Below are 57671 nucleotides of genomic sequence, written 5' to 3'. Positions count from 1 at the left end.
CAGATCCTGCCGGCACCGACCCTGGTCTGGAGCAGCGCCGTTGAATTGTCCCAAGGCGAGCTGTGGAGCCATTTGTGGATCAGCCTGCAACGCTTGTTCTGGGGGCTGCTGGCCGGGATCAGCGCTGGTGCAGTTTTGGGTGCTGCGCTGGGTTTCAGTCGTCGACTGGAGCGCCTGGTATTTCCCACCTTCGCCGGGTTGGCGCAAGTCCCGACCCTGGCCTGGATTCCCTTGTTCATGGTGTTTTTCGGCATCGGTGAAGGGCTGAAGCTGGTGGTGCTGATCAAGGCGATCGTGGTGCCGGTGACCCTGCACACACTGGTCGGCGTGCGCGACGCGCAACCCAGGCTGCGCGAAGCCGCCGCCGTGTTGCGCCTGCCCGGGCACCTGTTGATCCGCCGCCTGGTGCTGCCCGCCGCGCTGCCGGCCTTCATGGCCGGTGTGCGCCTTGCGCTGGCCGCCGGATGGACCTCGCTGCTCGCTGTTGAACTGCTCGCGTCCAGCGAAGGCATCGGCTACCTGATGGTCTGGGCACGCCAGTTGTTCATGCTCGACATCGTCTTCGTGTGCATTGTGGTGATCGGCTTGATCGGTGTGGCGATGGATCGTGGCATCGGTCTGTTGGACAGGACGCTGGTGCACTGGCCGCACCCCGCCACCGCCGAAATCCGTCGCGGGCCGCGTTATCAAGGCTGGCAACGCCTGCAACCGTGGCTGCTGCCACTGGCGCTGCTGGCGTTGTGGCAACTGAGCACGGATCAACAGTGGATTGACCCGAACATTCTGGTCAGCCCGCTGGCCGTCCTGCACACCACCTGGCATGGCCTGCTCGACGGCACGCTGATTAGCGGCATGGCCCTGAGTCTGGGCCGAACCCTTGGTGGGCTGCTGCTCGGTGGCGGGCTCGGCTTTGCTCTGGGCCTGCTGCTGGGACTGTCGCGCACCGGTGAACGCGTGCTCGGCCCGACCCTTGCCGCCCTCCGCCAGATCGCCATTTTCGCCTGGGTGCCGCTGCTCACCGCGTGGTTCGGCCTGGGGGAATTGGCCAAGTGGGTGTTCGTCGCCCTCGCCGCGTTTTTTCCGCTGTTCATCGCCACCCAACGCAGCGTCGCCAATCTCTCGCCACAACTCAATGAGGCGGCCCAAGTGCTGCGCCTGAACCTGCCCCAGCGCCTGCGTCGGTTGGTGTTGCCGGGGGCGGCGCCGGGAATATTCGCAGGGCTTCGCCTGAGCCTGATCTACGCCTGGCTCGGCACCATCGGCGCCGAATATTTCATGCCGTCCAACGGCGGCATCGGCAGCCAGATGATCGGCGCCCAGCAACTGCTGCGCATGGACCTGATCATGGCCGGCATGTTGCTGGTGGGCCTGACCGGCGCCTTGCTCAACCTCATTGGCCAACGCCTGGAAATCCGCGCCACTCGCTGGAGACACGCATGAACGCACCGATTGTCAGCTTCAATCACGTGGGCAAGACCTTCGACGTCGATGGCTTCGAACTGGAGGCCATTCGCGAATTCAACCTGGACATCGCCGAGGGCGAGTTCGTCGCCATCGTCGGCTCCAGCGGTTGCGGAAAATCCACTTTACTGCGGCTGCTGGTGGGCCTCGACAGGCAATTTCGCGGGCAGATAAGCGTCGACGGCAAAGCCGTCACCGGCATCGGTGGCGAGCGCGGCATCGTCTTTCAGGAACACCGTTTGTTCCCGTGGCTGAGCGTGGCCGACAACATCGGCCTGGGCCTGGTCAACGAGCCATTGAGCGCCGCGCAAAAGCACCAGCGTATCCATAACTTCATCGAACTGGTGGGCCTGGGCGACTTCGCCCGTGCCTATCCGCACCAGCTCTCCGGCGGCATGGCGCAGCGCGTGGCCATCGCCCGAGGCCTGGTGGCCAGCCCGCGGATTCTGCTGCTGGACGAGCCCTTCGGCGCCCTCGATGCGCTGACCCGCCAGCAGATGCAGGACGAACTGCTGGCGATCCGCGCGCGGGCAAAAATCACCACGGTGCTGGTCACCCACGATGTCGAGGAAGCGATCTTCCTCGCCGACCGCGTGGTGGTGATGGAGCCGCGTCCGGGGCGGATCAAGCAAGTGGTCGACATTGCCCTGCCCCATCCACGCCAGCGCAGCAGTTTCGACTTCCACCAATTGCGCGAAGAACTGCTTCACGAACTCACCAGCGACGGTCACTACCAGCCTCCCGTGCCGGTGCAGGTCCGCGATCTGCCGCTGTCCTTCATTGCCTACTGAAAAAGGAAATTTTTGATGCCGCAACGTCCCAATTTTTTAGTGATCCTGGCCGATGACCTGGGCTTTTCCGACCTCGGCGCCTTTGGCGGCGAAATCAATACACCAAACCTCGATGCCCTGGCCAACAATGGCTTGCGCCTGACCGATTTCCACACCGCGCCGACCTGCTCGCCGACCCGTTCGATGCTGCTCACCGGCACCGATCACCACATCGCCGGCATCGGCACCATGGCCGAAGCCTTGACCCCGGACCTGATCGGTAAACCAGGCTACGAAGGGCACTTGAACGACCGCGTGGTCGCCCTGCCCGAGCTACTGCGCGAGGCGGGTTACCAGACGTTGATGAGCGGCAAATGGCACCTGGGCCTGACCGCAGAACGGGCACCCCACGCCCGGGGTTTCGAGCGTTCGTTTTCGCTGTTGCCCGGTGCGGCCAACCATTACGGCTTCGAGCCGACCTACGATGAAACGACACCCCGGCTGCTGAAATCCACACCGGCGCTGTATATCGAAGACGACCGGTTCATCGACGAACTGCCGAAGGATTTTTATTCCTCCGACGCCTTCGGCGACAAGCTGCTGCAATACCTCAAGGAACGCGACCAGACCCGGCCGTTCTTCGCCTACCTGCCCTTTTCCGCACCGCACTGGCCGCTGCAGGCGCCGGCCGAGGTGGTGGAAAAATACCGCGGGCGCTATGACGCCGGCCCTGAAGTGCTGCGGCTGGAACGTCTGGAAAAACTCAAGAAGCTGGGATTGATCGAGGCCGATGTCGAACCGCATCCCCTGATCCAGCTGAGCGCGCAGTGGGATGCGTTGAGTGATGAACAGCGGCAAATTTCCGCGCGGGCCATGGAAGTGTATGCGGCGATGGTCGAGCGCATGGACTGGAGCATCGGGCGTGTCGTCGATTACTTGCGCCAGCAGGGACAACTGGACAACACCTTCATCCTGTTCATGTCCGATAACGGCGCCGAAGGGGCGTTGCTGGAGGCCTTTCCGAAATTCGGCCCGCAGTTGCTGACTTATCTCAACCAGCATTACGACAACAGCCTGGACAACATCGGCCGCGCCAACTCCTACGTCTGGTACGGGCCGAACTGGGCGCAAGTGGCGACCGCGCCGTCGCGACTGTTCAAGGCCTTCACCACCGAAGGCGGGATTCGCGTGCCAGCGCTGGTGCATTACCCGCAGCTGCCGCTCAAGGGCCAGATCAGCCATGGGTTCGGCACGGTGATGGACATCACGCCGACCATTCTCGATCTTGCCGGTGTGCGCCATCCGGGCAAGCAATGGCACGGCAAACCCGTGGCGGAAGTTCGCGGGAAGTCGTGGCTGGGGTTCCTGTCGGGCGAGACGGCGCACGTGCATGACGAGCACACCGTGACCGGGTGGGAATTGTTCGGTCGGCGGGCGATTCGCCAGGGGCAATGGAAGGCGGTGTACATCCCGGGACCGGTGGGGCCGGCGACCTGGCAGCTGTATGACCTGGGCAGTGATCCGGGGGAGATTCATGACCTGGCGTCGAGCCAGCCGCAGCGGCTCAGTGCCTTGATCGAGCATTGGCAGCGGTATGTGGATGAGACTGGGGTGATATTGAGTGAGTCGCCGTTTCAGCCGGATTGATGTTGCCTGATGCACCGCTATCGCGAGCAAGCCCGCTCCCACAGGTTTGTTGTTAATCACAAAATTTGTGTTCAACGCAGATCCACTGTGGGAGCGGGCTTGCCCGCGAAGGGGCCCTTTCAAGCACTACTAAGCCTGAGCCGTACGCACCTTTTCCGCCGCCACTTCTTCCCTGCGCTCAAACCGGTTAGCCCGCGCAAACGTACCGAAGTCATTGAACCGCACACCCATCTCGCGCATCACCTTGTGCCCCACCGGCACGGTCAACTGGCGGATGTAGAAAGGTTCCTTCACCACAAAGTGATGGATCCCGTGGCTGCTGCCGAAGTTGAAGCAGAACGCCTGCAGCGGCCACAGCCACGGGGCATTGAGCACCTGGCACTGCTGCATCACGTTGCCCGGCTCCACGTCACCGTAGTAATGCATGTTCGAGCTGATGAAGTGCAGGCAGAAGGTGCGCAACACGTTCGGGCCGATGATCACGACGGCCGCGATGTCGATCACCTGCATCACCGACAACGTCGTCGCCGACCACTCGATCGGTGCGCCCATCAGGTACGCAACGCCGTTCGCTGCGTGGAAGCCGAGAAAGACGTACCACGCGCCCCAATGCATCAGCGCCAGCGGTGCATAGACCTTCAGCGTGCGCTTAATGATGCTGAACTTCATTGCCCAGGTCTTGGCCCGCAACATGCGGATGACCGAGGACATGATGTTGTCGCCGATCATCAACAGCCGCGCAAAACCCCAGGGTTCGCCATTGGTGATGGCGCGCTCTTCCGTGTCGGTCTCAGAGCCCGACACCTTGTGGTGATTGAGGTGCAGATGGCGGCGAATCCAGGGATTGATGGTGCTCGGCCGCGCCAGCCACACCAATCCCATCATCAGGTTGTGCGGCACTTTCTGCTTGCGGAAGTACATGCTGTGGATCAGGTCGTGTTCCAGCTCATGGGTCAGCGAGGCGAAAAAAGCATTGAGCAACAGGCACGCCCACCAGGCCATGTGCCCGCTCATGTAGAGCGCCGCCGAACCGACCATACCGGCGATGGCGAAGGTCAGAATGCCTGCGCCGAGAGCGTCCTGATGCTTGAGAACCGGGTATTTCTCACGCAATTCGACACCTCTGGCCAGCACCACTTCACGGATATGGGCTGAACGTTGGGCTGCATTCAGTCGTTGGGGGCTTGCAGAAGTACGGTCCATGCTTCCATCCTCTGGTTATTGATGGTTGCATCCTGCCTTGCGGAACCTCGCAATGCGGTAGCCGTGAACGCCAACCTGTTGACTGGAAGCGCCAATCAGCATGACTGAACCGACCTCCCTCGCCAGCTGGACCCGCGCCCTGCGCAAGCAGCTCGATGCCCTGGGCATTGACAGCACCGCCCTGTGCCAGCAATCGGGGCTCGACCCGCAACTGATGGACGACCCGAACGCGCGTTATCCCCTGTCGGGCACCACACACCTGTGGAATCTGGCGGTGCAGGCCAGCGGCGACCCGGCGATCGGTTTGCGGGTTTCGCGTTTCGTCAGCCCGACCACCTTCCATGCGCTGGGTTATGCGCTGGTGGCCAGCGGCAGCCTGCGGGAAGTGTTCGAGCGCATCGTGCGCTATCACCAGGTGGTCAGCGATGCCCTCGAACTGGAACTGACCCGCGCCGAGGATCGCTACCATTTCCGCCTGAAAATCCCTGCCGGTAACCCGGCCCCGGCCTTCGAAGCCATCGATGCGTTCATGGCGATTTACGTGCGCACCTGCCGCAATCGCCTGGGCCGTGAATACGCACCACTGGCGACCTACCTGCGCCGCCCGGAGCCGACAGACGCGCACCATTGGCATAAAGTCTTTCGCTCGCCCGTGCATTTCGGCGCCGACGAAGACCGGCTGGAATTCGCCCTCGTCGACTTCGACAGCCACCTGGACGACGCGAACCCGGAACTGGCCGAACACAACGAAACCGTGCTCAAGCGCACCCTGGCGCAACTCAAGCCGCTGACGTGGGAGCGCAAGGTCCGCGACGCCATTGAAGAACAACTGCCTGAAGGCGAACCCAGCGCCGAACACATCGCCAAGGCCCTGCACCTGAGCCTGCGCAGCCTGCAGCGGCACCTGGCGGATGAGGGCTGCCGGTTCGATACGCTGCTCAACGAAAGCCGCGAAAACCTCGCGCTGCTGCACCTGCGGGACCCGCAGGTGTCGCTGAGCGAAATCAGCTATCTGCTCGGGTTTGCCGATACCAGCAGCTTCAGTCGCGCGTTCAAGCGCTGGACCGGGATGACGCCGGGGCAGTTTCGGGATGGGTTGCGCTGATTGATTCGGAAGGTGAGTTGGCTGGTCTGGCCCCATCGCGGGCAAGCCCGCTCCCGCTGTTTTTTTATCGGTGACCACAATCTTGTGATTTACACAGATCCACTGTGGGAGCGGGCTTGCTCGCGAAAGCGGTGTATCAGTTGAAATTGATATACCTGAGCTGACGCCTTCGCGAGCAAGCCCGCTCCCACAATGGTTCGGTGTTCGCCGTCAGATCGTGGCCAGTGTCCGCAACCGCTCGGCATCGAGGATTTCGATTTCGCCGTAACTCAGCCCGATGATCCCCTGCCCCTGCAACTCTTTGAGGATCTGGTTGGTGGTCTGGCGCGACAGCGACAACATGGCGGCAAGCTGTTCCTGGGGCAGTTGCAGGACGCGCCGCGGCGGGGTGGTCTCGCCATAGCCTTCGGCGATCATCAGCAAGCGGTGTGCCAGCCGTGCCGGGGCCGGCAACAGGCTCAATTGTTCGAGGTTGATGAAGGTCATGCGCAGCTTCTGGCTCATCAACAACGCCAGTTGCCGCCAGTGCTGCGGATGCTCGTCGAGCAACACCAGCAAGGTGTTCTGGGGAATGTGCAGCAGTGTGCACTGGCCCACGGCGTAGGCATCGTGGGTGCGTGGCTGGCCATCGAACAGGCAGATCTCGCCGAACCAGTGTGGCGGTTCCACCAGGCTCAGCAAGGCTTCCTTGCCCTGCTCGCTCACAGCACCGACGCGTACTGCGCCTTCAAGCACCGCGTACAGGCCGCAGGGCGGATCGCCGCGCTTGAACAGCCGCTGGCCCGGCGACAGGCGCCGCAGCCTGGCCACCGACAGCAGGCTATCCTGTAGGGAAACAGGCAAATGGCTGAACCACTGACCGCTCATCAGGCGTGGGCGCCAGACCTGCATATCCATGAAAACTCCTAGAGATTGTCGCCTGGCTGACAGAGCGGGAAGTGGCCCCGGGGCATGATCAATCACCCCCACAGGAGAACAACAATGAGAAGCCTCGTCGACCACCTCAGTCAATACGCCGCCTACCACCGTGATCCGCGCAATATTGCATCGCACTTTATCGGTATTCCGCTGATCGTGGTCGCCGTCGCGGTGTTGCTGTCCCGGCCGCAGTGGTCGCCGGGTGGCGTGTGGCTGTCACCGGCGGTGCTCGTTTCGCTGGCATCGGCGTGGTTTTACCTGCGCCTGGAATTGCGCCTGGGCGTGTTGATGACCGTGTTGCTCGGGCTGTGCGTGTGGGCTGGTCATGCGCTGGCACAGCAAAGCACGCTGGTCTGGCTGGGCAGCGGCGTGGCGATGTTCGTGATCGGTTGGGCGATCCAGTTTGTCGGCCATCACTACGAAGGGCGCAAACCGGCTTTTGTCGATGACGTGACCGGGTTGATTGTCGGGCCGTTGTTCGTGGTGGCGGAGCTGGCGTTCATGCTGGGGATGCGGCATGAGCTCAAAGAGCAGATCGAGGCGCGGGCGGGTGGGGTGCGCCTCAATCCGAAGCGTGCAGCTGTCTAGATCGCATTCGCGGGCAAGCCCGCTCCCACACTGGATTTGTGAACGACGCAAATCAGTGTGGGAGCGGGCTTGCTCGCGAAGCTTTTGCCTTAGATGTTGGCGACTTTCTGCCAGACCTTCGGCTTGAAGAACAGCGTCTCACCCTTCGCCAACCCGATCAGGCTGTCGTGATCCTTGACCACTTCGGCCTCGATCAGATCGCTCTGCCCTTCGACCTTCAGCGTCACCCGCGTTGTCGCGCCCAGCGGACGAATATCGCGCACTTCGGCCGCGTGGTGATCTTCCAGTTCATGGCGCGACAGCGACACTTCGTGCGGGCGGAACAGCACGTGGTTGTCTTCACCCAGGTGCAGGCGGTTCGAATCACCAAGGAAGTGATAGACGAAATCGCTGGCCGGGTTTTCGTAGACGTCACCCGGTGAACCGATCTGCTCGATCACACCCTTGTTCATCACCACGATACGGTCGGCGACTTCCATCGCTTCTTCCTGGTCGTGGGTCACGAACACCGAGGTCAGGTTGATGTCTTCGTGCAGACGCGCCAACCAGCGGCGCAGCTCCTTGCGAACCTTGGCGTCGAGAGCGCCGAAAGGTTCGTCGAGCAGCAACACTTTCGGCTCCACCGCTAGCGCCCGGGCCAAGGCAATGCGCTGACGCTGGCCGCCGGAGAGTTGCTCCGGGTAGCGATCCGACAACCAGTCCAGTTGCACCATGTTCAGCAGCTCGTGAACCTTGGTTGCGATCTGGCTTTCGCTCGGGCGCTGGTTTTTCGGCTTCATGCGCAGGCCGAACGCGACGTTGTCGAACACCGTCATGTGGCGGAACAGGGCGTAGTGCTGGAACACGAAACCGACGTTGCGATCCCGCACATCGTGGCCGGAAACGTCTTCACCGTGGAACACGATGTTGCCCTTGTCCGGGGTTTCCAGGCCGGCAATGATCCGCAGCAGCGTGGTCTTGCCGCAGCCCGACGGGCCGAGCAACGCGACGAGTTCGCCGCTCTGGATGTCCAGGCTGATGTTGTCCAGCGCCTTGAACGCGTTGAAATTCTTGCTGACGTTACGCACTTCGATCGACATGAATTATTCCTCCGCGGCGCTGGCGCGCAGGCGGTTAATACGGTTTTCGCTCCACTGCTTGAGCAGCAGGATGAAGAGCGCCAGGATCAGCAACAGGCTCGCCACGGCGAACGCGGCCACGTGGTTGTATTCGTTGTAGAGGATCTCGACGTGCAACGGCAGGGTGTTGGTCACCCCGCGAATGTGCCCGGAAACCACCGACACTGCACCGAACTCACCCATGGCCCGGGCGGTGCACAACACCACGCCATAAATCAGGCCCCATTTGATGTTGGGTACGGTGACGTGCCAGAACATCTGCCAGCCGTTGGCGCCGAGCAGACGCGCGGCCTCCTCTTCCTGAGTGCCCTGTTCCTGCATCAGCGGGATCAGTTCACGGGCCACGAACGGCACGGTGACGAAAATCGTCGCCAACACGATGCCCGGCAGGGCGAAGACGATCTGGATGTCGTGGTCCTGCAGCCATGGGCCAAACAGGCCCTGGGCGCCGAACATCAACACATAGACCAGACCGGCGATCACCGGCGACACCGAAAACGGCAGGTCGATCAGCGTTACCAGCATGCTCTTGCCGCGGAACGAGTACTTGCTGACGCACCAGGCGGCGCTGACGCCGAACACCAGGTTCAGCGGTACCGAAATCAGTACGGCGATGACCGTGAGTTTCAGTGCCGACAACGCGTCCGGCTCAAAGATCGCGGTGAAGAACGCACCGAGTCCGAGCTTCAGGCCCTGGGACACCACGATGAACAGCGGCAACAACAGGAACAGCGCAAAAATCAGCCAGCCAAGGCCGATCAGGATTCGCCGCGACGTCGCGCTGCCACGACGGGCAGCGTTCGAGGAAGCAGCAGCAATAGACGATTGGGACATGGGTGCGCCTCCTTATGGGGTTTCGATGCGTCGCTGCAACAAGTTGATCAGCAGCAACAGGACGAAGGAAACCACCAGCATCAGTACACCAATGGAGGTAGCGCCGGTGTAATCGTATTGGTCGAGTTTGACCATGATCAGCAGCGGCAGAATCTCGGTTTTCATCGGCATGTTGCCGGCGATGAAAATCACCGAACCATACTCGCCGACCCCGCGGGCAAAGGCCAGCGCGAAACCGGTCAGCCATGCCGGAAGCAGTGCCGGCAGCAGGATATGGCGGAAAACCTGCAATGGTTTTGCACCCAGGCACGCCGCCGCTTCTTCGACTTCACGAGGTATGTCCGCCAATACTGGCTGTACGGTACGTACTACGAATGGAAGTGTCACAAAAGTGAGGGCAAGGGTGATGCCCAGGGGGGTGTAGGCGATCTTGAAACCCAAATCCGCTGCAAACTGACCGACCAGACCGGTAGGGGTGTACAACGCCGTCAGCGCAATACCGGCCACTGCCGTGGGCAATGCGAACGGCAGGTCGATCATTGCATCGATCACTTTTCGTCCAGGGAAGGTATAGCGCACTAATACCCAGGCCAGCAGCGTGCCGATGATGCCGTTGATGATTGCGGCACACAGGGCGGTGCCGAAGCTGAGCTTCAGCGCCGCCAGCACCCGTGGCGCCGAGATGATTGCCCAGAACTGATCCCAGGTGAGTTGAGCGGCATGCACGAACATCGCCGCCAGTGGTATGAGCACAATCAGGCTGAGGTACACCAAGGTGTAGCCCAGCGTCAGCCCGAAGCCGGGTATGACGGGGGAGATACGACGCGACATAAAAGTCCTTGGTTAAAAAGCGATCAACTAAACCCATCCTTGTGGGAGCGGGCTTGCTCGCGAAGAGGGAGCATCAGTCAACAATGATGTCGTCTGACACACCGCCTTCGCGAGCAAGCCCGCTCCCACATGTTATGTAGCTTAAGCGAGGTTATTGCGCCTGGTAGATCTGGTCGAACACCCCGCCGTCATTGAAGAATTTCGGTTGTGCGGCTTTCCAGCCACCGAAGTCCTTGTCGATGCTCACCAGCTCCAGCTTCGGAAACTGCTGGGCGTACTTGGCGGCCACGTCCTTGTCACGCGGGCGATAGAAATTCTTCGCCGCGATTTCCTGGCCGGCCGGGCTGTACAGGTGCTTGAGGTAGGCTTCGGCGATCTGCTCGTTGCCCTTTTTCTCGGCATTCTTGTCAACCACCGCCACCGGTGGTTCGGCGAGAATCGACAGCGAAGGCACGACGATGTCGAACTTGTCGGCGCCGCCCTCTTCTTTCAGGGCCAGGAAGGCTTCGTTTTCCCAGGCCAGCAACACGTCGCCCTGACCGTTGTTGACGAAGGTAATGGTCGAGCCACGGGCGCCGGTGTCCAGCACGGGCACGTGCTTGAACAGGGTTTGTACGTATTCCTTGGCCTTGGCTTCGTCGCCGCCATTGGCTTTGAGGCCATAGGCCCAGGCCGCGAGGAAGTTCCAGCGCGCACCGCCGGAGGTTTTCGGGTTCGGCGTGATCACCGAAACGTCATTCTTGATCAGGTCACCCCAATCCTTGATGCCTTTAGGGTTGCCCTTGCGCACCAGGAACACGATGGTCGAGGTATATGGCGTGCTTGCGTCCGGCAGGCGCTTTTGCCAGTCAGCCGGCAGGGTCTTGCCGAGCTTGGCGATTTCGTCGATGTCACCGGCCAGGGCCAGGGTCACGACATCGGCACGCAGGCCATCGATCACCGCTCGGCCTTGCTTGCCCGAGCCACCATGGGATTGCTGGATTTTCACGGTGTCGCCGGCATGTTCCTTTTGCCAGAACTTCACGAATTCGGCGTTGTAGTCCTGGTACAGCTCGCGGGTCGGGTCGTACGACACGTTGAGCAGTTCGTAGTCCTTGGCAACTGCGGAACCGGCAAAAAGGGCGCTGGCCAGGGCGGCCAAAGCGAAATGACGAATCGACGACATGGTGAAAGCTCCTGGAATTCTTGGTTTGTTGGCTTTTTCTTATGGGATATCGGAAATCGCGGTGCCTGATTCGCCTCAGCCCGGCTTGTTGCCCGGCTGCTGCAAGCGGAATTTTTCTTTGCGTTCGATCTGCACCACCTGCGCGTTGTGCACAGTGATTTCCACGGCCCCAAAACGCAGGTCGCGCAGGGCGCTCTGGATTTCACGCAGAATGGTGGCTTCGTCTTGACCGTCGACACTACGCAGGGATGCGCTCATATTGCTGCTCCTTCAACTGAGAGTTTGCCTCGCAGTGTCGGCACTGCTTGCGGCTTGGGAGCAATACTAGTGAGGTCTGGATATTCTTAAAAAGACTATTTAAGAATGTTTATATAACCAGAAAACATTATCTGACAAGACAAGGCTTTGCGAGGGATTGCACCTTTCAAACGTACGCAAACCCCCTGTAGGAGCGAGCTTGCTCGCGATGGTGGCAGGAGGCACCGCGTTCATTCAGGCAGCCCTTGTCATCGTTGAAGTTCATCGCGAGCAAGCTCGCTCCTACGCGATCACCGGCGCATGAGCCCAGTTCAATTGCCCTGCCGGCACCGGCCGCCCGAACCAGTAGCCCTGGCCCAGATCACAGCCCTGCTCAAGGAGGAACGCCGCCTGTTCGACCTGCTCGATCCCCTCGGCATGAACCTGCATGCCCATGCTTTGGGCCAGGGCGATGATCACCCGCGAGATCGCCGCATCATCCTCGTCCCACGGCAATCCGGCGACGAAGCCCTGGTCGATTTTCAGCTTCTGCACCGGCAGGCGCTTGAGCCGCAACAGCGATGAGTAACCCGTGCCGAAGTCGTCGATGGCCAGGCGCACCCCCAACTCGCGCAGACGATGCATCTGCTCCAGCGCGACTTCCGGATCATCCATCACCGCGCTTTCGGTCACTTCCAGTTCCAGACAGGCCGGTTCCAGCCCGGTTTCGTGCAGCACCTGCGCCACCTGCTGATATAACTCGCGATGGGCAAACAGGCGCGAAGAAATGTTGACCGCCACAAACGACAGCACCACGCCATCCTGCTGCCACAGACACATCTGCCGGCACGCCTGCGCCATGACCCATGCATCGATTTCGGCGATCAGACCGGTTCGTTCGGCGACAGGAATGAATTCCGCCGGTGACACCAGCCCCCGCTGCGGGTGCTGCCAACGCACCAGCGCCTCGACCCCCATCAGGCGGCTGGTCTTGAGGTCGTGAACCGGCTGGTAATAAACCTGCAATTCCTGCTGGTCCAGGGCGCGGCGCAATTCGAAGGCGATCTCGACGCGTTGTTGGGCATGGGCGGTCAATTCTTCGGTGTAGAGCGCGTAGTCATTGCGACCGGCGCTTTTGGCCTTGAACAGTGCCGAATCGGCGTTGCGCAACAATTGTTCAACGCTCAAGGCATCGCTGGGGAACAGGCTGATGCCAATGCTGGTGTTGATGAACAGCTGATGTCCTTCGATAGCAAACGGCTCTTTCAGTCCGTTGATGATCCGTTGCGCCAGCGCAGCCGCCTGGACCAACTGCGGACAGCATTCGGCCAGCACGGCAAACTCGTCGCCACCCAGCCGAGCCAGGGTAATGCCGGGATCGAACATACCTTTCAGGCGCCCGGCTACAGCCTTGAGCAACTGATCGCCAACGGTATGCCCGAGGCTATCGTTGATCATCTTGAAGTGATCGAGATCGATCATCAGCAGCGCGCAACCACGCTTGTGCACCTGCGCCGAGGCCAGGGCCTGTTCGGCGCGGTCGCTGAACAGCAGACGGTTCGGCAGGTCGGTCAGCGGGTCGTGGTGCGCCAGGTGCATCAACTCGTGTTCGGAGTTCTTGATTGCACTGATATCGGAAAACACCGCCACATACTGGCTCGGCTGGCCGTCGTCGTCATGAATCAGGCGGATTGTCTGCCATTGCGGATAAATTTCGCCGCTTTTGCGCCGGTTCCAGATTTCCCCGCTCCACTCCCCGGCGCTTGCAAGCGTGGCGAACATCGCTTGATAGAATTGCGCGGGATGGCGCCCCGACTTGAACATATTGGGCCGCTCCCCCAGCACCTCCTCACCGTCATAACCGGTGATCTCCATAAAGGCCCGGTTCACATGAACGATTGCGCCTTCCCGATTGGTGACCAGCACCCCTTCGCGGGTGCAGTCGAACACTGCCGTCGCCTGTCGCAAGCGCATGCGGTCGGCATCGCGCTCACGCAGTTTGGCGCCGATACCCAGACACCGCAGCAGCCGCGCCCGGGCAATGAAGATCAATCCGGCGCTGAACAGCACCCAAACGTAACCGTTGATCAGTTGCCATCGCAGTCGCTCGGCGGAGCTATCGAAGAAACTGTTTAATAAATAGCCACTGATCTGCAGCCAAACCACAGAAAGCAACAGATAGAGCAGCGCTGCACGCAAGGCATCACGATAGGTGGCAGGCATCCGGCAATCCATGTCCATACGAAAAGGTTGGAATTATAGTTTAAAGACACATCCAGCCACTCTTATCTGAAAGGGCGACTGGTTTTCTGTGTGGGCTTAGTGATAATGCAACGGCTGTTTTTTCTTTATCGAGGGCCCTACAGCCTATGTGGTACGAAGGTTTACTTGGCTTGTCAGCCTGGTCACTGGTAGCAGTCACCCTGCTGATGACCCACGTCACGATCATCGCCGTTACGGTCTATCTGCATCGTTACTCGGCCCACCGCTCCCTGGAGCTGAATGGGGGCCTCAAGCATTTCTTCCGTTTCTGGCTGTGGCTGACCACGGCGCAGAACACCCGCGAGTGGACGGCCATCCACCGCAAGCATCACGCCAAATGCGAAACCGTCGATGATCCGCACAGCCCGGTCATCAAGGGGCTGTCCACGGTGCTGCGCAAAGGCGCCGAGCTGTACCGCGCCGAAGCGGAAAATCCCGAGACGCTGCGCATCTACGGCAAGAACTGCCCCGAAGACTGGATCGAGCGCAACCTCTACAGCCGCTTCCCGCTGCTGGGTGTGGCGATCATGGCCGTTATCGACCTGCTGCTGTTCGGCACCATCGGCATCACCATCTGGGCCATCCAGATGATGTGGATCCCGGTGTGGGCCGCCGGCGTGGTCAATGGCCTGGGCCATGCCATCGGCTACCGCAACTTCGAATGCCGCGATGCGGCGACCAACCTGGTGCCGTGGGGCATCCTGATTGGCGGCGAAGAACTGCATAACAACCATCACACCTACCCTAATTCGGCAAAACTGTCGGTGAAGAAGTGGGAATTCGACCTGGGCTGGGCGTGGATCAAAGTCTTCAGCTTCCTGCGCCTGGCCAAGGTTCAACGGGTTGCGCCGATTGCCCATCGCGTCGAAGGCAAGGGCAACCTGGACATGGACACCGCCATGGCGATCCTCAACAACCGCTTCCAGATCATGGCCCAGTACCGCAAATTGGTGATCGGCCCGCTGGTCAAGCAAGAGCTGGAAAAGGTCGATCACTCGGTACGTCACCAGTTCCACCGGGCCAAACGCCTGCTTTCGCGAGAGACCAGCCTGCTGGATGACAAACACCATGTACGCATCCAGAACATGCTCGAGCACAGTCAGGCGTTGAAGGTAATTTACGAGAAACGCCTGGCCCTGCAGCAGATCTGGGTCAAGACCAGCTCAAATGGCCACGACATGCTGGCGGCCATCAAGGACTGGGTACACGAAGCCGAAGCCAGCGGGATTCAATCCCTGCGCGACTTCGCCGATCAGTTGAAAACCTACTCCCTGCGCCCTGCCGCCGTTTGAGCCACAAAACCTGTGGGAGCGGGCTTGCTCGCGAAGGGGTCGTGCCAGTCGACATAAAAGGTGACTGACACGACCCCTTCGCGAGCAAGCCCGCTCCCACATTGATTTGTTGCCGCAAAAACGCGTCGCCAGTACCGCCCGGCGGGAGCAACCTCCCTCGCCACAAAAGGCGGGAACTTCATCCTGAAACCCTTATCTCAAAGACACCTCACCATCCCCGGCGGGATTGGTGTTGGCCGCTATCGAACATGCGGCATGCCCTTTGAGATTTGTTTCGATGGCCCAAAAGAACCTGCAAGACTCATCTCCGTCACATTGGCCCGAGGCCGCGCAGACCCTGATGGCGCTGATGCACGCCCAAGGCGAAGTCGCACGCCTGACCGAACGGGAACAGCTGCTCAACACATTGCTGGCAAGCGTCAACGCGGTGCTGTGGGCATTCGATTGGGAAACCCGCCGGGTGCTTTACGTCAGCCCGGCCTACGAACGGATTTTTGGCCGGTCAGCCGATCAGCTGCTGGCCGACTGCAATCAATGGCGCGACAGCATTCACCCTGACGACCTCGACTACGCCGAACGCAGCCTGGCCGAAGTGCTGGACAAAGGCGCCGTCGAAGACCGTGAGTATCGAATCATTGCCGCCGACGGCCAGGTGCGCTGGCTCAGCGACAAATGCTTCATCAATCGCCAGGCCGAGCCGGGGCAACCGGTGATCATCGTCGGCATTGCCGAAGACATCACCCACAAGAAGCAGCTGGAAACCGAACTGCATCGTCTGGCCACCACCGACGCCCTGACCCAGAGCAGCAATCGCCATCATTTCTTCGAATGCGCTCACCGCGAGTTCGCACACGCCCGGCAACAGGGCGAGCCGCTGTCGTTTCTGATGCTGGATATTGATGACTTCAAAACGATCAACGACACCTACGGTCACCAGGAAGGCGACAACGTGCTGCAACGCATTGCCGAAAGCGGCCGCGCAGCGTTGCGTCGTCGCGATCTGTTCGGGCGCATTGGTGGTGAGGAATTTGCTGCGGTGTTTCCCGGGTGCACGCCACAAATGGCCCTGCAAGTGGCTGAACGCCTGCAACGGCAGATTCAGCAGTTGAGTTTCAACCATGAAGGCCGGACGTTCGGCATCACTGTCAGCCAGGGCCTGACCAGCCTGAGCGCCTCGGACGAAAACGTGGAGGACCTGTTTTCCCGGGCGGATGCCGCGATGTACCGGGCCAAGCGCGAGGGCAAGAACAGGATTGTCACGGCCTGACCGGCCACCACAAAACCACTGTGGGAGCGGGCTTGCTCGCGAATGCGGAGTGTCAGTCGATGTCGATGTTGGCTGACACGCCCCTTTCGCGAGCAAGCCCGCTCCCCAAGGAATTGAGTGAAACCTACTTCTTGCGAAGGCGCATCAATTCCGGCAAGCCGATCTTGAGCAACCGCGCCGTCCGGCTCTTGGCCAGCTCCTCAATGCCCTCATGCTCGGTCAGGCGCGCCATCTGCGCCGCCATGTTCATCACCAGCGCTTCGCGGGAGTAAACCCCGCCACCGAGCTGGTAGGCCGCGGCAATCAGCTCCCGTAACTCCAGCGGCAGGCGCCAGCGTGTACGCAGGGCCGAGCCATAGGCCGCGCCATATTCAACAAGCGCTTCACCCACTTCTTCCAGCTCGTCCAGTTCGCCGCCAGCCTGTTTCCATTCCTGTAGACAGCGCAGCAACGCCAGATCGCCGAGACGGTGCAACATGCCGGCGCAATAGCAGCGCTCCTGATCCAGATCAAGCAAGCGCGCCAGGGTGCGCGCATACTCGGCAGTGTGCAGTGACAGCTCCCAGTAACGCTCGGCATAGTCGGCCAATTGCGGATCGCTGAGCCGGGCACTGCGCTTGAGCGTCAATCCGAGAATCAGGTTCATGCTCTGCCCGGTACCCAGGCGATGCAGCGCCTGGGACAGGGTTTGCACACCCGCGCCGCGGTGCTGGGCCGCGCTGTTGGCGGCGGCAATCAGCACAGCCGTAACCTGCGGATCGGTGCGGATTTCGTCCTCCAGCACCGTCAGGTCGAGGCCATTGGGATTGAGGCTGCGTTTGACCGCCACTTGCACGTCGGTCATCAGCGGCGCACCGTCGGCCAATTCCCGTCGACGCTCCAGAAACACCGACAACGTCATGCCCGGCGCCAGCGCCGGCACTTCGCACGAGACTTCTTCCCCCGCGTGCAGCAGCAACCCCTGCAACCGATGGGTCAGGCTTTCCATGTTCAGGGGCTTGGTCAGGTACGCGGCCGGCGCCAGCGGCAAGGCCTCGCGCACGCTGGCACTGTCGTTGCGACTGCTCATGAGGATGAAGGGCAGCGGCGGGTTGCGTTTGCGCTGGCGGATGTTACGCAGGACATTCAGGCCATCGACACCCGGCAACTCCCAATCGGCGATGACCAGGTCATAGGAATTGGCAGCCAATAGCTCCAGCGCTTGCTGGCCATCGGCGCACAAATCCAGCCGTGCATCGCAGCGTACGTTCAACAACACTTCCTTGAGCAGATCCCGGGACCAGGGGTCGGCCTCGGCAATCAGTACTCTCGGAACCGCGGGTAAAATGACAGTTGTCATACAGCTCTCCCTGGCAATGCAGGAACCTTAGCCAATGCTGGCCATTCGATACAGCGTTAATGCGCGGGATGTGTTTTCAGGGGCATGAAAAAACCCGCCGAAGCGGGTTTTTTGTGGATCAGGTCACACTGGGTGATCAGAGCTCGGCGAAGCACTCTTCGATGATCGCCAGGCCTTTGTCCAGTTGCTCGTCCGGCGAGGTCAGCGGTACCAGGACGCGCAGAACGTTGCCGTAGGTGCCGCAGGACAGCAGGATCAGGCCCTTGTCGCGAGCCTTGGCCACAACCGATGCCACAGCGGCGGCGTTTGGCTTGTGGCTGTCGCCGTTTTCGAACAGCTCGACAGCGATCATCGCACCCAGGGCACGGACTTCGCCGATCACCGGGTACTTGGCCTGGATGGCCTTCAGGCCAGTTACCAGACGCTCGCCAACGGCCTTGCAACGATCCAGCAGGTGCTCTTCTTCGAACACTTCCATCACGGCCAGAGCCGCGGCGCAAGCAATCGGGCTACCGGCGTAGGTGCCGCCCAGGCCGCCTGGAGCGATGGCGTCCATGTATTCGGCCTTGCCGCACACACCGGCCAGCGGGAAGCCGCCAGCGATGGATTTGGCGAAGGTGGTCAGGTCGGCAGCAACGCCCATCTGTTCCATGGCGAAGAAAGTACCGGTACGGCCAGCGCCAGTCTGTACTTCGTCAGCGATCAGCAGGATGCCGTGCTGGTCGCACAGGGCACGCAGACGCTTCATGAATTCTTTCGGAGCGACGTAGAAACCACCTTCGCCCTGAACCGGCTCGATGATGATCGCAGCGATGTCTTTCGGCTCGGCGTCGTTCTTGAAGATGCGTTCGATGGAAGCGATCGAGTCGTCGATGCTCACACCGTGCAGTTCGTTCGGGTACAGCGCGCGGAAGATGCCGCCTGGCATCAGGCCCATGCCAGCCGAGTAAGGCACGACTTTACCGGTCAGGCCCAGGGTCATCATGGTGCGACCGTGGTAAGCGCCGGTGAACGCGATCACACCGGCACGGCCAGTAGCGGCACGGGCGATCTTGATCGAGTTTTCCACGGCTTCGGAACCGGTGGTCACCAGCAGGGTTTTCTTGGCGAAATCACCTGGCACCTTGGCGTTGATTTTTTCGCACACTTCTACGTACGGCTCGTAGGCCAGTACCTGGAAGCAAGTGTGGGTCAGCTTGTTCAGTTGCTCGGTCACGGCCGCGATGATTTTCGGGTGCACGTGGCCGGTGTTCAGCACGGCGATACCGCCGGCGAAGTCGATGAACTCACGACCTTCAACGTCGGTCACGGTCGCGTTCTTCGCGGACTCGGCGAAGATCGGGTGAATCTGGCCAACACCACGTGGAACTGCGTTGGTACGGCGGGCCATCAAAGAAGCGTTAGTCTTGCTCATTACATTCCTCATTCGCCGCTCATCGGTCGGCGTGGTTCAAGGATTAAGCAGCGGGGAACAGCGGCGGCAGCATGCGATGATCGACTGCCACGGCGTTCCCGGCCACCGAGAATATTCCGGTTTGAAGCGGCGCAAAGGGACAGCGCTCTCGTGCCCTTTGCGCTTGAAGCAATGCTCTTCCGGGTTAGATGCCCAGGCAGAGGTATTTGATTTCCAGGTAATCTTCGATGCCGTACTTGGAGCCTTCACGGCCCAGGCCCGAGGCCTTGATGCCACCGAACGGCGCGACTTCGTTGGAGATCAACCCGGTGTTGACGCCGACCATGCCGTATTCCAGGGCTTCAGCCACACGGAACACACGGCCCAGGTCGCGAGCATAGAAGTACGAGGCCAGACCGAACTCGGTGTCGTTGGACATCGCGATCACGTCGGCTTCGTCTTTGAAGCGGAACAGTGGGGCCAATGGACCGAAGGTTTCTTCCTTGGCCACGGCAGCGTTGTTCGGCACGTTGGTCAGGATGGTCGGCTCGAAGAAGTTACCTTCCATCGACTTGCCGCCGGACAGCACGGTGGCGCCTTTGGAAACGGCGTCAGCAATGTGCTCTTGCACCTTGGCCACGGCTTTTTCGTCGATCAGCGGGCCAGTGGTGGTGCCTGCTTCCAGACCGTTACCGATCTTGAGCTTGGCCACAGCCACTTTCAGCTTCTCGGCGAACGCGTCGTAGACCGAATCCTGAATGTACAGGCGGTTGGCGCAGACGCAGGTCTGACCGTTGTTGCGGTACTTGGAGATGATCGCGCCTTCGACGGCCTTATCCAGGTCCGCGTCGTCGAACACGATGAACGGCGCGTTGCCGCCCAGTTCCAGGGACACTTTCTTGATGTCCTTGGCGCATTCCGACATCAGTTGACGACCGATTTCGGTCGAACCGGTGAAGGACAGCTTGCGCACGATCGGGTTGCTGGTCAGTTCGCTGCCGATGTCGCCGGCGCTGCCGGAAACCACGCTGAACACGCCTGCAGGGATACCGGCACGCTGGGCCAGTTCGGCCAGGGCGAATGCAGAGAACGGAGTTTGCGAAGCAGGCTTGAGCACCATGGTGCAACCGGCGGCCAGGGCCGGGCCGGCTTTACGGGTGATCATCGCGGCCGGGAAGTTCCACGGGGTGATTGCAGCGGTCACGCCGATTGGCTGCTTGATCACGATCAGGCGCTTGTCTGGCTGGTGGCCCGGAATCACGTCACCGTAGATGCGCTTGGCTTCTTCGGCGAACCACTCGATGAAGGAAGCGGCGTAAACGATTTCACCCTTGGCTTCGGCCAATGGCTTGCCTTGCTCCAGGGTCATCAGGCGAGCCAGGTCGTCCTGGTTCTCGATGATCAGCTCGTACCAGCGACGCAGCTTGGTCGCACGTTCTTTGGCGGTCAGTGCACGCCAGGCCGGCAGCGCTTTGTCAGCGGCTTCGATCGCACGGCGGGTTTCGGCAGCGCCCATTTTCGGCACGGTGCCCAGAATTTCGCCCGTTGCCGGGTTGTTGACCTTGATCGTCTGACCATTGTCCGCATCAACCCACGCGCCATCGATGAAGGCTTGCTGGCGGAACAACTGGGTGTCTTTAAGCTGCATGTCGGCTTTCCTTAACAGCACCGCGCACGCGCGGAGCAAATTATGATTGTAGAAAGGCGCCTCGATAGGCTGCCGTCAGGGAAATCATTCACCGGGCTGAAGCACATAAATAGCGCACTGATTGAACTCGTGCGGTTCAGCACCCAGACAAGAGCGTTTGAAATCTCAAACGAATCCTAGGATCAAAGGGGGTAAAGGACAATAGGCTGTTCGAAAAAAAGAACGAAAACGACGCATTTGCCCGTATTTTCTGATCAACGTAGCAAACGCCCGTTACAGCTTTAAAAAAACGCAGGCGATTCAGCAGCATGGACGCCCGCAGTGCATATGAGTATCATGGCGCCCGCTGCACCAGTAGCTCAGCTGGATAGAGTACTGCCCTCCGAAGGCAGGGGTCGTGGGTTCGAATCCCGCCTGGTGCACCATACGTTGTAACGAGAAAGCCTCAGGCCTTATGGGTCTGGGGCTTTTTTGTGGGTGTTGTTTTTATGAAATCAAACTGACTCCATTGGAGCCGGGTGAGAGGTAGCAGGCCATTGGCAAAACATCGGCATGAGTTCCATGGCGTAGCCGATGGCATGCGGGCTGAAGGGTCAGTAGTCAACTTAAAGTTGACTACTCCAGCACTCGGCGAGCGGTAGAAGGGGGAAATCCAGACAATCCCCCCAACTGCCAAGGTTGCAGGAGATAAGCCTGCACGATACCCTTCCGCCGTCGCTGCCAATTCAGTGACCGGGCTTGGTAACCCGAGAGTTAAGCGCAACAGCGCCCCCATTCGAATTGCAGGCGTTTTTTTTCGCCCGTAATTTTGAGTTATGGCGGCTGTGCGTGGGACGTTTTCGGACGTGCCGGATTCCTTGACTCCCGGTTTACCAACCTGCGCACAGCTGCCACCCATTCGCTTGGTAACGAAAAGTGGCAGTTCCACGTCAAGGAGCTAGACCATGCGCAATACAAATCCGTACGAAATTCCGCTTTCCCTCAACGCGATTACAAGTCGCGCCCTCAATGCATCTCCGTCACTGGAGGTGGCAAATGACTGAACAACCAGAAGCAAAAACCATCGGTTTGACTCCCTGCATGTATTGCCCGGACGAACCGCTGTTCCATGTCAGTGGTGGCGTGCCTATTAGCAAAGCACTGGCACAGGCGTCCAACCTGCTGTTCCTGGCCAAATCGTTCGCCGAGGATGCGGCCTACGCAAAAGACACCGACCGCCATGCGTGGGCCGCCCACTATCTGACTGCGATGAGTAAGGCTGTGATCGATGATGTGGTTAAAGTGCTGACGCGACCGACACAGGTTCGCCAGCGACAAGCTGCAGAATAGTGGCGACCCACCCTTGAAATGCGCCCCGAATTCTCGGGGCCTCCAAAACTGCCAGAATTACACTGAAAACACCTGATCGATTCGCACGTACATCAGAGATGGACAAATCATTTCACTTTTACGTACAGCCTTAAGGCAAGAAATGAAAGCCGGGCGTTTCCCGAAGTCAGTACACATCAGCGCTGGTCGCAAGGCTTGGCGGGCATAGTGCTGGCAAAATGACTAGAGTGCCCCGAAAGCTGAAAAAAGTAGCAGTGACTCAGCTTCCCGCCCGACATTATGTAACAGCGCTCTTCCATCCCTCCGGATATTCGCGCGCAGCCTTGGAACAACTGGTATCACCAGTTCGCACCGCCATACTGCTTTGCCTGTTTCTCGAATTTAGCGCAGGCGTTGTAGGTAGCCACATCATCGACCACGTTGGAAACGCAGCGGCCATAAGCAATCAATTCGTATACTTGAAGTCCATGACGCTTGGTCAGGTAGTACTCCACAGGTAATAGTTGTGCCATGTAGCCCACCTCCAGATGCGAGTCTTCAATGGCCTTCATGACCTGCTTCTGGTCACCGCTACGGTCGACTTCCTTGAACAGCATGTTGAATGTCCAGGCCGTACGCCCGGTACCCTGCAGGCTGGTACGCAAATAGGATGCCGCCCGCGTCGAGTCGCCAGCGATGGAGTAAGCCATCGCCAGTTTGTTGGTGACTGCGACGTTGCCCTGCAGGGTTGCCGGCAAGGGCTGCGCTTCGATGCGAGCCAGATTCGCCTTGAGCTGTTCGCGATTGCTGGAGACCAGATCGTTCAGTCGGAACAGATAGTCCGTCGAAGGGAAATCCGGCAGCGGCCCCGACGGCCGGCGACGGCGCTGCTCTGGCGGCAGGCTGGCGGTGAGTTTCACGATCGGTTCCAGCCGCTGTTCGGACGATTGATAGATACTCTCGTCCACATGACTCAGTTCCTTGCGGCAGCCCTTCAGATTGATCTGGTAATTGCCGCCCTTACCCGTCACGCAACTGGTTGTTTGCGGGGCACGCGCCACCAGCGCACCTTCACTGTATTTGCCGAGACGGCGTACAGCCATTTTAAGACCATCGAGCGAATACCCGGCTTTCACCAGCAACTGCGCGGAAAAATGGTCTGCCGCTATTTCCTGCTCTTGGTTCCAGTGCCGATAGACAAGACCCTTGGTCATGTCATCGACAGTCTCGCCGAAGAGCAGGCTATAACCACCGGCTCCAGCGGCCCAGGCGCCCAGTTTGGTCATATCCAATGCAGTCTGTTGCAGGCCGCCCTTGGTGGTATCACCTTGATAGACATGCCCGAGCTCGTGGGCGATGACCGCTGCAACCTCATCTTCGGAATTGGCCTGGGCTATCAGCCCGGCCGACACCACGATGGTTGTAGCAGAGAGAGAATAGGCCTCGTACCCGCTGAACGAGTCCACGACCACCACGCAGTCGCACGGCACTGCCCAAGCACCTTCAAGGCGCTGGCGGATACGCTGTACATATTCGATCAGCGCAGGGTCCAGCACTGGCGTGCGATCCATCTGCCGCAACAGCCGCACATCATCAATGTTGACTTTGCGATCGGCGCCCTCCAACGGCTTGAACGCGCTGTACTTCGGGTCGACAGCGCAACCGGACAGTGCCGCCAGTACAAATGCGAACAGACAGACACTCCGTCTCATCATTTGCATCCTTCGCCCGCTCCCTTGACGCTTGCAGATTTCGCATCGCCAGCCAGAGTCGCAGGTATGGTGCTACAGGCATCGACCACCAGTTTTTCGTTCACCAACTGCACATCGGCACGCGAAACTTTCCAGGCAGCGGTGCCCTGGCGAAACTCCAGGCGGTTGCCTTCCACTGACTTGGCCGACAGTGGGTAAATCAGTTTGCCCAGCTCCGATACCAATCGATACTCGCCACCCTTGGCGGCTTCAACTTCGATGAGCTCGGGATGGGGAATTGCCTGGATCTGCAACGTATCTGCCGAAGCCGATAAGATATTCAGACTAGCAAGCAGCAACAGCTGGATTGGGAAGTGCTTTTTCATCAGGTCCATCCTTAGAGTAATTCTGCTCACCGGCCAAGACGATCTCCCAAAGGAATGGCACGAAAGCCGCCAGTGCCAACCAACCTTCGGGAGCCATGTTCGCCCGGTAAAACAGGTAGTAGCCGACCGCGACCACCGATGTGTTGAGTGCGGCAAACCCCAATGTCCTGCCGACCTTTGAGCCAATTGAATCTTTCTCGGCGGCGCTGGATTTCCGTGTCTGGACGCGCCAACCAAGGGTGCCCTGCAGCTGCATACACATCAGAATCATCACCAACAGGAATAGAAAGTTGGCAATTCTGGAATCACTCTGATGTATGTAGTGCGCTCCCCTTTCGTCCAGGTTTGCCAATGCATTGGCGTGCAGGTATACGCCAGCCACTTGGCCATACAATGGCGACTCTACATAGTCGTTCAGGCTGGGCATAACATTCCCCACCAACACCACGAAGGGTTCACCGGGCTTGAGTCGGGGTGGCCTGAGACTTACCGGGTGTTCGCCGTACAACTGCGACAGTCGAACCTGATGGACCGGCATGCACGCGGCTGTCGGGTTTTCGGCTGCCGTCGAGAAACCAGCGAGACGCAAAGAAATCGAAATCAAATCACTCCACGCACTCGCTTGCTCGGCACTGCAATCGTCCCGAGAGGTCATAGTCCACTGTATGGAAAGTTCTGGCAGGCTTGCCGCCTCGGCCCAGCGACAATCTTCGCCGCGGGCCTTGCACAAATCCTGGTAGAGCGCGCCAGCCGCCGTCGCCACAGGCTCAGCGGCGCTCGCTGTGCCCAGAGACGCCTTCAGCGGATAGAGATCGCCTATCCCATCCCACGCAGAGACTGCCAGCGAGGCGGACCGCAACTGCTGGCGGGCCTGTGGAGACATCGGCACAAAACTCCCTCCCCCGGCCAGATGAATCTTCGATGCCACCGGGTTTTCGTCCAAACGCTCCAGGACACGACCGAGCTGCTGCAAGTCGCCACTCGTAGTGCGAGGGCGCTCAAAGAAGATGTCGTAGAAGATGGCCGCCGGAGCCGGTTCGCCGCTCTTGGACAGGGCGAGATCACGCAAAATGCGACCATGATCGGCGTAGGTCAGGGGCCAGTCATTGGCCTCCAGCCAACCCTTTCCATCATTGTGCAAACCGGCGATGCTGGGGTAATCAATAGCGACGACCGTTACCGGTGCGGGCTCGACAGGAAAACTGAACGCCCGGAATCTCCCGAGTTGATCCGACAGAGCCTTGTCAGCGGCGGAGCTCAGGCCAAACGGATCACAGAACAAGCCCCAGTATCCAAGGATCAAGTAAAGCCCTACACGAGCCAGTGGCCACTTACGGAGTCTTTCAAAACCTTCATCCAAAACCCTGAACACTCTATCGCTCCGTGATGTCACTTGGCCACTTCTCGACCAAGGATATCCAAATGATTCGTGCGATGTACATTTAATTAAATAGTTTTGCCTACAGTCAGGTGGCGGACGTTGTCGGCAGCTCGGCCCGCACGGGCAAACTGTTTAGACACGCGAACGCCTCAGCTCCCAAGGCCCGGGCCGTTTTTACGGCACAAAAAAACCGCCGAAGCGGTTTTTTTCATTCTGTGGTCCAGTCGAACTCGTCGTACTCCTCATCGTCCTCGTCGTCCTCGAAGAACTCCTCTTCAAGGTCGTCGTCTTCAACAACATCTTCTTCCGGCTGGTTCAGCAGAAAATCCTTGCGACTCTCGGTAATCGCTCGCCGTAGTTCTTCACCCTTTTGCGGGCAGTTGAGCATTTGGGCGATGCGGTCGATTTTTTTTGCCACGGCATCCTCCAACGCATCGGCTATAGCCTGATAGTGCGCGCTTTCGGGGGTGGATGCCAAATCCCCGCCATGCTGCGCACTTCAGTTTTCTGTAAATCCGCCTTTAGCGGTGATAGCGCCGTACCACGCTGCTGTTTCTCAGGACGTGGCCTTTGATTTTTTCCAGCAGCTGCGCACGGGTCAGGCCGGCGGGCAAGGCGTCCGGGGCCAGGTCCAGGGCGTAGATCTGGATGATGTAGTGGTGCGCGCTGTCTCCAACGGGCGGGCAAGGGCCGATGTAGCCGGTGGTGTTCTGGCTGTTGGTACCGCCAACGCCCTCGAGGCCGGGTTTGCTCCCGGCACCGGCCGGGATCTGGTGGGTGCCGGCCTTGATGCCGTAATGCACCCACTGATCGAGACCCTGGCCTTTCTGGCCGTCCGGGTCGTGCATGACGATGGCGTAGCTTTGGGTGGCGGCCGGGCCGGTGTTCCAGTTCAATGCCGGGGAAATATTGTGTCCGCCACAGCCCGCGGAATCGCTTGCAGCGGCCGATGTGAACAGACGGTCATCGGAAACTCCGGGAATGTTCAGGGTGAAGCGCTCCTGGGCCTGCGCCGGGAACTGCACGCAAAGGGCGACAGCGGCGCCTGCGAGCCAAGCGTTGATTGAGGTCAATCGGGTCATACCGGAGCACCTTGTGCGTGTTGGGCCGTCGTCGGCGTGCAAACTATAGCCGGACCGTTCACGCCGTGGCAGCGGGGAATTGGCTGAACCTCGCGATAGGCACCAGACTCATAAGTAAACGTCTGTCTGGAGAGCAATCATGACTCTGCATCGCGTTGCGCGTGTCACCAATGTGCCCGAAGACCGGGGTCTGGAAGTGCAAGTCCAGGGCAGCAAGATTCTACTGTTGCGGGCCGGTGAGCAACTTCGCGCTTATCAGGCAGAATGCCCGCATGCCGGCGCCCCGCTGGTTGACGGTGCGGTATGCAACGGTCGCCTGACCTGTCCGTGGCACAAGGCGCAGTTTCGGATCGAGGATGGCGGCCTGTGTGAGCCGCCAGCCCTGGACAGTCTCAAGCGCTATCCCCTCGAAGTCCGTGACGGCGACATCTGGGTCGGCGACCAGCCATTATCGGACGCCCACACGCCACCGGCCGACGATCCACGAACCTTCATCATTATCGGTGCTGGCGCGGCAGGTACCGCGGCAGCGGCGGCGTTGCGCGAGAAAGGTTTCGGTGGCCGGGTGCTGTTGATCGACCGCGAAGCCGAGGCCGGATACGACCGCACTGCGCTGAGCAAATACGTGATCGCCGGGGAAATGCCGCCGCAGGAAGTCCCGCCGCTGCGCGACGAGGCGTTTTACCGCGAGCAGCGGATCGAGCGCCTGCAGGGCGAAGTGGCCAGCCTGGACGCATCAAACCGCACACTGCGGCTGACTGACGGCCAATCACTGACCTACGACGCCGCGCTGCTGGCCACCGGCGGCATACCCAAGCTGTTGACGCTGCCCGGCGCCGACTTGCCGCAGGTGTTCGTTTTACGCTCCAGAGCCCATGCGCAGCAGATTCTGCACAGCGCCAGCGCCGGCCAACGGGTGGTGATCATCGGCGACAGTTTCATTGCCATGGAGTCCGCCTCGTCCCTGCGCCAGCTTGGCCTGGACGTGACTGTGCTGGCCCGCCACGCAGTGCCTTTTGCCAAACAGTTCGGCGAAACGGTCGGCAAGGCCATTCGCGCGCGGCATGAAGCCCATGGCGTGATGTTTCATACCCAGGGCAATGCGGCGCAGATCGAAGGAACGGACAAGGTCGAAGCCGTACGCCTGGACAACGGCCAACGCCTGGCGGCCGATCTGGTGCTGGTCGGCATTGGCGTCACGCCGGCCACCGCCGCCTTCACCGGGCTGGCGAAAGAACAGGATCAGTCGCTGCGTGTCGACGGCGCAATGCGCGTGGCCGACGGCCTCTGGGCGGCTGGCGATATCGCCACCTTCCCGCTGAACAACCAATACGTGCGCATCGAACACTGGCGACTGGCCCAACAGCAGGCGCGGATCGCAGCGGCCAATATGCTGGGCGGGGACGAGCATTACCTCGACGTGCCGTTTTTCTGGACCTGGCATTTCGGCAAGACCTACGACTACCTCGGGCACGCCGAGGCTTGGGACGAAGTCGAGTTCAAGGGCGACCCTTACGATCCGCCGTTCATCGGCCTGTTCGGAAAAAATGGCGTGGTGTCGGCGGCGCTAGCCTGCGAGATGGACCGGGCCATGGCGATGCTTGCCGAGCGGATGAAACAACCCTTGCCCTGGGAAGAGGCATGGCGCCTGATCCGTGATGTTCCCTAGCGATGCCGGACAGCAAAACGCCCGACACCTGCGCGATGCAGAGGCCGGGCGTTTCCGGGTAAACGGCCGCCGTTATTCGGTGGCGCCGGTTTCCGCAAACTTGCTCATGACAAAACCGGCAAACTCTTCGACGGTCATTTTCTGGCCGTTGAAGTCCACCTGATTGTTGGCGTAACGCAAGTTGGTAACGATGTTGTTGCCGTCCAGTTTTGCCAGTTGGCTGCCGACCGCCATGCTGCTGAACATGTCCGCAGTGGCGGTGGCCTGATCGGCAATCAGCTTGGCGTCGGTCTGACCGTCGATTTGCGACTGCACGGTGAGTACATCGACCAGCATGGGTTTGGACACTTTCAGTTTGAAGTCCAGCAACGCGATCAACTGCCTGACCAGTTGATCGGTCGGCAGGTCGATGGTTTGTGGCTTGGTCAGGTCGAGCACCATGTTGGCGCGGCTCTCACCGTTGGCTGTGTTGAACGACAGGTTTTCCAGGGCTACCTGCGGACCGGCCGCCAGCAGCTTTTCCAGGCTGGACTTGAGCAGTGCTTCCTCGGCTTCGGTCAGTTTCAGCTCCGGTGCCGGCAGGCCCGCTGCCGCCGCTTCGGCCGCCGCACGCTCATACGGCTGCAGCTTGCTCTGATAGACCTGCATCAACGACATCGTGGCCGGAATGTCGAGGTTCTTCACGCTCATGGTCAGCGCACCGGAACCGATGATCTTGCCATTCAGGGACACTTCGCCAACTTTGTAATCGGCACGCCCGGAAGCGTTGCTGCCCTTTTCTTCCGTCAGGTTTTTCATCTCGAATTTCTTGAAGTCCAGCACCGACTGCTTGACGCCAAAAGTCGATTTGCCGCTGGCCAGTTCGAGGACGTTCTCGCCGACATAGAAACCGTAGGTACTTTTGGTCAGGTTGCTGGCCAGGGTCAGGCCGTTCAACTCAACCTGCACCGGTGCCTGGTCTTCGGAAACGGTGGTCACTTTCAGGCTGTCCATGTAGCCGTTGGCCTTGACCTTCTGCGCCTTGGCGCTGGCGTCGACGTCCATGCTCAGGCCGGAGAATTTCATGCTCGACTTGTCATCCAGCGCCATTTCCAGCGGCAGCAACTCGAAGGTGCCATTGGTGGCGTTGTCATAGCCGATGTTGACCACGCCGGTCAGTGGGGATTTGTCCTTGGCGGCGGCAAACCACTTCTCGGTGAACGGGGTCTTTTCCAGTTCATAGTGACTGGTCGCCAGGACCGGCAGCCACTTCAGCGACATCAGCCGCGAGAACGGCAACGGGCCGTGTTCGATGTGATCGACAAACAGCAACTCGACCGGTGCTTCGCCGAACATTTCACCTTCGCCCTTGAGGCGATAGTGCGCGGTGCTGCTGAATACATGACGCTCCAGCGACACCAGTTCCAGCGACGCGGTGCCGTTGGAACCGACCATGGCCGCTTGCAGCTCCTTGTTGGCATCGGCAATCGAGGCGTTCAACACACCTTCAAGCTTGGTGCCGGTGAACCAGGCTCCGCCTGCGCTGATGGCACCGATTGCGACAACAATTCCCAGTAGCACGCCTGCTGATTTGTTCATGTATGGCCCGTTCAATGTCCGTTGTTGAAAGTGTGGTCGTCTTCCCTGAACCCATGACGGGTTGCGGCTCGACTGTGCTGAAAGTGGAATGCAGATTAGCACCGGGCGCGACGAACGGCCCAATGATTAAAGGTGAAGGAGTGTCTTGGGGGCGCGCAGGGTTCGAAATTTTCGCTGTGCATTCAATCGCCTTCGCGGGCAAGCCCGCTCCCACAGGGGAATGCATTCCAATGTGGGAGCGGGCTTGCTCGCGAAGGCGGCATAACAGCCAACACAAAATCAGGAATACTGGACTTCGATCTCGTCCAGTTGATGATCAAAGCTTTTAAGCCGCGCCGTCCAGGTGTACACCAGCACTTCGAAGTCGCGGTTGATCACCGCTCCGCCCGTCACTTCCGCGCGGGGGTCGCAGACGTCCAGTTGATAACGTTCGCGGGCCATGGCCGTGGCGACATCGGCCAGCTCCCGGGCATTGCTGAGCCAGTGCCGACCGTCGTCAGCCACTTGCCGGTCGAGCGCAAGGCATTGTTTTTTCAGGTTTTCGAGGCTTTTCTCCAGCGGCGTGCCGGTCAATTCGCCCATGACCTCCTGAAACGTGCGCCCCGGCTGCCAGTAACTGCCCCAGAAATAGCGGTCGAACACCGTTTCGACACGACGCAACGCCACCTTGGTATCCCAGATCAGGACCAGGGTCTTGCCTTGTTCGAGTTGTCTTTTTTTGATGCGCTGATTCTGGACCGACGCCCAGGCCACCACCGCAACGGACATCACGGCTATCAATGCGACGGCACTGTCGAGGAACACCAGAGCCTGGTCGATCTGGTGGGCCAGCATGACGCCGTAGAAATAGGTGGCCGATAGCAGCACTAATGCCACGATGGCGCACCAGAAGCCAAGAGCATAAGGGTTTTTCATTATTGGTTTCCCCCTGACCTGCGCGAGCCTTGTGCGAAGAAAGGGCGCTTTGCACGAGGCGCCTTTCCAACACTTCAAAGCATAGCAACGGCCTCAGGGTTTGCCGGAGTTCGACGCTTGCGTTCGTCCGCTTTCCCAGCCGCCGCCCAACGCCAGGAACAAATCGATCTGGCTGGCGGCTACCCGGGTGTTGGCAGCGGCCAATTGCGCCGTGACATCCGTGTAGGTGCGGGTCGCTTGCAGGTCAGCCAGGAACGATTCGCGGCCGGCCTGGAAGAAGCGATGGGTCTGTTCGGCCGCCAGTTTTGCCGATTGCTCGGCATCGGCCAGGGCGTCGCGGCGTTGCAGCAAGGCCGTGTATTGGGCAAGGCTGGTCTGGGTTTCACGAATCGCGTTGAGCACCACCCCATCGAAATGCGCCAGCGTTGCCTGGGTCACCGCTTCGGCTTCGCGGATGCGCGCCCGGGCGCCGTTGGTCGGCACCTTCCAGGTCAGCGACGGGCCGAAGCCCCAGCGGTTGGTCGACGGGTCGCCGAGATCGTCGAGGATACCGACGGTACCGATGGTCGCGCCGATGCTGATATTCGGGTACAGCTCACCCGTGGCGACCCCGATACCGGCCGTCGCGGCCGCCAGCCGCCGCTCGGCCTGCCGCACATCGGGGCGACGCTTGAGTAGCGCGGCGCCATCGCCCACCGGGACCAATTGCGCGATTTTCGGCAGCTCGTCGCAGGTGGCGGTGCCGGCCGGCAGTTGGTCCACCGGTTTGGCCAGCAACATCGACAGGCGATACAGCCCGGCCTGACGTGAGGCCTCATAGCGCGGCATGTCGGCGCGCAGGGATTTGAATTGGGTTTGCGAGCGGGTGACCTGGGTTTCATCGCCACGCCCGGCATCGCGCAGGCGCTGGATCAGTGTGGTGCTTTGCGCTTGCAGGTCGAGGGAGTGCTGGGCGATTTCCCGCTCTTCATTGGCCGCGCACACCTGGGTGTAGGCCCGCACCACGTCGGCCACCACGGTGATGCGTGCCGTATCGGCGGCGGCCTGCGTCGCATCGGCATTGGCCTTGGCCGCTTCGATACCGCGTTGCAAGGTCCCGAACAGGTCGAACTGGTAGGACGCGCTGATGCCGATGTCGCCAATGTTGGCCACCGGCACTTTTTCCGGTAGCAGGAACGCCTGGCCGGACTCCTGCAAGCGCTGGGCGCCCATCTGCACGCCGCCGCTCCAGCCGCCCGCCGCTTCGGCCTCATCCACCTGAGCGCGAGACCGCGACAGGCTGGCTGCTGCCACGCGCAAATCGGTGTTTGTGGCCATGGCCTGCTGTACCAGCTGGTCGAGTCGCGGGTCCTTGTACAGGCGCCACCAATCGGCCGGCACCGGTGCGGACACCACCGTTTTGCCGTCGACCGCCAGATCGCCCTGGATATCCGGGCGATGAACAGCCGCCTCTTCGGGCAAGTGATAATCCGGCCCGACCATCTGGCACGCCGACAGCAGCAAACCTAAACCGGCGACCGCCAAACCCGAGGCCTTGCTCATTGCGCCGGCTCCCGTTGCTGATCGTCGATGATCGATACCGTGGCGGTGCGCCCGGCGATCATGCGGAAATCTTCCGGCACGTCATCGAAAGCGATGCGCACCGGAATCCGTTGGGCCAGGCGCACCCAACTGAAGGCCGGGTTGACGTTGGGCAGCAGGTTGTTGCCGCTGGTGCGGTCGCGGTCTTCGATACCGGCAACGATGCTTTCTACGTGCCCGCGCAAGCGCGCATTGTCGCCGATCACCCGGATGTCGACGCTCTGGCCGATATGGATGCCGTTCAGTTTGGTTTCTTCGAAATAGCCGTCGATGTGGAACGAATTGCTGTCGACCACCGACAACACCGGACGCCCGGCGCTGACGAACTCCTGGGTCCTTGGCGCACGGTCGTTGACGTAGCCGTCCACCGAGCTGCGGATCACCGAGCGGTCGAGGTTCAGCTGTGCGCTGTCCACCGCCACCTGGGCTTCCATCAAGGCCACTTGGGCGCGGGCCACTTTCGACTGGCTTTCTTCCAGTTGCTCAGCCGGCACCAGATTACCGAGACCTTTGTTTCGCTTGGCCTCGCGCTGGGCCTGGGCCAGGGTTTCTTCGCGGTCGGCGACAGCCGCTTTCGCTTGGCGCAGTGCCAGCTTGAAGCGGTCCGGATCGATGCTGAACAGCACCTGGCCGCGCTTGACCAACTGGTTGTCACGCACCTCCACTTGCTGAATCAGCCCGGATACATCCGGCGCGATTTGCACGATGTCGGCACGGATGTGCCCATCGCGGGTCCAGGGCGCGAACATGTAATACATCACCATGCGCCAGACCACGACCACGGCGAAGCTCACGATCAGCAGGGTCAACACCACGCGACCAAGGGTTAGAAAGGGTTTTTTCATGTCATCAGGTATCGACTGAGTGAGTCCACGGCGCCAAGCAGCAGGGCGTAGAGGGCCACGTTGAACAATGCCCGGTGCCAGACCAGACGGTAAAAGTGCAGGCGCGTCAGCACCCCGTGCACCAACAGATACAACACATAGGTAATGCCCATCAGCACCAGCAGCGTGGGCAGGAATACCCCGCTGACATCCAGGTCACCGATCATAAAGGCGCTCCATCAATGCCATGGGGAAGCGGTTCTTCGGGCTCGGCGGCGCCGACGAATTCGACGCCGGGCAGCAATGCCAGGCGCAGGCCGCTCAGGGCGTGCAGCAGATGCCGACGGGTTTCGTCATCGCCGGCACCACTGAGGGCGCGACGTGTGCGGTCGAGGGTCATCAGCAGCGGGCTCGGTGCCGGCAAGCGCTCACCGGCCTTGAGACAGGCCTTGAAGTACTCGCCAACCTCGGCCACCACCTGGCGCAGCAGCACCTGCGGCACACCGAGGACCCGCGGCGTATGGGCCAGCAGGTCCAGCAGATTCAGCGCCACCCGCACTTCCCGCAGCGCCACGCCGGAGTCCTGGCCGGTCATGGCCAGGCGCGGCAGGTGCTGCATCAGCCGATCGAGCATCTTTATGCCCAACAGCCGATGTTCGGACAACGTGGCCGGCTCGGAGAGGCCGACAATGTCACGCCAGCTGAAACGGGTCAGGCGCTTGGCTGCCAGCTCGGCCCCGAACGGCCGGGCGATCAGGGTCCAGATGAACGCGAACAGCAGCCCCATGGGACCGGCCAGATTGGAGTTGGCGAAACTGAGGAAGTCGGCGTCGTAGGCACCCTGAATACTGATGAAGGACGAGGTGTTGACCAGGGTCAGCAGCATGCCCAGGTAAAACTGCGGCTTGACCGTCAGGGTGCCGACACAAATGAACGGCACGGCAAACGCCAGCACCAGCATCGGAAAGTCATGCAGGTTGGGCAGCACCAGAAACAGATAAAGGCTGGCGAACACCACCGACATCGCCGTCCAGAAAAAGAACCGGTAAATCTGCGGCGCCGGGTCGTCCATCGAGGCGAAGAAGCTGCACGCCACCGCCGCGAGGATCACGGCGCTGCCGCCATCGGTCCAGCCGAGCAGAATCCACAACACCGAGGCCACGATAATCGCGGTGACGGTGGAAGCCGCGGAATACAACATCAGGCCGCGATCCAGAAACGGGGATAGCCGCCCCAGCCGCCAGTGCCGATACACCGCGCGCCAGCTGTCCTGGCTTTCGCACTGGATGGCGTATTGCAGGCTGCGGCAGTCCTGCCACAAATCGATCCACTCGCCGAGACGGTAGATGGCATTGGAGAACAGCAGCTGCTTGCGGTCATCCAGCTCTTCGGAGGCGGGTTGCAGGGCTTCCAGTTGATCCTTCAGTGCTTGCCAGCGGTCGAGGTCGGCATCCTTGTGCCCGAGCCATTCAGTGGTGGCCGTGAGCAACGGCGCGAACTTGTCCACAAGCTCGGGCGTACGCCGTTCCAGGGCATAAAGCGCGTCGTCGAGGGCATCGACTACCGGCAGCAGGTGAATCATCCGCCCACGCAACTCCTTGGTATTACGCACCGTCTGCGGACGCGAACCTTCGTGGGGCAACTGACCGATCATCAACTCCAGGGAATTGAACGTGGCGACCATCGATGCACGCAACGCGCTGACTTCTTCAGGCTGCACGTTACGACTGAGGAAGCGCAGGCTGTAGGTCGATGCATCGGTAAACCATTTACTCACCGAATCATTGAACACCGGCGCCAGGCGCCGCGGCCAGAACATGGCACCGACCACCGCCGCCACGGCGATGCCGAGAAAGATTTCTTCGGTCCGCGCCTCGGCCACGTCCCACACCCCCAGCGGGTTGTTCACCACCGGCAGGGCGATCAACGGCAAAGTGTAACCGGCGAGCATCAAGGCGTAGTTGTTCGCGGTGCGCAAATGCAGGGACAGAAACAGCAGCGTGCCGGTCCACAGTGCAATCACCACCACCAGCACGTAGGGGCTCTGCACGAACATCGGCACGAACAGAACCGCCGCCGCAGCGCCGATAAAGGTGCCGACTGCCCGGTACAACGCCTTGGAGCTGGTAGGGCCGAGAAACGGGCTGGAAACGATGTACACCGTGGCCATCGCCCAGTACGGACGCGGCATTTGCATGAGCAGGGCGATGTACAGCGCAATCATCGAGGCGGCGAAGGTGCGGACCCCATAGAACCAGTCTCGCGCCGGGGGCATGCCTGCAAAAAAACCGTTCAAGAGTTGGCCACCGATGGCGGCGTGGCCGCTTCAAAGGCTCTCAGTACCCGCAACGTAGCTTCCAGATCACTCGGGTCAATGCCTTCCAGGACTTCCTGGCGCAAACGTACCAACTCCACTTCGACCGCCTGCACCAGCTCCCGGCCGGCGTCGGTCAGGCTCAGGCATTTGGCGCGACGGTCCTGCGCGTCTTCGGTCCGGCAGACGTAACCGGAATGGCACAGTTGATCAAGCAGGCGCACCAGCGATGGACTCTCCATCCCTGCTGCTTGCGCCACCGTCACCTGGCGCACGCCCTCGCCCAAGCGCCCGATCATCAACAGCGGAACGGCGCAGGCTTCGGAGATGCCATAGTTGACCAGCGTGGTCTGGCAGATTTTGCGCCAATGCCTGGCGGCCACCACCATGGCGCTGCTGATGTTCATCTGGAGAACGTCGAGGTTGTTCGGCACGAGGGAAAATACACACTGTTAGTTTGCTAACTATCAATATTGCATTGGAGAGGATTTTCCGTCAAGTTTTGAAACAATTACGTAACAGCGACCTGCCGAGAGCCCTCAACGTTGCCTGGCGCGCTCATACACCTCACTGTGTTCGCGCTTTCCTACTGCAACGACAGAAACAACAATGCGCTCATCTATCACCTCGTAGACGAGTCGATATCCCGATGACCTCAGCTTGATCTTGTAGCAGTCAGGCATGCCATGCAGCGCGTCAGACTGGATTCGAGGCACCTCAAGCCGCTCTGACAGCTTCTTTTTGAATTGCTCACGTACTGTGTGCCCCAGCTTGTCCCATTCTTTGCGTGCAGACGGGAGAAATTCGAGCTTATAAGTCATCCAGCGTTACCGGGATCGGCGTTTCATGACGACGAGAACGCACGAGTTCCGCCAACTCCAAATCATCAAGGCGCTCCATCATGGCTTCGAACACATCGGCAGGAACCATGTAGCCCATGACGCGATTGTGATTGAGCACCGCGACAGGCCCTCCATGAGCGCCATTCAAAACGGCAGAGGGGTTTTTCTTTAGTTCAGACACGCTGACAGCCATATCGGCCAAAACATTCTGCATAATTAAGACCTCAAATAAGGTCTTAATTTTGGTCAATTAATTCGATCAGAGCAACCTCCGTGGACCGCCACCTATCCGTTATTTACACCCCCCGCCCCTTCCTCAACATCACATCCAGCTGATCCACCACCTCGGCCCAATCTGCGTCATCGAGTATCTCCTCACGCAGAAGCTCCGCCTGGCTCGGGCTCCAGAAAAATGCATCCGCAAGGTGCAGTTCCGGTTTGAGCGGTGAATGGGTGGCGATGAATTTATCGATGCTTTCGGCGTCGTCCGGCAGGCCGAGTTGTTTGAACAGCGAAGGGAGGTTGTGGGTTGGGTTTTCCATGTCGAACTCCTGGGGACCAATTCAGGGGGACCGCTGCGCGGTCATTCGCGGGCAAGCCCGCTCCCACAGGTTTTGTGTTTGATACCGAACCTTGTGGGAGCGGGCTTGCCCGCGAAGACGTCAGCATTGACGAAACAAAACTCAATGACTCAACTCCCGCACCTCCGCATGCGGCACCATTTTCAGGAACTCGGGCATGTCCATGCGCACCAGGTTGACGTGGTTGCCGGCCTCCAGATAGATGTCTTTCTGCCGGGTCAGCAGCGGGTCGATGACCACTTCCAATCCATAGGACTCACCCAGCGCCGGTACGGCACCGCGCTCGCAATCGTCGAACAGGTGCGCCAGGTTGCTTTCCCGGGAAACCTGCCACTCACCGCTGCTGCGGACCTTGCTCAGGTCAAGGTGACGGCTGGCGGGCAGCACGGCCATCAGGTAGTGCCCATGGTGATCGTCGAGGATCACCGATTTGGCCACCCGTTCGGCAGGAATACCGGCGACCCGCGCCGTTTCGAGGCTGCTGGCCGAATGGGGGTGGCTGACGATGTCATATTCGCATTGAGCCTTTTCCAGGCTTCGCTGCACGGTTCTTGCCATACGCATGATGCACCTCGGTGTCCGCCGTGATCGCTGGCAGACGATGGTTAAAGCGTTGCTTGCGTAGTAAAAGTCTAGGCCCGCCGGCGTGATCCGGTGGGAAATCCGCCCATCGGCCGACGACGACAATTGAGCAAAATTCATACAGGTTGAGGCTCAACTAAACTGTACTCAGAGCCACTCCACGACTCTCCCGGAGGGTCAAGTGAACACGCGTTGTTGTGCAGTTGCGTTGCTGTTGGCGTTGAGCGGATCGGCCTTCGCTGCCGACACGGTTGTGTTGCTGGTGCCCAATCCCGTGGGAATCTGGCTGATCACCTTCGGCATCGCATTCCTGATCGCCGAAGCGGCCCTGCCCAATTACGGCGTGATCGGCCTGGGCGGCATCGTGATGTTCGTGATCGGCGCGGTCATCCTGTCCAACACCGAAGTGCCCGTGCCGTTGATGATCGGCCTGGCGGTGGTCAGCGCGCTGCTACTGATCTACCTGGTGATTCACGCCCTGAAGACCCGACCGCGCCACATCGTCAGTGGTGATGCCGGGCTGCTCGGTAGCGTGACGGCAGTGACGTCATTGCAGGCCGGCAACGCCTATGGCGGCTGGATTCATTTGCAAGGAGAACAATGGCAAGTGCTCAGCGCGACGCCGCTGCAACCCGGACAACAGGTGCGGGTGGTGGGGCGCAAGGGCTTGCTGCTGCAAGTGGCCGCGGCTGACGCGGCGCCGGGCGGAGAATAGTCATGGGTTTGCAATTGGGTCTTGTCGCGCTACTGCTGTTGCTCATCGCACTGGCGGGGTCGACGTTCCGCATCCTGCGCGAGTACGAGCGCGGGGTGGTGTTCCAGCTCGGGCGCTTCTGGCAGGTCAAGGGTCCCGGCCTGATCCTGCTGATTCCGGTGGTCCAGCAAATGGTCAGGGTCGATTTGCGCACCGTGGTGCTGGACGTGCCGCCGCAAGACGTGATCACCCGCGACAACGTGTCGGTCAAGGTCAACGCGGTGCTGTATTTCCGCGTGCTCGATCCGCAGAAGGCCATCATCCAGGTCGAGGATTTCCTGGCCGCCACCAGCCAATTGGCGCAAACCACGTTGCGGGCGGTGCTGGGTAAACACGAACTGGACGAACTGCTGGCCGAGCGCGAACGGTTGAACCTGGACATCCAGCAAGTGCTCGACGCCCAGACCGACGCCTGGGGCATCAAGGTCGCCAACGTCGAGATCAAGCACGTGGACCTCAACGAATCGATGGTCCGTGCCATTGCCAGGCAGGCTGAAGCCGAGCGGGAACGGCGCGCCAAGGTGATCCACGCCGAAGGCGAATTGCAGGCCTCGGAAAAACTCATGCAGGCCGCCGAAATGCTGGGCCGCCAACCGGGGGCCATGCAACTGCGCTACATGCAGACCCTGAGTTCGATTGCCGGCGACAAGAGCTCGACCATCGTCTTTCCGTTGCCGATCGAGTTGCTCAAGGGCATGGCTGACTTGTCGTCGAAACCCTGAAGGCTGCAACCCTCTCTTTCATTGCCCGGTGTTGCCGGCCAGGTACAACCTGGCGGCAACACCGGCAACGGTGCAAACTCGTCCGGCACGTCGGCGGTGCCGATCAGCCAGATTCAACCCGAGTCCATGGACCGTCAGCGCTGCGCCGTCTCGGCTAACGGATACACCGACTCCCAACCCCCACCCAACGCCTTGTACAACCCGACGGCTGCCAGCGACACGCCGGTCGAACTCTCGACCCACTGCTCCTGCGTGGCCAGCAGCGCCCCTTGCACGGTGAGTACGGTGACGAAATCCACCACGCCCTCAACGTACTGCTGTTGCGCGGTGTCCAGCGCAATGCGGTTCTGACGCACGGCTTCGGCCTGGCTGTCGCGGCGTAATTGGCTGGCGTTGTAAGCGGTCAGTTGGTCATCGATTTCATGCCAGGCGCGCAACACGGTTTGCTGATAGGCAATGGCCGCTTCCTGTTGTTGTGCTTCGCGCAATTGGAGCACGCCCCGCAAACGGCCACCGTCGAACAACGGCAAGCTCAATTGCGGGCCGATCCCGAACGAACGCGAACCCCAGGAGCCAAAATCGCTCAGCTGCATGGCCTGGGAGCCGATGTTCCCCGACAGGATGATTCGCGGATAGAAATCCCCCTTGGCCACGCCAATGCTGGCCGTGGCGGCATGCAGTCGCGCTTCGGCCTGGCGAATGTCCGGTCGACGTTCAGCCAGTTGCGAGGGCAAGCCAATGGCGACCTGGCGCGGCGTTTGTGGCACCGGGGCGTCTGTGGATAACTGCGCCGCCAATGCCTGGGGTGCTTCGCCCATCAACAGGCTCAAGGCATTGATCAGTTGCCACTGGCGCTGCTCCAGCGCGGGCAGACGCGATTCGATGGCCGCCACCTGCGCGGCGGCTTCGGCGACATCCAGATCCGTCGCGACGCCGTCGGCCAGGCGCAGTTGCGAAAGCTTCAGGCTATGGCGGGCGACGTCGAGGTTCTGTTCGGTGACGAGCCGGGTGTTCTGCACACCGCGCAGTTGAATGTAGTCCTGGGCAGTTTCGGCCAGCACCGACAGCAACACACCACGCCGGTCGTTCTCGGCGACTTCCAAAGTGGCGTCGGCCGCTTCGGTTTCCCGACGCACGCGGCCCCAGAAGTCCAGCTCCCAGGAAGCGGAAAAGCCGGCATTCCACAGATTGAAAGCCGACTGGCCATTGTGTCCTGACGGGTCGTTCAAGCCTTCACCACTGTTGCGATTGCGCCCGTAACTGCCACTGGCGGCCGTGTTTGGGTAGCGGTTGGCAGTGATGACCTGGCGCACCGCACGACTTTGCTGCAAACGGCTGCCGGCCAGCTTCAGGTCGAGGTTGTCGGTCAGGGCGCGCTGGCTCAAGGCCGAGAGTTGCGGGTCATGGAACACTTCCCACCAGCGCTCGGCCATTGTTTCGGCGATGGCCTGGCTGGTAGCTGCATTTGATGGTTTTGCCCATTCGGTGATTTGTTTGGCTTCGGGCTTTTTGAAATCGGGTCCTACGGTACAGGCGCCGAGGCTCATGACGAGCAAGGCACTGAAGGTGAGTGGCTGCCACAGGCCTCTTCGCGGGCAAGCCCGCTCCCACAGTTGACCGCATTCCCCTGTGGGAGCGGGCTTGCTCGCGAAGGCGTCAGCGCGACCAACAAAAATCTTCATCGCTGAACAACCTCTTTCGCCTTGGCGGTGGCCGTATCAATACTCGCCTCCACCGACATCCCCACCCGCAAGCGCTCGGCCAGCGACTGCCCCGGCTCCAACACGATCTTCACCGGTATCCGTTGCACCACCTTGGTGAAGTTGCCAGTGGCATTGTCCGGTTTGATCGCGGCGAACGTCACCCCGGTGGCCGGTGCGATGCTGTCGACACGACCGTTGAGTGCCGCACCGCCCAGGCTGTCGACGCGCACTTGCACCGCCTGCCCCGGCTGCACATCCGTCAGTTGCGTTTCCTGGAAATTGGCCATCACATAAGCCTGCGCCAGCGGCACCACGGCAAGGATCTTGCTGCCCGGCGTCACGTAGGCGCCGACCCGCACTGCGCGCTCGCCGACCATACCGTCCTGTGGCGCCACGATTCGCGTATAGGACAACTCGTAGCTGGCCATTTCCAGCGTCGCTTGCGCCCGCTTCAGACCGCCTTCTGCCGCATCGCGCTGGGCCGTCAGGATCTCCACCTGCTTGCGCTCCGCCGCCAGTACCGCCGTGGCATTGGCCAGCCGCGCGGAGGCCTGGTCGATGCGCGTTTGCGCCTGTTGCGCATTTTGCACCGTGCCGGCGCCCACCCCGGCGAGGTGCTTGTAGCGGTTCAATTCATGCTCGGCAAAGGCCATTTCCGCCTTGGCCGAAACCACCGACGATTGCGCCTGGGCAATCACCGATGCCTGGCGCTCCAGGGTCGCCCGGGCGTTTTGCAGTTGCGCCCTGGCCACCAGCGTTTCAGCGTCGGCGGCCTGGGCGGCGGCGCGCAAATCCCGGTCATCGATCAGCGCCAGCAATTGCCCCGCCTTGACCTGCTGGTTGTCCTCGACCAGCACTTCCTTGATAAACCCGGCAACCCGCGGCACGACCAGGGTGAAATCCGCCGAGACGTAAGCATCGTTGGTGTTCTGCCGGGTACGCTTGCCGAACAGGCCGGGCATTGCCAGGTACAACGCCCCACCGACGACCAATGCGACGGCCACGGCCACCGCGACTTTCTGCTTTGCTTGGGTGTTCATAAAAACCTTCTGTTTCAGTGGAGCATTCAGGTCGGTGTGCGCGGCGGATAGATCCGCGTCGGCAGCCAGAAAATCAGCAGGATCAAGGTCACGGCGAGACCGGCCATGCACAGGTAAAGATCAGAGGACGTGAGCACCAGCGCTTGCTCATGCAAGCGATGAGCGAGACTTGCGCTGTCGCGCTCGACCAGCGGCGAGTTGCCGAGGCGATCGACCAGCATGGTCGAATGAAAATGCAGGCGGGCCGTGGTCAGCGCTTCGATCACCCCGGTGGCGATGACCGCCGACAGGCCTTTGACGGTGTTGAACCAGGCCGATGCGAACGGCCCTTGCATCGGGTTGATGCTACCGGTGGACAACATCAGCAGCGGCAACACCGCCATGGGCTGACCGAAAATCTGCAGCCATTGCAGCACATAGAAATCGTCGCGAATCCACGCGGACGTCAGTTGCGAGCCGCCAACGCACGACAACGCCAGCATGCCCAGGCCGATGCCCAACACCCAGCGGCAATCGACCCGGCGAAAGTTGCACAGCGTCGCCACCAACGGCAGTGCGATCAATTGCGGCAGCGCCGCCAGCAGCATGATCGGTGCGGTCTGCACCGGGCGATAACCCTGGACCTGCGCCAGGTAGCTGGACGGAATGATGATCACCGCCTGCAACACCACCAGCACGCCCGCCAGGGTCAACAGGGCAAAGGACAGGTTACGGATGCCGAGCATCTGCATCTTGAAAAACGGCATCGGCTGCGACCACTCGCCGCCCAAAAACAGCACCAGCAGCAACAACCCGCCACCGAGCAATCCGCAGATCAGGTTCGACTCGAACCAGTCCAGGCGATTGCCCTGCAAGATGCCGATCACCAGCATGCAGATGGCGGGAAAGCCCAGCAGCAATCCGCGCCAGTTGAAGGATTTGAAGCGCTCCAGGCGCAGCGGGTCCTGGGGCAAGCCATACGCTACCGCGACCATGGCAATCAGGCACGGCGCGATGATTTGCCAGAAAGTCCATTGCCAACCGACGTATTCGGTCCATAGCCCGGCCAATGGCGTACCCAGGCCCGGGCCGAACGTCGCCGTCAGGGCATAACCGGCCAGGCCATACAACTTCACGTTGGCGGGCAGAAACCGCAGGGCCACGGTCATCAACATGGGGGGCAGTGCGCCGCCCGCCAGGCCTTGCAAGGTGCGCAGCAACAGCAGGCTTTCGTAATTCGGGGCGAAGGGGCACAACACACCCAACAGGGTGAACAGGCTGATGGCGCACAGGGTGAAACGCCGCAACGAGAACGTCACCGCACACCAGGGCGCAAATGCCATGGCCGCCACCGACGTCGCGGTGTAACAGGCGACCAGCCAGGTGCCTTCGTCGTAGCCGATGGCCAATGCGCCGCGGATGTCGGCGAGCGCGACCTTGGTCACCATCTCGTTCAGGCCCGACACCAGCACCGCCAGCAGCACGCCCACCAGGCCGATGATGATCCGCGGGCCGAAGACCGGCGGTGCGGCCGCCGTGCTGGTCGCAGCGACAGGTGCCGTGACCGTAAGGGAAGTCATGTACTGCGAGCTCCGGCGTGGAAAGACCGAAGCATTCTAAAAAGCGTGATGCCTGACGAAAATCAACTTATCAGCAGCTTATAAGTGCGCCAGACGCAATGATAACCCCCCTGTAGGAGCGAGCTTGCTCGCGATGGTCGTTAACGATGCCGCGTGTTTACTGACTAAACGCGGCGCTCTTGAGTTCATCGCGAGCAAGCTCGCTCCTACAGGGGGAGGATGCGCTCGACCTCAGTCCGGCTGCGCAGCCAGCCACGTTTCATCGCAGCAGGTTTTCAGGGTTTCACGCAGCCAGCGGTGCGCCGGGTCCTTGTCGAAGCGCGGGTGCCAGGCCTGGGTCAGCATCAGGGTCGGCAACGGAATCGGCAGGTTGAACGAGCGCAGTTTCAACCCCAGCCGCCGCACACTCAGCAAGGCTTCCTTGGGCACCGGCAGGATCAGGTCGGAATCGGGCAAGGCAAACATCGCCGCATGAAAGCTTGGCGCGATCACCGCCACCCGCCGCTCCAGGCCGAGGGCATTGAGCGCGGTATCGATCGGCCCCCGGGCAATGCCACGCCGGGACATGCTGATATGGGAATAACCGGCATAGCGCTCAGCCGTGATCTCTTCGTCCAGCAGCGGATGATCCTCGCGCACCAGGCCGACGAAGTGGGTGGAAAACAGGTTCTGAACCTTCACTTCCGGGGTCAGCGGCCGTGTGTTGCTGACGCTCAGATCGATCCGCCCTTCGCGCAAGGCCTCATCATCGCCATCGCCTTCCGGGACGAAACGCAATTCGCAGTGCGGCGCTTGCCGGTCGAGGGTGGCGAACAACTTGCCGCCGTAAACACCGACAAAGAAGTCGTTGGCCCGAATACTGAACCGCCGCCGCAGCGAACTCAGCTCCACCGCATCGGCCGACCGAAACAGCAACCCGGCCTGCTCCACCACGCTGCGCACTTGCTCGCGCAATTCCAGCGCCTTGGGTGTGGGCACCAGGCCGCGGCCGGCGCGCACCAGGATCGGGTCGCCAATGGCCTCGCGGATGCGCGTCAACGTCCGGCTCATGGCCGCCGGGCTCAGGTTCATCCGCCGCGCCGCGCCCACCACACTGCCCTCGTCGAGCAAGGCGTCGAGGGCGACCAACAGGTTCATGTCCGGGAGTTGCATGCAGGGCACTCATGGCCGATCAGGATTCATCCATGTGCAATGCTAGCAGATCAAAAGATCGCAGCCTTCGGCAGCGCCTGCAGAGGAATGCGCTCTCTGGATTTGCGATCAGCGCTGCATCCCCCAGCGCTTGACCGTCACCCGCTCCAACGAATCAAACACCAGGTTCTCCACCAGCAACCCAATCAGAATCACCACCGCCAGGCCGGCAAACACCTTGTCGGTATACAGCTCATTGCGATTCTGAAAGATGTACCACCCCAACCCACCTTTGCCGCTGGTCGCGCCAAACACCAACTCGGCAGCAATCAACGTCCGCCAGGCAAAAGCCCAGCCGATTTTCAACCCGGCGAGGATCGACGGCAGTGCCGCCGGGATCAGGATGAACAGCACAAAACGCATGCCCTTTAGGCCATAGTTGCGCCCGGCCATGCGCAGCGTTTCCGAGACGCCGAGAAACCCGGCGTAGGTGTTCAGCGCCAAGGCCCAAAGCACCGAGTGCACCAGCACGAAAATCAGGCTGTTCTGCCCCAGGCCGAACCACAACAGCGCCAGCGGCAATAGAGCGATAGCGGGCAACGGGTTGAACATCGACGTCAGGGTACTGAGCAAGTCGCGACCGAATTGCGTCGACACCGCCAGCGTCGTCAGGCCAAACGCCAGGACGATGCCGATCAGATAACCCTTGAGCAACACCACCAAAGAGATCCACACCTTGCCCAGCAACTCGCCACTGAGCAAGCCGTCGTACAGCGCGTGAGCGGTCTGCAAGAAGCTCGGCAGCAGCAGGTCGTTGTTCTGAAACTGCGCAACGGCTTCCCAGAGCACGGCGAGCAACACCAGGATCAGGCTTTTACGCAACCAGCCCTGTTGCCACAGGCGTTGCCCAAGGGGTAGTTCACGCTCCAGCGGCACGCTGGTCAGTGGCTGCAAAACGGTTTCGAACGCTTCACGCGGGGATGATAAATGGCTCATCGGGCCCTCCTCTCAACGGGATCAATACGCGATGCGGATGTCAGCGAAATCCAGTTCGTACTCGACTTGCGGTGATTGACCTTCGTCGAACAACAGCCGGTGAATGCGGCGCGCCGATTCCTGAAATGCCACACCGCCCAGGCTGTGCAAATCGTATTGGTGGCTGTGCACTTCCGCCCGCACTCGCCCCGGATGCGGTGACAGCAACAGAATGCGGTTACCCACCACCAGCGCCTCTTCGATGGAGTGCGTGACGAACAGCAGCGTGAAGCGCACTTCCTCCCAGAGCAGCAACAGTTCCTCCTGCATCTTGCGTCGGGTCAACGCATCGAGGGCAGCGAAGGGTTCGTCCATCAGGAGGATTTTCGGCTGCATCGCCAGCGCCCGGGCGATGGCAACCCGAGCCTTCATGCCACCGGACAAGGTGTGCGGATAGGCATCGGCAAACGCCGCCAGACCGACCTTGTCCAGGTAGTGCAACGCCCGCGCTTCAGCCTCTTTGCGCTTGAGGGTTTTCGAGGCCAGCAGTGGAAACATCACGTTCTGTTTGACGGTTTTCCACGGTGGCAGTTGATCGAACTCCTGGAACACCACGATCCGGTCCGGCCCCGGCGCATCGACGCGCTGGCCTTGCAGACGGATCTCGCCTTCCACAGGCTGGATGAAGCCGGCAGCAGCCTTGAGCAATGTCGACTTGCCGCAACCGGACGGCCCGAGCAGGACAAAACGGTCCGCCGGATCGATCTCGAAGCTGACTTGATGGGTCGCCCGCACCACCCGCTGCGGCGTGCGGTACTCGAGGCTGACGTTATCGACCGACAGCAGCGCCTGGGCTGCCGCGATCGGTTTGCTGACCGTGTGGTCTTGCAAAGGGGCGTTCATTTCGGTCAGCTCCCTTGCAGCGGCTTGGCGTCCTGGAAGAAATAATCCTTCCACGAGTCCGGTTTGTTTTTGATCGCGCCGACACGGTAGAGGAACTCGGCCAACGGGTAAGTGTTTTTCGGCGTGACGCTGAACTCGAACTGCGGGTTGTCGATGATTTTCAGCAACGCGGCGCGGTCGATTTTGGCCTTGGTCACGCGGATGTAGGTGTCCGCCGCTGCACCTTTATCGTTCTGCGCAAACTGTGCGGCTTCGGTCAGCGCTTCGATGAAGGCTTTGTAGGTTTTCGGGTTCTCGTTGCGGAATTTCTCGGTGGCGAACAGCACGGTCGGCGAGTTCGGGCCGAGCAGGTCATAAGTGTTCAGCACCACGTGTACATTGGGATTTTCCAGCGCCTGATCCTGGAATGGCGGGTTGGAGAAATGCCCGGTCAACTCGGTGCCACCGGCTACCAGCGCCGCAGTCGCGTCGGGGTGCGGAACAGCGATGGTGTACTTGTCGAGGCGGTTGAATTCCTTGTCGCCCCACTGCCTGGCGGCCGCGTATTGCAGGAAGCGCGACTGTACCGACACGCCCACCGCCGGCACCGCGATGCGGTCCTTCTCGGTGAAGTCGGCGATGGTTTTGACCTTCGGATTATTGCTCACCAGGTAATACGGAAAGTTGCCGAGGGAAGCCACGGCCTTGACGTTCTGCTTGCCATGGGTGCGGTCCCAGATGGTCAGCAGCGGGCCGACACCGGCACCGGCAATGTCGATCGAGCCGGACAGCAACGCATCGTTGACGGCCGCGCCGCCCGAGAGCTGGGTCCAGTCGACCTTGATGTCGATACCTTCCTGCTTGCCGTACTTCTCGATCAGGTTCTGATCGCGCACCACGTTGAGCAGCAGGTAGACGATGCCGAACTGTTCGGCGATGCGGATTTCACCTTCGGCGTGGGCCACGGTCGGCGCCACCAGGCTGCCGGCGATCAGGCTGAAACCCAGGCCGATGGCGGCGGCCAGGGGTGCAAAGGGCAGACGTTTGGACATGATCAATTCTCCGGCAATTCAGAAAGGCGCGTCGCCCTGGATGGTGGTGCGATACAGCTTGCGGCGCAGATGGCTGGGGCAGCCGGCAGCAAGGTGGATCAGCGAACGGTTGTCCCAGAACACCAGGTCATGGGGCTGCCATTGATGGCGGTAGATGTTTTGCGGCAACACGCTGTGGGCGTAGAGCTCGGCCAACAGTTGCTGGCTCTCGTCCTCCGGCAGGCCAACGATGCGGGTGGTGAACCCCTCGCTGACGAACAAGGCCTTGCGGCCGTTTTCCGGGTGTGTCCGCGCGACCGGGTGGACGACTTCGGCGACCTGGGCCAGTTGCTCCGGGGTCAGGGTCGGGCGCCAGTTGCCTTCGAATTTGGTTTCGCTGTAACGCGCCGTGTAGGAGTGTGCGGCCGAGCGGCCTTCTACCGCTTTGCGCAGCGCCTCGGGCAGGTTGTCCCAGGCCTTGTGCATGTCGGCGAACAAGGTATCGCCGCCCTCCGCTGGCAGCTCCTGGGCATGCAGCATCGAACCCAGGCTCGGCAGTTGTTTGTAGGAGAGGTCGGAATGCCAGAACTTGCCGGCGTCGCCCAGGCCGATGTTCTGGCCGTTTTCAACGATGTTGGAAACGATGAGGATTTCCGGATGCCCTGCCAGCAGGAACTGTTTGAGCACGTGGATCTGCAATACGCCAAAACGGCGGCTGAAGTCGATGTGCTGTTGCGGGGTGATGCGTTGGTCGCGGAACACCACCACATGATGGTCCAGGTGCGCGCGGTGAATGCGGGCGAAGTCCTGATCATTGATCGGGCGGGACAAATCGAGGCCGAGGATTTCGGCGCCCACCGCTCCGCTGAACGGGCGGATTTCAAAGAGTTGTGGCGCGATGCTTGGCGAAGCTGAAGCTGCAGACATAAATCACTCCCACGCACGGCACGCTCAAAGGCGCGCGCGTCGATCAGAAACTCACGGAGGTCCCGTGTTGGTTCGTGTCGTGCGGCGCGCCGATTGGTCGGCAGGTACGCAGGAGATTGACTTTATAGGTATAAGAATTGAAATTTAAATACCGTTAATGAATAACGATATGGCGATTGAAAAGGGATGCGTGGATTGTGGAGTGACGTTTTTTGTCACTTACTGACAGGGTTGTGGTGCTTTGACTGACGCCATCGCGGGCAAGCCCGGCTCCCACAGGTTTTTGTGTCAAACACATGATCGTGTTTCAACAAAGAACCTTGTGGGAGCCGGGCTTGCCCGCGATGGGGCCAGTGAATCCACTAAAGATCTACCGCTCGTGCAGCGCCTCGGCCCGTGCGCGGATGATCGGCTTGAGCAGGTAGCTGAGGACGGTCTTCTTGCCGGTGATGATGTCCACGGAAGCGACCATCCCTGGAATGATCAACAAGGGTTTTTCGTCGGTGCCCAAGTGGCTGCGGTCGGTGCGCAGCTTGATGATGTAGTAGGTGGTTTTCTTGTCTTCGTCGGTAATGGTGTCGGCACCGATCTGTTCCAGCTTGGCCTTCATCCCACCGTAGATGGTGTAGTCATAGGCGGTAAATTTCACCGTCGCTTCCTGCCCCGGATGCAGGAACGCAATGTCCTGCGGGCGGATCTTCGCCTCGACCAGCAAGGTGTCGTCCAGCGGTACGATTTCCACCAGGTCGCTGCCTGGCTGGATAACCCCGCCAATGGTATTGACCAGCAGCTTGTTGACGATACCCCGCACCGGCGAGGTGACCAGCGTCCGGCTGACCCGGTCTTCCAGGGCCTTGCCGGTGGCTTGGGCCTTGTTCAGATCGGTGCGTGCTTCATTGAGTTGGGTCAGGGCATCACTACGGAACTTGCCGCGGGTTTCGTCAATTTTGCGCTGCACTTCCTTGATCGCCGACTCGGCTCGCGGAATTGCCAGGGTGGTGGCGTCGAGCTGGCCACGGGTCTCCGCTTCGGCACGCCTGAGGCGCAGGACTTCCACCGGCGATACCGCGCCCTGGGCCACCAATGGCTCGGACATGCTGATTTCCTGACGCTGGAAGCCCAATTGCTGGCGGTACTGCGCCTGCTTGGAAGTGAACTCGCGCAGCTCCTGCTGGCGCTGGATCAATTGCTCCTGCAAGCCGCCAATCTCGTCGTGCAACTGCTGGCGGCGGCTGATATAGAGCGACTCTTCGCTCTTGGCCTGACCCGGCACGGCCTTGAGTACATCCTCGGGGAAATTCAGCGGACGATCCTCGACCTCAGCACTCAGGCGCTCGACCCGCAGCACCATCGACAACCGATCGGCCTCGGTTTCGCCGACGTTCGAGGCAAATCGCGTATCATCCAGGCGAAGCAGCGGGGCACCGGCGTCGACGATCTGGCCTTCCTTGACGAACAGCTCGGAAATGATACCGCCCTCAAGGTTCTGGATTTTCTGGATCTTCGACGATGGAATCGCCTTGCCATCGCCCTTTGTCACTTCGTCGATGACCGCGAAGTTGGCCCAGAGCATCAGGAAGACGAAGAACGCGATGATCGCCCAGATCGTCAGCCGCACCACACGCGGCGCATCTTCGATCAACGCCTTGTTGACCTCCGGCAGCGGCTGGCCCTGGAGCGAAGAAGAGCCCTTGAAGTAGCGAAGGATCGAACCCTTACCCGACTTAAGCAACACTGATCTGCCCCTTCTTCAACGCTTCCATCACCGCGGCTTTCGGGCCGTCGGCGAGTATCTGCCCGCGGTCGATCACGATCAGCCGATCCACCAGCGACAACAGCGATGCCCGGTGCGTCACCAGCACCACGGTCTTGTTTTCGATCACGGCGGCCAGGCGCTGCTTGAGGCGCTCTTCACCGGTGTTATCCATGGCACTGGTCGGTTCGTCGAGCAGCAGGATCGGCGGATTGAGCAGTAGCGCACGGGCCAGGGCCACGTTCTGCCGCTGGCCGCCGGAGAGGTTCTGCCCGCGCTCGCCCACTTGCAGCTCATAACCCTGCGGATGCAGGCGCGCATATTCGTGGACACCGGCCAGCTCTGCCGCTTGCAGCACCAGTTCATCCTCGACATACCGCGCACCGGAGACCAGGTTGTCGCGCAAGGTGCCGGCGAGCAACTGAATGTCCTGGGGCACGTAGCCGATGTTGTAGCGCAGCTCGCTGACGTCGATCTGGCGGATATCCACACCATCGACCAACAGCGAGCCATCATCGGGCTGATAGAGCCCTACCAGCAGTTTGGCCAGCGAGCTCTTGCCCGAGCCGCTTCGGCCAATGATGCCGATTTTCTCACCGGGCTGAATCGACAGATTGATGTTCTTCAGCGCCAGGTTCTGCTGTTGGGGGTACGTGAAATTGAGCTGGCGGCACTCAATGGCGCCCTGCAATACCTTGCGGCTGAGCGGGCGCTCTTCGAAATTGCGCTCCTGGGGCAGTTCCATCATTTGATCGACGGACGTCATGGTCACCCGCGCCTGCTGATAGCGCGTCAGCAACCCGGAGAGCGACGCCAGCGGGCTGAGCGCACGACCACTGAGCATGTAGCAGGCAATCAGGCCGCCCATGCTCAGGTGACCGTCGATGATCTGGTACACACCGAAGACAATCATGATCACCCCGGCCAGTTGCTGGATCAGCAAGGTGATGTTCATCGCCAGGCCGGACAGCATCTTCACCCGCAATTCAAGGCGACTAAGGGTGCCGATGGTCTGTTCCCACTGATACTGGCGTTCGCTTTCGGCGTTGTTGACCTTTACCGCATCCAGCCCGGCCAGGGTTTCGATCAGGCTCGACTGACGCTCGGCCCCCAGCGCCATGGTCCGCTCCATGGTCGCTACCAGGGGTTTCTGCAACGCATAGCCGATGGCCAGGGCGATCGGGAATGCCAGCACCGGTATCCACACCAGATGGCCGCCGAGGATCGCGATAACCATGAAAATCAAAAGGGTGAACGGCAGGTCGATCAGGCTGGTGAGGGTCAGCGAGGCGAGGAAATCGCGCAGACTCTGAAACTCATGGATGTTCTGGGCAAAACTGCCGACCCGTGCCGGCCGGTATTTCATGGTCATGCCGACGATGCGCTCGAACAGCGTGGCCGAGATGATCAGGTCGGTTTTCTTGCCGGCCAGATCCAGGCACAGGCTGCGCAGGCTTTTGAGGATCAGGTCGAAGAGGTAGGCGCCAGAGATGCCGACGGCCAGCACCCATAGCGTCGCTTCGGCCTGGTTCGGCACGACACGGTCGTAGACGTTCATCACGAACAACGGCGCGGCCATGGCAATGATGTTGATCAGGAAACTGGCGGCAATGGCGTCGGCGTACAACCAGCGCGAACGCTTGAGGGTGTCGCGGAACCACGAGCGCGCACGGGGAATCAGCGTGCCGTGATTGACGTCGAATTTGTGCTGCGGCTGGGCAAAAAAGACTTTGCCGGTGTAGTCGTCGGCCAGCAGCTCGCGGCTGACCAGAGACTCACCGCCATCGCTTTCGCTAAGCAGCACCCGCGCCTGATCTTCGCCTTGCCAGCCAAGCAGGACGGCACTGCGACCGTCCTTGAGCAGCAACAATGCCGGCATGGCAATCGCCGGAATGTCCTCCAGCTTGCGCTGCAGCACCCGGCCTTGCAGCCCCGCGCGAGCCGCCGCGCGTGGCAGCAGCTCGACACTCAAACGCTGCTCGGGCAGTGGCAGGCCGGTGGTGAGCATGGCCGCGCTGGCCGGCTTTTGGTGCAGCATGCAAAGAGCGAGCAGACCATCCAGCAACGGATCGTCATGCAACGCGCGCGGATCATGAATGAGTTGAACCCGACTGACTTCTGATTCCACGCTCGGCACTCTTGGCTAACAATTGAACAATGAAGGTCCTGCTCAATTCATACCGGGCAATTGGACCTTGGGCTTCACGTCGTTCTGCACAACGGATGCCAATGGTGCGACCACTCCCTGGCTCTTGAGCAACTCGCCCATGGTCGCCTTGATTCGGTACTGAGTAAATAACTGAATGTTCTTGATCTCCGCCAGACGGCGAGAAGAGGAGAACAACTCGTTCTCGCTGTCGAGCAAATCGAGCAGAGTGCGCTCGCCGAGGCTGAACTGACGCTGGTAAGCGGTACGCACGGCGGTGCTGTGATCAACGTACTGCTGGGCGATCGGCACCTGGGCATTGGCGTTGTTCAGGGCGTTCCAGGCCAGGCCAAGTTCTTCATTCAACTGGCGCAGGGCGTTGTTGCGGATGTCCAGTGCCTGGTTCGACAGGTAGGACTTTGATTCCAGGTCGGCCTTGTTGCTGCCGCCGGCATACAGGTTGAAGCGCATGCGCAGCATGGCCTGCCATTCGTTGTTGTGGCCATTCTGACCATCGATATCGTTGTCTGCGGTGCGACCCAACTCAGCATCGAAGCGTGGGTAGAAGGTCGACTTGGCCGTGTCGTACTGCTTTTCGGCAGCGGCGATGTCGGATTCGGCCGAGCGCAGGATCGGGCTGTTTTCCAGCATCTGCGCGCGGGCTTCATTCAGGTTGGCCGGCATCAGCGCCAGGAAACTCGCCGGGCGCTCCAGTTGATCGGGCATCTGGCCGACAGCGGAGAGGTAGTTGGTCTCGGCATCAGCCAGGTTGGTCTGCTCGGTGATCAGGTTGTTGCGCGCCTGGGCCATCCGCGCCTCGGCCTGATCGAGGTCGGCGCCGCTACCGACGCCACGTTGGGTGCGCAACTGGATCTGGTCGTAAATGCGTTGGTGGCTCTTGAGGTTGTCCTCGGCCAGGCGCACGAATTCGCGCCGGGTCAGCACGTCGAGATAGACCTGGGCCACGGTCAGCCCGGTACGCTCGGAAGTACTCAGCAGCGAATAGGCACGGGAGTTGACGGTGGCTTGTTGACGCCCTACTTCGCTGGTCGTCGCAAAACCGTCAAAAACCATTTGGGTCAGTCGCAAGCTCGATTCACTGCGGTTCAGGGTTTCGAAGTGATTGTTGCTGCCGTCTCGCGTCGTCACACTATCGGTGCCTTCACGACCATAGCCGCCCAGCAGGTCGACCCGTGGCAAGTACCCGCCTTTCGCCGCCTTCAACTGATAATCAGCCGCCAACCGGCTGTTGACACCTGCCTGGACCTCCGGATGGACATCCAGCGCTTGTTGCATGGCTTCTGGTAAGGATTGCGCCTGGACGAAAGACGCGGCGATAGCGAAAGGTAGAGCCATGAACAAAGGCGAACGCATTGTAGGAATTTCCCAGGACTTCTTGTCTTGAATCACGACTGAAAAACGCGCCGTGTCGGAAGATGGCGAGCGGAATGACCGTATGTCGGAAAGCTCAAAAGCGGAACTGGATCACATACCGAGGACAGGGTCACAGCTCAAATATCAATGTGACATTACTGGGACGATTGTTTAGGATGGATCCAAGAAGGTCAATAGTTTGGCATAAGGTTAATAACGAAAAATTATAGCCAAAATATTGACGAATTGGTGCGTCAAATTTGTGCATCTATTTTGCAAAGAACGTCCAGACTGGTCGGCGCAGACGCCATCAGGTCTATGGAAGTCAACTGAACGTGACACCCCGGAGAGTCTTCAATGAGCAGTGTTGTTGCCATCGTCAAAAGCATTGTCGGTCAGGTTTTCGTGGTGTCCCCGGAGGGCATCCGCCGAGTTCTCGTTGAAGGCGACAAACTGTTTGCCGGCGACCAGGTCGATACTGGCCTTTCTGGTGCCGTGTCTCTGGAACTGGCCGATGGCCGTACGCTCGATCTGGGCCGTGACACCCAATGGAGCGCTGACGCGCCGGACTCCAGTGCTGACCTGGCAGCCGCCACTGCGCAAGCCGCGCCTTCGGTAGAAGAGCTGCAACAAGCCATTGCCGCCGGTGCCGACCCGACCAAAGACCTTGAAGCCGCCGCTGCCGGCCCGACTGCAGCAGGTTCTGGCGGTGCCGCCGGGGGCGGTCACAGCGTCGTGATGCTCGACGCCACGGCTGGCCGTGTCGACCCGACCATCGGTTTCCCAACCGCGGGTATCAACCCTGCCGGGCAAACGACCCTGGAAATCCCGGGTAGCCAGTCCACCAACGCCAACGTTAATGCCAACGTTAATGCCAACGCCAACGCCAATTCCCCGAGTGAATCAGTCCTCAGCCTCAGTGCCACGCCGACCATCACCGAGGCTGGTGGCGTGCTGGTGTACACCGCGACCCTGACCCAGGCACCACTGACCGACCTGATTGTCACGTTATCCAACGGCGCCGTGATCGTGATTCCCGCAGGCGCGACCACCGGCACAGTCAACGTGCCATTGGCTGCGAACGACACTGTCTATAACGACGCGACCCAAATCGATGTAACTGTCACCGGCACCAGCGGCGGCAGCGGCATTACTGTGACGCCGCCGACTACCCCGGCCGCGACCCAGGTCACCGATACCCTCGACACCACCACGGTCACCCTGACGGCCGGCAACACCGTCACCGAAGGCGGTCAGATTACCTACACCGCGACCCTGACCAATCCAGCACAGACGCCAGTAACCGTCACTCTGTCCAACGGTTCGACCATCACTATCGCCGCTGGCCAGACCAGCGGCACCGTGAACGTGCCGACCTCGGCCAATGACGTCTATAACAACGGCAGCACCGTCAGCACCACCATCACTGGCACCACGGGCGGCAATTTCGAGAACCTGGTGCCGAACACCGCGCCAGCCGTGACCACCATCACCGATTCCGTGGACAACACCGGGCTGACCCTGACGGCCACCGGCAACATCACCGAAGGCGGTCAGATTACCTACACCGCGACCCTGACCAACCCGGCACAGACGCCAGTAACCGTCACTCTGTCCAACGGTTCGACCATCACTATCGCCGCTGGCCAGACCAGCGGCACCGTGAACGTGCCGACCTCGGCCAATGACGTCTATAACAACGGCAGCACCGTCAGCACCACCATCACTGGCACCACGGGCGGCAATTTCGAGAACCTGGTGCCGAACACCGCGCCAGCCGTGACCACCATCACCGATTCCGTGGACAACACCGGGCTGACCCTGACGGCCACCGGCAACATCACCGAAGGCGGTCAGATTACCTACACCGCGACCCTGACCAACCCGGCCGGCACGCCGATGACCGTGACCTTGAGCAACGGCTCGGTCATTACCATCGACGCGGGCCAGACCACCGGCACCGTCGTGGTTGGGACCCCTGCCAATGACGTCCATGTCAACGGCAGCACCGTCAGCACCACCATCATTGGTACCACGGGCGGCAATTTCGAGAACCTGGTGCCGAGTAAAGAACCGGCAGTAACATCCATCACTGACTCGATTGACACTACCACCGTGACCCTGACCGCGACGCCGAGCGTGGACGAGAACGGCACCATCACCTACACCGCGACGCTGACCGATGCCCAGGGCAAACCGGTTACCGCGCAGAACGGTCCGGTGACCGTGACCCTCGACAGCGGCAAGGTGATCACCATCGCCGAAGGCCAGAGCTCCGGCAGTCTGCCAGTGACCGTGGGCAACGACGTCTACCAAGGCCCGACCACCGTTACAGAATCCATCAAGGACGCGGTGGGCGGCAACCTCGAAGCGATCAACCCGATCAAGACTCCGGTGGAAACCACGGTCAACGATGTCAGCGACACCACCACGGTGACCCTGACCGCGACGCCGAGCGTGGATGAAAACGGCACCATCACCTACACCGCGACCCTGACCGATGCCCTGGGCAAACCGGTTACCGCGCAGAACGGTCCGGTGACCGTGACCCTCGACAGCGGCAAGGTGATCACCATTGCCGAAGGCCAGAGCTCCGGCAGCCTGCCAGTGACCGTCGGCAACGACGTCTACACCGGTCCGACCACCGTTACTGAATCCATCAAGGACGCGGTGGGTGGCAACCTCGAAGCGATCAACCCGATCAAGGCCCCGGTGGAAACCACGGTCAACGACGTCAACGACACCACCACGGTGACCCTGACCGCGACCCCGAGCGTGAACGAAAACGGCACCATCACCTACACCGCGACGCTGACCGATGCCCAGGGCAAACCGGTCACCGCGCAAAACGGTCCGGTGACCGTGACCCTCGACAGCGGCAAGGTGATCACCATCGCCGAAGGCCAGAGCTCCGGCAGCCTGCCGGTCAGCGTCGGCAACGACGTCTACACCGGTCCGACCACCGTTACTGAATCCATCAAGGACGCGGTGGGCGGCAACCTCGAAGCGATCAACCCAATCAAGACCCCGGTGGAAACCACGGTCAACGATGTCAACGACACCACCACCGTAACCCTGACCGCGACCCCGAGCGTGGACGAGAACGGCACCATCACCTACACCGCGACGCTGACCGATGCCCAGGGCAAACCGGTTACCGCGCAAAACGGTCCGGTGACCGTGACCCTCGACAGCGGCAAGGTGATCACCATTGCCGAAGGCCAGAGCTCCGGCAGCCTGCCAGTGACCGTGGGCAACGACGTTTACACCGGTCCGACCACCGTGACCGAGTCGATTAAATCGGCCGACGGCGGCAACCTCGAGTCCATTGATCCGGTGAAAACGCCAGTGACCACCACGGTCAACGACGTCAACGACACCACCACCGTAACCCTGACCGCCACTCCAAGCGTGGACGAGAACGGCACCATCACCTACACCGCCACCCTGACCGATGCCCAGGGCAAACCGGTCACCGCGCAGAACGGTCCAGTCACCGTGACGTTGGACAGCGGCAAGGTGATCACCATCGCCGAAGGCCAGAGCTCCGGCAGCCTGCCGGTCAGCGTCGGCAACGACGTCTACACCGGTCCGACCACCGTGACCGAGTCGATTAAATCGGCCGATGGCGGCAACCTCGAAGCGATCAACCCAATCAAGACCCCGGTGGAAACCACGGTCAACGACGTCAACGACACCACCACGGTGACCCTGACCGCGACCCCGAGCGTGGACGAGAACGGCACCATCACCTACACCGCCACCTTGACCGACAAGAACGGTGCCCCGGTTACCGCGCAGAACGGTCCGGTGACCGTGACCCTCGACAGCGGCAAGGTCATCACCATCGCCGAAGGTCAGA

The 57671-nt window shown here is 60.7% G+C and carries 50 protein-coding genes and 1 tRNA gene (1 of these 51 running past the window's edge); 13 read left to right on the top strand and 38 right to left on the bottom strand.

Translation table 11 applies throughout. The features are described 5' to 3' along the window. The 3 genes in view from BSF40_RS06385 to BSF40_RS06375 are tightly spaced (at most 15 nt apart) and all read left to right on the top strand, a layout consistent with a single transcriptional unit that may run on beyond the window. A protein-coding gene (locus BSF40_RS06385; protein ID WP_095964483.1) for an ABC transporter permease crosses the window boundary here: on the top strand, window positions 1–1440 show its 3' portion. Its footprint begins 159 nt before the window's first position; the window shows 1440 of its 1599 coding nt (coding positions 160–1599); its start codon lies beyond the left edge, outside the window; it ends in the stop codon at window positions 1438–1440. Then, complete coding sequence (locus BSF40_RS06380) at window positions 1437–2252, top strand: ABC transporter ATP-binding protein (protein WP_095964482.1); 816 nt, start codon at window positions 1437–1439, stop codon at window positions 2250–2252. Before BSF40_RS06385 ends, BSF40_RS06380 begins: the two co-directional genes overlap by 4 nt. 15 nt (window positions 2253–2267) lie before the next feature. Continuing rightward, on the top strand, window positions 2268–3878 hold the full coding sequence (locus BSF40_RS06375; protein WP_095964481.1) for an arylsulfatase: 1611 nt from the start codon (window positions 2268–2270) through the stop codon (window positions 3876–3878). 129 nt (window positions 3879–4007) lie between these two features. On the opposite strand, the gene BSF40_RS06370 is transcribed toward BSF40_RS06375, so the two are convergent. After that, window positions 4008–5081, bottom strand: a complete 1074-nt coding sequence (locus BSF40_RS06370) for a fatty acid desaturase (protein ID WP_095964480.1) — start codon at window positions 5079–5081, stop codon at window positions 4008–4010. Window positions 5082–5181: 100 nt separating this feature from the next. On the opposite strand from BSF40_RS06370, the gene BSF40_RS06365 reads away from it, so the two are divergent. After that, on the top strand, window positions 5182–6186 hold the full coding sequence (locus tag BSF40_RS06365) for an AraC family transcriptional regulator (protein WP_095964479.1): 1005 nt from the start codon (window positions 5182–5184) through the stop codon (window positions 6184–6186). 210 nt (window positions 6187–6396) lie between these two features. On the opposite strand, the gene BSF40_RS06360 is transcribed toward BSF40_RS06365, so the two are convergent. After that, window positions 6397–7083: a Crp/Fnr family transcriptional regulator gene (locus tag BSF40_RS06360; protein ID WP_095964478.1), complete on the bottom strand. Its 687-nt coding sequence runs from the start codon at window positions 7081–7083 to the stop codon at window positions 6397–6399. A gap of 84 nt (window positions 7084–7167) precedes the next feature. On the opposite strand from BSF40_RS06360, the gene BSF40_RS06355 reads away from it, so the two are divergent. Beyond that, window positions 7168–7692, top strand: a complete 525-nt coding sequence (locus BSF40_RS06355) for a DUF962 domain-containing protein (protein ID WP_095964477.1) — start codon at window positions 7168–7170, stop codon at window positions 7690–7692. 89 nt (window positions 7693–7781) lie between these two features. Here BSF40_RS06355 and BSF40_RS06350 read toward each other — a convergent pair whose 3' ends face one another. The 6 genes from BSF40_RS06350 to dibA form a co-directional block, all read right to left on the bottom strand. Next, window positions 7782–8771, bottom strand: coding sequence for a sulfate/molybdate ABC transporter ATP-binding protein (locus tag BSF40_RS06350; protein ID WP_015092978.1), 990 nt, complete (start codon window positions 8769–8771; stop codon window positions 7782–7784). A 3-nt stretch (window positions 8772–8774) separates the two neighbouring features. Continuing rightward, entirely contained in the window at window positions 8775–9644 is an 870-nt protein-coding gene (gene cysW / locus BSF40_RS06345) for a sulfate ABC transporter permease subunit CysW (protein WP_007972954.1), read from the bottom strand. A 12-nt stretch (window positions 9645–9656) separates the two neighbouring features. Continuing rightward, window positions 9657–10475 (bottom strand): sulfate ABC transporter permease subunit CysT, encoded by an 819-nt coding sequence (gene cysT, locus BSF40_RS06340; protein WP_007972956.1) that lies wholly within the window; start codon window positions 10473–10475, stop codon window positions 9657–9659. 151 nt (window positions 10476–10626) lie between these two features. Continuing rightward, a complete protein-coding gene (locus tag BSF40_RS06335) occupies window positions 10627–11640 on the bottom strand; it encodes a sulfate ABC transporter substrate-binding protein (protein WP_095964476.1) in 1014 nt (337 codons plus the stop codon). Window positions 11641–11715: 75 nt separating this feature from the next. Continuing rightward, window positions 11716–11898: a sulfur starvation response protein OscA gene (gene oscA / locus BSF40_RS06330; RefSeq protein ID WP_007975618.1), complete on the bottom strand. Its 183-nt coding sequence runs from the start codon at window positions 11896–11898 to the stop codon at window positions 11716–11718. Window positions 11899–12180: 282 nt separating this feature from the next. Next, window positions 12181–14100: a phosphodiesterase DibA gene (dibA, locus tag BSF40_RS06325; protein ID WP_095964475.1), complete on the bottom strand. Its 1920-nt coding sequence runs from the start codon at window positions 14098–14100 to the stop codon at window positions 12181–12183. Between the two features lie 146 nt (window positions 14101–14246). Between dibA and desA the strand changes: the two genes are divergently transcribed. Together desA and BSF40_RS06315 are read left to right on the top strand one after the other, a co-directional pair. Next, entirely contained in the window at window positions 14247–15431 is a 1185-nt protein-coding gene (gene desA, locus BSF40_RS06320; RefSeq protein ID WP_095964474.1) for a delta-9 fatty acid desaturase DesA, read from the top strand. 277 nt (window positions 15432–15708) lie between these two features. Continuing rightward, the gene (locus BSF40_RS06315) at window positions 15709–16698 is read left to right on the top strand and encodes a sensor domain-containing diguanylate cyclase (RefSeq protein ID WP_095964473.1); all 990 of its coding nucleotides are present in this window, start codon (window positions 15709–15711) and stop codon (window positions 16696–16698) included. A 124-nt stretch (window positions 16699–16822) separates the two neighbouring features. Here BSF40_RS06315 and BSF40_RS06310 read toward each other — a convergent pair whose 3' ends face one another. From BSF40_RS06310 to gabD, 3 genes are all read right to left on the bottom strand, one after another. Further along, a complete protein-coding gene (locus tag BSF40_RS06310; RefSeq protein WP_095964472.1) occupies window positions 16823–18037 on the bottom strand; it encodes a response regulator in 1215 nt (404 codons plus the stop codon). A gap of 136 nt (window positions 18038–18173) precedes the next feature. After that, window positions 18174–19451: a 4-aminobutyrate--2-oxoglutarate transaminase gene (gabT, locus tag BSF40_RS06305; RefSeq protein WP_007975624.1), complete on the bottom strand. Its 1278-nt coding sequence runs from the start codon at window positions 19449–19451 to the stop codon at window positions 18174–18176. Window positions 19452–19635: 184 nt separating this feature from the next. Then, window positions 19636–21078 (bottom strand): NADP-dependent succinate-semialdehyde dehydrogenase, encoded by a 1443-nt coding sequence (gene gabD, locus BSF40_RS06300; protein WP_095964471.1) that lies wholly within the window; start codon window positions 21076–21078, stop codon window positions 19636–19638. A 348-nt stretch (window positions 21079–21426) separates the two neighbouring features. On the opposite strand from gabD, the gene BSF40_RS06295 reads away from it, so the two are divergent. Beyond that, a tRNA-Arg gene (locus tag BSF40_RS06295) sits at window positions 21427–21503 on the top strand. Between the two features lie 610 nt (window positions 21504–22113). Beyond that, window positions 22114–22407 (top strand): DUF3077 domain-containing protein, encoded by a 294-nt coding sequence (locus BSF40_RS06290; RefSeq protein ID WP_095964470.1) that lies wholly within the window; start codon window positions 22114–22116, stop codon window positions 22405–22407. Between the two features lie 338 nt (window positions 22408–22745). On the opposite strand, the gene BSF40_RS06285 is transcribed toward BSF40_RS06290, so the two are convergent. The 5 genes from BSF40_RS06285 to BSF40_RS06265 all read right to left on the bottom strand — a co-directional run bounded on the left by BSF40_RS06285 (window position 22746) and on the right by BSF40_RS06265 (window position 26926). After that, entirely contained in the window at window positions 22746–24107 is a 1362-nt protein-coding gene (locus BSF40_RS06285; RefSeq protein WP_256585803.1) for a M48 family metalloprotease, read from the bottom strand. Beyond that, entirely contained in the window at window positions 24098–24463 is a 366-nt protein-coding gene (locus BSF40_RS06280; RefSeq protein ID WP_095964468.1) for a hypothetical protein, read from the bottom strand. Before BSF40_RS06280 ends, BSF40_RS06285 begins: the two co-directional genes overlap by 10 nt. Then, complete coding sequence (locus tag BSF40_RS06275; RefSeq protein WP_095964467.1) at window positions 24423–25835, bottom strand: CHASE2 domain-containing protein; 1413 nt, start codon at window positions 25833–25835, stop codon at window positions 24423–24425. The genes BSF40_RS06280 and BSF40_RS06275 overlap by 41 nt, the downstream gene beginning before the upstream one ends. A 217-nt stretch (window positions 25836–26052) precedes the next feature. Continuing rightward, on the bottom strand, window positions 26053–26322 hold the full coding sequence (locus BSF40_RS06270; RefSeq protein WP_219735711.1) for a hypothetical protein: 270 nt from the start codon (window positions 26320–26322) through the stop codon (window positions 26053–26055). Between the two features lie 43 nt (window positions 26323–26365). Then, on the bottom strand, window positions 26366–26926 hold the full coding sequence (locus BSF40_RS06265) for a YbhB/YbcL family Raf kinase inhibitor-like protein (protein WP_095964466.1): 561 nt from the start codon (window positions 26924–26926) through the stop codon (window positions 26366–26368). Window positions 26927–27065: 139 nt separating this feature from the next. Between BSF40_RS06265 and BSF40_RS06260 the strand changes: the two genes are divergently transcribed. Next, window positions 27066–28595, top strand: coding sequence for an apoptosis inducing factor family protein (locus tag BSF40_RS06260; RefSeq protein WP_095964465.1), 1530 nt, complete (start codon window positions 27066–27068; stop codon window positions 28593–28595). Window positions 28596–28667: 72 nt separating this feature from the next. Here BSF40_RS06260 and BSF40_RS06255 read toward each other — a convergent pair whose 3' ends face one another. The 11 genes from BSF40_RS06255 to BSF40_RS06200 form a co-directional block, all read right to left on the bottom strand. After that, the gene (locus BSF40_RS06255; protein WP_095964464.1) at window positions 28668–30173 is read right to left on the bottom strand and encodes a YdgA family protein; all 1506 of its coding nucleotides are present in this window, start codon (window positions 30171–30173) and stop codon (window positions 28668–28670) included. A gap of 279 nt (window positions 30174–30452) precedes the next feature. Next, window positions 30453–31088 (bottom strand): NADH:ubiquinone oxidoreductase subunit N, encoded by a 636-nt coding sequence (locus BSF40_RS06245; protein ID WP_095964462.1) that lies wholly within the window; start codon window positions 31086–31088, stop codon window positions 30453–30455. 93 nt (window positions 31089–31181) lie between these two features. Further along, a complete protein-coding gene (locus BSF40_RS06240; RefSeq protein ID WP_095964461.1) occupies window positions 31182–32630 on the bottom strand; it encodes an efflux transporter outer membrane subunit in 1449 nt (482 codons plus the stop codon). Next, window positions 32627–33514 carry an HlyD family secretion protein gene (locus tag BSF40_RS06235; protein ID WP_095964460.1) on the bottom strand — a complete coding sequence of 296 codons (888 nt, stop codon included), beginning with the start codon at window positions 33512–33514 and terminating at the stop codon, window positions 32627–32629. Before BSF40_RS06235 ends, BSF40_RS06240 begins: the two co-directional genes overlap by 4 nt. Further along, window positions 33511–33720 (bottom strand): DUF1656 domain-containing protein, encoded by a 210-nt coding sequence (locus BSF40_RS06230; protein WP_007975639.1) that lies wholly within the window; start codon window positions 33718–33720, stop codon window positions 33511–33513. The genes BSF40_RS06235 and BSF40_RS06230 overlap by 4 nt, the downstream gene beginning before the upstream one ends. Beyond that, window positions 33717–35789, bottom strand: coding sequence for an FUSC family protein (locus tag BSF40_RS06225; RefSeq protein WP_095964459.1), 2073 nt, complete (start codon window positions 35787–35789; stop codon window positions 33717–33719). Before BSF40_RS06225 ends, BSF40_RS06230 begins: the two co-directional genes overlap by 4 nt. Next, entirely contained in the window at window positions 35786–36214 is a 429-nt protein-coding gene (locus BSF40_RS06220) for a MarR family winged helix-turn-helix transcriptional regulator (RefSeq protein WP_172435674.1), read from the bottom strand. Before BSF40_RS06220 ends, BSF40_RS06225 begins: the two co-directional genes overlap by 4 nt. 132 nt (window positions 36215–36346) lie before the next feature. Next, window positions 36347–36628 (bottom strand): type II toxin-antitoxin system RelE/ParE family toxin, encoded by a 282-nt coding sequence (locus BSF40_RS06215; RefSeq protein WP_095964457.1) that lies wholly within the window; start codon window positions 36626–36628, stop codon window positions 36347–36349. After that, the gene (locus tag BSF40_RS06210; RefSeq protein ID WP_007975643.1) at window positions 36618–36863 is read right to left on the bottom strand and encodes a type II toxin-antitoxin system prevent-host-death family antitoxin; all 246 of its coding nucleotides are present in this window, start codon (window positions 36861–36863) and stop codon (window positions 36618–36620) included. Before BSF40_RS06210 ends, BSF40_RS06215 begins: the two co-directional genes overlap by 11 nt. Before the next feature lie 82 nt (window positions 36864–36945). Continuing rightward, window positions 36946–37191 carry a DUF2789 domain-containing protein gene (locus BSF40_RS06205; RefSeq protein ID WP_046040688.1) on the bottom strand — a complete coding sequence of 82 codons (246 nt, stop codon included), beginning with the start codon at window positions 37189–37191 and terminating at the stop codon, window positions 36946–36948. A 141-nt stretch (window positions 37192–37332) separates the two neighbouring features. Further along, window positions 37333–37794: an aminoacyl-tRNA deacylase gene (locus BSF40_RS06200; protein ID WP_007975646.1), complete on the bottom strand. Its 462-nt coding sequence runs from the start codon at window positions 37792–37794 to the stop codon at window positions 37333–37335. A gap of 199 nt (window positions 37795–37993) precedes the next feature. On the opposite strand from BSF40_RS06200, the gene BSF40_RS06195 reads away from it, so the two are divergent. Both BSF40_RS06195 and BSF40_RS06190 read left to right on the top strand, forming a co-directional pair. Further along, window positions 37994–38527, top strand: a complete 534-nt coding sequence (locus BSF40_RS06195) for an NfeD family protein (protein WP_095964456.1) — start codon at window positions 37994–37996, stop codon at window positions 38525–38527. 2 nt (window positions 38528–38529) lie between these two features. Further along, window positions 38530–39288, top strand: coding sequence for a slipin family protein (locus BSF40_RS06190; RefSeq protein ID WP_095964455.1), 759 nt, complete (start codon window positions 38530–38532; stop codon window positions 39286–39288). Between the two features lie 134 nt (window positions 39289–39422). Here the strand turns inward: BSF40_RS06190 and BSF40_RS06185 are convergent, their stop codons facing one another. From BSF40_RS06185 to BSF40_RS06130, 11 genes are all read right to left on the bottom strand, one after another. Further along, window positions 39423–40970: an efflux transporter outer membrane subunit gene (locus BSF40_RS06185; RefSeq protein ID WP_095964454.1), complete on the bottom strand. Its 1548-nt coding sequence runs from the start codon at window positions 40968–40970 to the stop codon at window positions 39423–39425. Next, on the bottom strand, window positions 40967–42031 hold the full coding sequence (locus tag BSF40_RS06180) for an HlyD family secretion protein (RefSeq protein WP_095964453.1): 1065 nt from the start codon (window positions 42029–42031) through the stop codon (window positions 40967–40969). The genes BSF40_RS06185 and BSF40_RS06180 overlap by 4 nt, the downstream gene beginning before the upstream one ends. Before the next feature lie 26 nt (window positions 42032–42057). Beyond that, a complete protein-coding gene (locus BSF40_RS06175; protein ID WP_095964452.1) occupies window positions 42058–43590 on the bottom strand; it encodes an MFS transporter in 1533 nt (510 codons plus the stop codon). Window positions 43591–43821: 231 nt separating this feature from the next. Then, window positions 43822–44742 carry a LysR family transcriptional regulator gene (locus BSF40_RS06165; protein WP_095964451.1) on the bottom strand — a complete coding sequence of 307 codons (921 nt, stop codon included), beginning with the start codon at window positions 44740–44742 and terminating at the stop codon, window positions 43822–43824. A gap of 108 nt (window positions 44743–44850) precedes the next feature. Next, window positions 44851–45717, bottom strand: a complete 867-nt coding sequence (locus tag BSF40_RS06160; RefSeq protein WP_095964450.1) for an ABC transporter permease — start codon at window positions 45715–45717, stop codon at window positions 44851–44853. 21 nt (window positions 45718–45738) lie between these two features. Beyond that, on the bottom strand, window positions 45739–46599 hold the full coding sequence (locus BSF40_RS06155; protein WP_095964449.1) for an ABC transporter ATP-binding protein: 861 nt from the start codon (window positions 46597–46599) through the stop codon (window positions 45739–45741). Window positions 46600–46604: 5 nt separating this feature from the next. Beyond that, the gene (locus tag BSF40_RS06150) at window positions 46605–47630 is read right to left on the bottom strand and encodes an ABC transporter substrate-binding protein (protein ID WP_015092949.1); all 1026 of its coding nucleotides are present in this window, start codon (window positions 47628–47630) and stop codon (window positions 46605–46607) included. Between the two features lie 18 nt (window positions 47631–47648). Continuing rightward, entirely contained in the window at window positions 47649–48536 is an 888-nt protein-coding gene (locus BSF40_RS06145; RefSeq protein ID WP_095964448.1) for a TauD/TfdA family dioxygenase, read from the bottom strand. Between the two features lie 370 nt (window positions 48537–48906). Continuing rightward, window positions 48907–50271 (bottom strand): HlyD family type I secretion periplasmic adaptor subunit, encoded by a 1365-nt coding sequence (locus BSF40_RS06140; RefSeq protein ID WP_095964447.1) that lies wholly within the window; start codon window positions 50269–50271, stop codon window positions 48907–48909. Continuing rightward, the gene (locus BSF40_RS06135; protein WP_095964446.1) at window positions 50261–52417 is read right to left on the bottom strand and encodes a type I secretion system permease/ATPase; all 2157 of its coding nucleotides are present in this window, start codon (window positions 52415–52417) and stop codon (window positions 50261–50263) included. The genes BSF40_RS06140 and BSF40_RS06135 overlap by 11 nt, the downstream gene beginning before the upstream one ends. A 42-nt stretch (window positions 52418–52459) precedes the next feature. Next, entirely contained in the window at window positions 52460–53809 is a 1350-nt protein-coding gene (locus BSF40_RS06130) for a TolC family outer membrane protein (protein WP_095964445.1), read from the bottom strand. 357 nt (window positions 53810–54166) lie between these two features. On the opposite strand from BSF40_RS06130, the gene BSF40_RS06125 reads away from it, so the two are divergent. Next, window positions 54167–57671 (top strand): retention module-containing protein (locus BSF40_RS06125; RefSeq protein ID WP_141249709.1); only part of this gene is annotated, 3505 nt, incomplete at its 3' end.

Source organism: Pseudomonas sp. ACN5 (assembly GCF_002303975.1).
Classification (GTDB): domain Bacteria; phylum Pseudomonadota; class Gammaproteobacteria; order Pseudomonadales; family Pseudomonadaceae; genus Aquipseudomonas; species Aquipseudomonas laurylsulfatiphila.
The sequence above is the reverse complement of the archived record's forward strand: the minus strand, read 5'-3'. Positions and strand labels throughout refer to the sequence as shown.

Excerpts from the sequence above, each read along its gene's own strand:
- cysT (WP_007972956.1), bottom strand. The coding sequence starts at position 10,475 with ATGTCGCGTCGTATCTCCCCCGTCATACCCGGCTTCGGGCTGACGCTG.
- BSF40_RS06230 (WP_007975639.1), bottom strand. The coding sequence starts at position 33,720 with ATGATCGGTGACCTGGATGTCAGCGGGGTATTCCTGCCCACGCTGCTG.
- BSF40_RS06375 (WP_095964481.1), top strand. The coding sequence starts at position 2,268 with ATGCCGCAACGTCCCAATTTTTTAGTGATCCTGGCCGATGACCTGGGC.
- gabD (WP_095964471.1), bottom strand. The coding sequence starts at position 21,078 with ATGCAGCTTAAAGACACCCAGTTGTTCCGCCAGCAAGCCTTCATCGAT.
- BSF40_RS06245 (WP_095964462.1), bottom strand. The coding sequence starts at position 31,088 with ATGAAAAACCCTTATGCTCTTGGCTTCTGGTGCGCCATCGTGGCATTA.
- BSF40_RS06165 (WP_095964451.1), bottom strand. The coding sequence starts at position 44,742 with ATGCAACTCCCGGACATGAACCTGTTGGTCGCCCTCGACGCCTTGCTC.
- BSF40_RS06215 (WP_095964457.1), bottom strand. The coding sequence starts at position 36,628 with ATGACTTATAAGCTCGAATTTCTCCCGTCTGCACGCAAAGAATGGGAC.
- BSF40_RS06315 (WP_095964473.1), top strand. The coding sequence starts at position 15,709 with ATGGCCCAAAAGAACCTGCAAGACTCATCTCCGTCACATTGGCCCGAG.
- BSF40_RS06130 (WP_095964445.1), bottom strand. The coding sequence starts at position 53,809 with ATGCGTTCGCCTTTGTTCATGGCTCTACCTTTCGCTATCGCCGCGTCT.
- BSF40_RS06200 (WP_007975646.1), bottom strand. The coding sequence starts at position 37,794 with ATGCGTATGGCAAGAACCGTGCAGCGAAGCCTGGAAAAGGCTCAATGC.
- BSF40_RS06150 (WP_015092949.1), bottom strand. The coding sequence starts at position 47,630 with ATGTCCAAACGTCTGCCCTTTGCACCCCTGGCCGCCGCCATCGGCCTG.
- BSF40_RS06380 (WP_095964482.1), top strand. The coding sequence starts at position 1,437 with ATGAACGCACCGATTGTCAGCTTCAATCACGTGGGCAAGACCTTCGAC.
- BSF40_RS06365 (WP_095964479.1), top strand. The coding sequence starts at position 5,182 with ATGACTGAACCGACCTCCCTCGCCAGCTGGACCCGCGCCCTGCGCAAG.
- BSF40_RS06355 (WP_095964477.1), top strand. The coding sequence starts at position 7,168 with ATGAGAAGCCTCGTCGACCACCTCAGTCAATACGCCGCCTACCACCGT.
- BSF40_RS06185 (WP_095964454.1), bottom strand. The coding sequence starts at position 40,970 with ATGAAGATTTTTGTTGGTCGCGCTGACGCCTTCGCGAGCAAGCCCGCT.
- BSF40_RS06220 (WP_172435674.1), bottom strand. The coding sequence starts at position 36,214 with ATGAACATCAGCAGCGCCATGGTGGTGGCCGCCAGGCATTGGCGCAAA.
- BSF40_RS06360 (WP_095964478.1), bottom strand. The coding sequence starts at position 7,083 with ATGGATATGCAGGTCTGGCGCCCACGCCTGATGAGCGGTCAGTGGTTC.
- BSF40_RS06260 (WP_095964465.1), top strand. The coding sequence starts at position 27,066 with ATGACTCTGCATCGCGTTGCGCGTGTCACCAATGTGCCCGAAGACCGG.
- BSF40_RS06265 (WP_095964466.1), bottom strand. The coding sequence starts at position 26,926 with ATGACCCGATTGACCTCAATCAACGCTTGGCTCGCAGGCGCCGCTGTC.
- gabT (WP_007975624.1), bottom strand. The coding sequence starts at position 19,451 with ATGAGCAAGACTAACGCTTCTTTGATGGCCCGCCGTACCAACGCAGTT.
- desA (WP_095964474.1), top strand. The coding sequence starts at position 14,247 with ATGTGGTACGAAGGTTTACTTGGCTTGTCAGCCTGGTCACTGGTAGCA.
- BSF40_RS06255 (WP_095964464.1), bottom strand. The coding sequence starts at position 30,173 with ATGAACAAATCAGCAGGCGTGCTACTGGGAATTGTTGTCGCAATCGGT.
- oscA (WP_007975618.1), bottom strand. The coding sequence starts at position 11,898 with ATGAGCGCATCCCTGCGTAGTGTCGACGGTCAAGACGAAGCCACCATT.
- BSF40_RS06180 (WP_095964453.1), bottom strand. The coding sequence starts at position 42,031 with ATGAACACCCAAGCAAAGCAGAAAGTCGCGGTGGCCGTGGCCGTCGCA.
- BSF40_RS06190 (WP_095964455.1), top strand. The coding sequence starts at position 38,530 with ATGGGTTTGCAATTGGGTCTTGTCGCGCTACTGCTGTTGCTCATCGCA.
- BSF40_RS06370 (WP_095964480.1), bottom strand. The coding sequence starts at position 5,081 with ATGGACCGTACTTCTGCAAGCCCCCAACGACTGAATGCAGCCCAACGT.
- BSF40_RS06310 (WP_095964472.1), bottom strand. The coding sequence starts at position 18,037 with ATGACAACTGTCATTTTACCCGCGGTTCCGAGAGTACTGATTGCCGAG.
- BSF40_RS06335 (WP_095964476.1), bottom strand. The coding sequence starts at position 11,640 with ATGTCGTCGATTCGTCATTTCGCTTTGGCCGCCCTGGCCAGCGCCCTT.
- cysW (WP_007972954.1), bottom strand. The coding sequence starts at position 9,644 with ATGTCCCAATCGTCTATTGCTGCTGCTTCCTCGAACGCTGCCCGTCGT.
- BSF40_RS06290 (WP_095964470.1), top strand. The coding sequence starts at position 22,114 with ATGACTGAACAACCAGAAGCAAAAACCATCGGTTTGACTCCCTGCATG.
- BSF40_RS06175 (WP_095964452.1), bottom strand. The coding sequence starts at position 43,590 with ATGACTTCCCTTACGGTCACGGCACCTGTCGCTGCGACCAGCACGGCG.
- BSF40_RS06350 (WP_015092978.1), bottom strand. The coding sequence starts at position 8,771 with ATGTCGATCGAAGTGCGTAACGTCAGCAAGAATTTCAACGCGTTCAAG.
- BSF40_RS06210 (WP_007975643.1), bottom strand. The coding sequence starts at position 36,863 with ATGCAGAATGTTTTGGCCGATATGGCTGTCAGCGTGTCTGAACTAAAG.
- BSF40_RS06285 (WP_256585803.1), bottom strand. The coding sequence starts at position 24,107 with ATGCAAATGATGAGACGGAGTGTCTGTCTGTTCGCATTTGTACTGGCG.
- BSF40_RS06235 (WP_095964460.1), bottom strand. The coding sequence starts at position 33,514 with ATGAAAAAACCCTTTCTAACCCTTGGTCGCGTGGTGTTGACCCTGCTG.
- dibA (WP_095964475.1), bottom strand. The coding sequence starts at position 14,100 with ATGCCTGCCACCTATCGTGATGCCTTGCGTGCAGCGCTGCTCTATCTG.
- BSF40_RS06145 (WP_095964448.1), bottom strand. The coding sequence starts at position 48,536 with ATGTCTGCAGCTTCAGCTTCGCCAAGCATCGCGCCACAACTCTTTGAA.
- BSF40_RS06240 (WP_095964461.1), bottom strand. The coding sequence starts at position 32,630 with ATGAGCAAGGCCTCGGGTTTGGCGGTCGCCGGTTTAGGTTTGCTGCTG.
- BSF40_RS06155 (WP_095964449.1), bottom strand. The coding sequence starts at position 46,599 with ATGAACGCCCCTTTGCAAGACCACACGGTCAGCAAACCGATCGCGGCA.
- BSF40_RS06160 (WP_095964450.1), bottom strand. The coding sequence starts at position 45,717 with ATGAGCCATTTATCATCCCCGCGTGAAGCGTTCGAAACCGTTTTGCAG.
- BSF40_RS06205 (WP_046040688.1), bottom strand. The coding sequence starts at position 37,191 with ATGGAAAACCCAACCCACAACCTCCCTTCGCTGTTCAAACAACTCGGC.
- BSF40_RS06280 (WP_095964468.1), bottom strand. The coding sequence starts at position 24,463 with ATGAAAAAGCACTTCCCAATCCAGCTGTTGCTGCTTGCTAGTCTGAAT.